Below are 57,671 nucleotides of genomic sequence, written 5' to 3'. Positions count from 1 at the left end.
CAAAACAGCTGGATTCGTGATTTTGCTTCGTATTCTTTTGACTGTATACGGGGCGGCACCATCTGGTTCAAGTACGGCATCGTATCCGATGTTGATTAAGATGCAGGATTATATTGCACTGCTGGCAGGAGCAACGATGATTATCGGGAACGTCATTGCGTTACGTCAGCGCAATGTAAAACGATTATTCGCATACTCCAGTATCGCGCATGCGGGGTACCTGTTGGTAGCAATAGCGGCATTGTCAGCATTCATGTTTGACGCGATGTGGTTTTACTTAGGAGCTTACTTGTTCATGAATCTTGGTGCGTTTGCCATCATTCAGCTGATCAGTGGAAAATCAGATAATGAAGATATTAGTGCATTTGCTGGCCTTTATAAGCGTTCACCAATCTTGGCTGTTTCAATGGGAGTGTTCCTCCTTTCGTTAGCGGGAATTCCAGGAACAGCAGGCTTTATTGGAAAGCTGAACATCTTTATGGGAACGTTCTATGTGGATCCTGCACACTATGTGCTAGCATCGGTCATGATCGCCACGACCGTCATTTCGTACTTCTACTATTTCGGCATTTTTACACAAATGTTCTTTCGACCAGCCGCAACCGATGAAAAAATTCAGCTACCAGCTGGAATCATCGTTGTGTTAGTCATTGCGGTCGCAGCAACCATTGTGTTTGGTCTATTCCCGAATTTGGCGTTTGATTTCTTGCACAATCACTTCAACGGCTTTTCGGACATGTTTCAATAGGTAATGGGAGAAAAACTAGCAAGAGTTGGGGGACTTTTGCTAGACGGTAAGATGGGGTTTTAATAGAATTAGCAAGAAGAGGGTTGGGGAACCCTCTTCTTTTTTGTGCATAGAGGTTTTTATTGTTAGGGTGTAGGGTAAAGAGTGTTTTATGACGTGTTAAACGTGAAATGGGCTTGTTGCGTGTCATAAAGGTTAGTTTATGACATGAAAAGGCGAAAACTCATGATACATAAGGTCATAAACATGGTTTTATAACGCGTAACGGTGGTACCCCAAGCTCGAATATGTCATAAAACCATCAACTGATAAAAATCTCCTAAAAAAATGAAACTTTTCCACTACCTCACTCGTCAATAATGAGGTATGTGGTTCTGTTTCTGTTACATAAATGATACAATGAAAGGTAGGCTTGCCCAAAGACCAATTGTATAAGGGAGAGAAGGTATGGATGATCGCAGAATTTGGACATCAAGCATTAATTAGCATTTTGTCGCATTTGTTTTTTATTGCACTTGCCTGGTGGGCGCTTCAGTCCATTAATTACGAAAAGCTATTAAGAGGGAACCATGTATTGCAAGCACGAGTGTTGTTTATATTTTTATCCATTGTGATTGGTTCTGCTGTTAGTAATTTTTTCCTGGATTACCTGCTTTGGTCACAACAACTACCACTACTCTTTCAAATGATTATGTAAAATATAGGTCTTCTGACATTTTTATTAACGGCTAAATTTAAGTACAATTCTCTTTGTGTGTTACTGCACAAAACCTTACATAAGACTTGTCAAAAAGTGACGACAATTCCCAAGTATGTCCTTAAGCTACCTGGTAACAATGGTAGTAAGGGGAGGAATTGTAGATGAAAAAACTTTCTTATGTCTTATTAATTATGTGCTTAACAGGTTTTGCTATTATAAACATTGGGAATAAAACGATAGTAGCTGAAGAACAGCTTGACTTACTAACACTTGCTTCTGTCGTGGAAGGGGAACAAATTCCCATCACTGGATGGTCTCTGCATGCAAGAGAGAAAGTGGACCATTTAGACAGCCTTGAGGGCGTGAAGGAGTTCAGCAAAGACTTGCAAAAAAAATTTCCTGAATGGTCGTGGAACGTGAATTCTAAAGAGAATATGTGGGAAGCTACAGGTATAAGCACCACTGACCATGGTCCGAAGGAAAAAATCCAAGTTTTAACAACCCTCACAAATCAGCAACCTCAAACGTATATCATTTATGAGGTGAATGACGAGAAATTTTCGCAACAAACCACACGATTTCTTGAAAATGAACTACCATTGCAGCTCTCTGACATCTTTCGAGGAAAACCAACAATTTTCTCTTGTATAAAAGGCGAATTCAGTGATAAGATGAATAAGTCTTTGCCTGATACTGTCAATCGATTACTTACGCAGTTTAAGGCAGAAGAGATCGAATCATTAGACGAAAATAATTTTGTATCATCATCGGCGTATTCGCCTATGTTGTCAGAAACCTTAACAAGCAACCAGAAAGAAATGAACTTACAAGTAGGACTTAGAACGCAAGGATTGGGCGCAAAGACTACCCTAGTAGTTGGCACACCAATCATTACGATTGAATATTAATATAGAGAAAATGGACGCGGAGGGGAATACACTTGGAAAAAATCATCGTCCGCGGCGGAAGAAGGCTTAGTGGCTCAGTGAAAGTAGAAGGCGCTAAAAATGCAGTTTTGCCTGTGATCGCCGCAACATTATTAGCAAGTGATGGAAAATGCGTAATTAAAGATGTGCCGACACTCTCCGATGTATTTACAATCAATGAAGTGTTACGCTATTTAAATGCCAATGTCGGATTTAAAGATAACACGGTAACGGTTGATGCATCTGGAGTATTAAGAGAAGAAGCACCATTTGAATATGTAAGAAAAATGAGAGCATCTGTACTAGTAATGGGTTCATTACTAGCAAGAAATGGCCGTGCACGAGTTGCATTGCCGGGTGGCTGTGCAATTGGTTCACGTCCAATTGATCAGCATTTAAAAGGCTTTGAAGCTATGGGTGCTAAGGTAAAAGTTGGAAACGGATTTATTGAAGCCGAAGCTCCAGAAGGTCGCTTACACGGCGCAAAAATCTATTTAGATTTCCCAAGTGTCGGTGCGACTGAAAATATTATGATGGCCGCGACTCTTGCCAATGGTACAACAGTGATGGAAAACTGTGCGAAAGAGCCAGAAATTGTGGACTTAGCTAATTTCCTTAACAAAATGGGTGCCAAGGTTAGAGGAGCAGGAACAGGTACGATTCGCATTGAAGGTGTAGATGTTCTTTTCGGTTGCGAGCATCATATTATTCCTGACCGCATCGAGGCTGGAACATTCATGGTTGCTTCCGCTATTACTGGTGGAAACGTGCTTGTAAGAGGAGCCGTTCCAGAACATTTAACCTCACTTATTGCGAAAATGGAAGAGATGGGCGTTATTATTGAAGAAGAAGCGGACGGCTTACGTGTCATTGGACCAGATAAGCTTAAAGCCGTGGATATCAAAACAATGCCACATCCAGGATTCCCAACAGATATGCAATCACAAATGATGGCATTACTTCTTCATGCAAAAGGAACTAGTATGATTACAGAAACGGTATTTGAAAACCGTTTTATGCACGTAGAAGAATTCCGTCGTATGAATGCTGATATTAAAATTGAAGGTCGTTCAGTAATTATGAATGGACCATCTAACCTGCAAGGAGCAGAGGTTGCTGCAACAGACTTACGTGCGGCTGCTGCGCTTATCTTAACAGGATTAGTCGCTGACGGCATCACTCGTGTAACAGAGCTTAAGCATTTAGACCGTGGGTATGTTGACTTCCACCAGAAGCTTGCATCACTTGGTGCAGATATCGAGCGTGTGACAGAAGTCGTTGAAACGATTGAAAAAACATACGTTAGTGATATGAATGCTTAAATAAATGTATATTCGTAAATGTAAACCGTAGAAGTATTCCATACTCTGCGGTTTTTTACATTTTTATTACAGGAAAAGGATGACCACCTAGAATATTGTGATGCTTCTACAATGTTTTTATTCATGATATAAGAAAAAGTCATATTTGCTTGTCCAAGTCCATATGTATGAATGGAGACGGGACTACATATTCCTTGTTACCTAATGCGTACTGGAGGCACAAGCACAATGAAACTAAAACCATTTGTAATCGTATCCGCCATTCTATTCGTCGTCACACTAATGATTCCTACACTCGTCGTGCTCCCTTTTTCAGAGGGTAAGGTAAGTGGTAAACTTGGAGAGGAAACCGCTAAAGAGACGGTCGCTGAAGCACCACCAACGGGTCCGGCCGTAGAAGTTGCTGTCTATCGTACCGCATCAGAATCAGTGGAGACACTTGAACTGGATAACTATGTAACGGGCGTTGTTGCATCAGAAATGCCAGCCACGTTTGAACTTGAAGCATTGAAGGCACAGGCGCTTACTGCAAGAACCTATATCGTGAGGCAAATGATTAGCTCAGAAAAGCTTGAGGTACCTGACGGGGCACTCGTAACGGATACGGTGCAGCACCAGGTATTTAAGAACGATGAAGAGCTTAGAAAGATTTGGGGCAAGGACTACTCTTGGAAAATAGAGAAGATCCGTAAAGCGGTACAGGAAACGAGCGGTCAAATTTTAACCTATGAGGGAAGCCCAATCGATGCGACGTTCTTTTCAACAAGTAATGGGTATACGGAAAATTCCGAATCAGTTTGGCAAGGTGCACTCCCTTATTTAAAAAGTGTCGAGAGCCCTTGGGATCTGAATTCAAAGGAATTTAACGGACAAAAGGTTGTTTCCGTTTCCGACTTTGAGCGATTGTTAGGCGTGAAGGTGGGTTCAGGTGATACGATCGGAAAAGTGGTCGAGCGTACATCTAGTAACCGAGTGAGCAAGGTCGACTTTAATGGGACCGTGCTAACCGGGCAAGATATTCGTACGAAGCTGGAATTAAAATCAACTGACTTTACGTGGGAGCGAAAAGGCGACCAAATCGTGATTAATACAAAGGGATACGGCCACGGTGTTGGTATGAGCCAATACGGGGCGAATGGAATGGCACAAGAAGGAAAGAACTACGTAGATATCGCGAAGTACTACTATCAAGGAGTAGAAGTCGTATCATCAAACGATCTGCTCACGAAGATTACTGCCCAGAAATAAGCTAGAGCTTTTGCTCTAGCTTATTTTTTTTCAAAAAATAAAATCGGTTTACGAAATAATAAGCTACGGTGACACCAATAACGTCCTTTACAAGGTCAATCCATGTGGCGGAGCGGTAGGGAACGAAGGACTGGTGAATTTCATCAAGTGCCCCGTACAGGCAAGCGATGATCGCAAAGAGGAGGCTTGTCTTTTTTGTGAGCTGTCCATTTCCATATAGTGCAAGGGCGAAGAGGAGGTATAGAATTCCAAATTCGACCAGGTGTAGTGACTCTTTAATGATGCGGTCAAGGGACAAGTCGGGCAAGGCGACGAATTTGTCGGCCGGAAAGCTGGATAGTGTCCAAATCAGCGCCATATATGCAAGGGGAAGGGTCCAAAGAAATTTTTTCATAAAACATTCTCCTATCATGAATAATTGTAAAAGCTTTGTCGAAAAATAAGTCTAAAAAATTTTTTCCTCACAACGTATATATTTCTCTCACATTGTTCAAACTGATTGCTGAGGTGATGATAAATGAGAGAGGAAGAAAAGAAACGATCTTCTCAAGATTCAAATGTTAAGCGCTTTTTAAAGAAAAGATGGGCATTCCCAGCAATTTATCTAGGAAGCGCAGCGATCATTTTAACCGCGGTTTTATGGTATCAAAGCAGTGCAACAGATTCAGACAAGTTTGGGTACAACAACGAGGCTACTGACGTTACAGACAAGAAGTTCAATGAGCCAGCTGTTGAAGTATCACGTACAATGGAAAACTTTGTAATGCCGGTGACAGATCCAAACAAGGTCGAAATTCAAAAGCAATTCTATGATAATAACGGCTCAACAGAACAGCAAGAAGCAGCCCTAGTATTCTACGACAATTCATACCACCCAAACACAGGTATTGATATTGTTCAAAAAGATGGGGAAGCATTCGATGTAGTTGCAGCTCTTAGCGGAACAGTGACAAAAGTGGTTGATAACGATTCTCTACTTGGTAATGTGATTGAAATTGAGCATGACAAAGGAATTGTAACACAATATCAATCAGTTAGTGACATCAAAGTAAAAGTTGGCGATGAAGTTAAGCAAGGTAAGTCAATCGCAACTGCAGGTGAAAGCCTAGTTAATGAAGAAGCTGGCGTTCACGTTCACTTTGAAATTCGCAAAGATGGAGTAGCTTTAAATCCAATTGACTATTTCCAAAAGCCTTTAAGTTCATTAAAAGAAGTAAATGTGTCTGATATGGAAAACAGCGGAAAAGATGATCCAAATGCAGTAGAAGAAGAAGAGGAAGCAACGGATGACGCAGCAGAAAAGAAAGCTGCTGAAGAAGAAGATGCGGACAAGTCTACTGAAAAAGAAGGAACAGATTCTGGTAAAGAAGAAACTCCTGGAACTGAAGAAGGAACTGACAGCACAGATAATTCTGATGCATAGGATATAGTAAGAGGAAACCCGCCTTGTGCGGGTTTTTTTTGTTGAGGAGGAGAAACTTTGTTATTAAGTGTCCACCTGAGACGGACAAAAACAAGAATTTGTCCACGGGCGGTGACAGACACCCAAGTTAGTAATTTCTTAATTATTGGAAAAATTCAAAATCTATCGTATAATATTTCGAAAGACGAAGTTTAATAGGGGGAGTTTCATTTGTCATACCTTACATATCCGTATCGATCACAGCGAATGGCGACGATTGCTAGAAATGGCATGGTGGCGACATCTCAGCCACTTGCCGCGCAGGCAGGGCTTGATATGCTAAAAAAGGGTGGGAATGCTGTGGATGCGGCAATTGCGACAGCAGCGTGCTTAACCGTCGCTGAACCAACGTCGAATGGCATTGGTGGCGATGCCTTTGCGCTGGTTTGGATCAAAGATAAGATGTACGGCTTAAATGGGAGCGGACCTTCCCCGCAAGGAATTTCAATTGAAAAAGTGAAAGAGCTTGGGCATGAAAAAATGCCATCGCATGGCTGGATTCCGGTAACCGTTCCTGGTGCTCCCTCTGCATGGGCGGAGCTCTCCAAACGCTTCGGACGTTTGCCATTAACGGAAGTGTTGCAACCGGCGATTGCATATGCACGAGGTGGTTACCCAGTTTCTCCAACACTTGGGAAGTATTGGGGTAGTGCCTATAACATTTATCAGAAACGCTTTGGGGAGGACGCCTCATACAAGGAATGGTTCCGCGTGTTTGCTCCAGATGGAAAGCCACCACAAATCGGTGAGATGTGGAAATCTGAGGATCATGCGAATACTCTTCAAGAAATTGCTGAGACGAATGCAGAAAGCTTTTACCGAGGCCGATTAGCCGATGAAATTGACGCTGCTTCTAAGACTCATGGGGGCTTTTTACGAAAAGAAGATCTTTCCGCGTACAAAGCAGAGTGGGTGGAGCCGATTTCTGTCAACTACCGCGGCTACGATGTGTGGGAAATTCCACCGAACGGTCAGGGCTTGGTTGCGCTTATGGCACTCAATATATTAAAAGGCTACGAGTTTTCGCACCGTGAAGATTTGACGGGCTTGCATGTGCAATTAGAAGCCATGAAGCAGGCATTTACCGATGGGAAAACGTATATTACGGATCCAACAACGATGAAGGCAAATGTTTCAGATCTGCTATCGGATGAATTTGCCGAGAGGGCTCGTGCGAAAATCACAGAGGAGGCTCAGCTCCCAGAACCGGGTACTCTTCCAAAGGGTGGAACGGTGTATTTGGCGACTGCTGATGGAGAAGGGAATATGGTTTCTTTTATCCAAAGCAATTATATGGGCTTTGGCTCTGGGATTGTTGTTCCAAACACAGGAATTGGTCTGCAAAATCGTGGCCATGATTTCTCATTAAATGTAGAAGACGAAAATGCGCTTGCTCCTGGGAAAAAGACGTATCACACGATCATTCCTGGTTTTATTTCAAAGGATGGAGAGGCTGTTGGGCCTTTTGGTGTGATGGGTGGTTATATGCAGCCACAAGGGCATGTGCAGGTAGCGATGAATATGATTGATTTTGACCTGAACCCGCAAAGTGCGCTAGATGCTCCTAGATGGCAGTGGATATCTGGAAAGAAGATCGAAGTGGAGCATGATTTTCCAAATCATCTGGTTCAGGGGCTGGTGAGAAAAGGACATGAGATGGTTGTTGCACATGATTCTGGTGGGTTTGGTCGTGGTCAGGTGATTGTTCGTAATCCAGAGACAGGTGTGCTAACGGGAGGTACGGAAAAGCGTACGGACGGTAGCATTGCTAGTTATTAAGGGGAGACACATCTATGAAAAAGCTATTGTTAACAGGGTTTGAACCGTTTCTAAACCATCCAATCAATCCCACCGAGGAGATCGTATTGAGACTGGACGGAGCACAGATTGGTGAATACGAGGTGAAGGGAGTTCTTTTGCCAGTAGATTTTGAAAAAGCACCATTGGCGATATTGGATGCGGTTCGTGAGGTTGCCCCTGATGCGGTCCTGTCGCTCGGTCTTGCTGCGGGACGGACGGAGATAACACCGGAGCGGATTGCCATTAATTGTCGCGACGGGGAAGCGGATAATAGCGGGAGAGCTTTCGTAGATTCTAAGATCGCTGAAGAGGGTGCAGATGGCTATTTTTCTACACTTCCTATTCGGATGCTAGTGGACACCCTTCAAGAGAAAGGCTATCCTGCTAGGGTCTCGAACAGTGCGGGTACGTATTTATGCAACAATGTGATGTACACCGTTTTACATGAGTTAAAGGAGAAGCAATGGGATATTCCAGCTGGCTTTGTACATGTTCCAGCTTCCCACGAGCTTGTAATAGATGGGAAAAAAGCGATGCCAAGCTGGTCCTCCAGAGACTTGCTTGAAGCCGTTAAAATAATGATTAAGGCACTGAGCATGTGAGGTTTCACATGCTTTTTCTAATTTCAAGACCGTGTTAACTAATCTTACAAACTCCTTGGATGAAAAAGTTTTCGACGGCAGTTTTAAAAGGAAAGTATTGGTAATGTTGGGTTTTCAAGGTTTATCTTCAAATTTCGACAAGCTCTCTGAGAATTTACTGGCTAGTCTTACTTGACCAAGAGACGGTTTATGTAGATAATAAGTATTGAATTTTCTTAAAATTTCAGAAAAGTAAAAATTGTTAACGCTTTCACATAAAAGGAGGCAAGAAATGATCTTTTTAAGCTTACTTCTCATCTCTGTCGTTTGTTTATTTTTTGCATTTAAAAAGAAAAGACCCTTCTTCTTAGTTATTCCATTCCTATCCATTTTCGTCTACTTCATCGTTCAAATCATCCTAGTTCCTATGCCATTCATTGATACCATCAAGTTTATCTTCAGCTTAAGTTAAAAAGGTTGATGACTTTTTCTTGCATAACCGGCGAGTAAAAGTTCATATATATTTTTCGAATAGAAAGGAGGGTTGTGTGAGAAACATCTAGAACCGCACAAGAACATCATTTTTCATGGGGGTGTAAGTGTGAAGAAAATTGATAAAGAGGTAGCCGATCGTTATTTCCGCGAAAGAACACGCAATATTATTATTTATTTTATCGTCTGGTTTCTCGTTTCCTTTGGAGTAGTCTTTTTTGCTGAGCCACTAAGTCAGTATTCAATTAATGGGTTTCCCCTTCATTACTTTATGGGAGCTCAAGGGGCAGTGATCACGTTTATCATTTTACTATTTGTAAATGCCAAGCTAAGTGACAATGTGGACAAAAAATACGGAATTGATGAGAGCAAAAATGAACAAATCAGTTCTGGAAAAGTGTTCGAGCATTAAAGGGGAATGCTCGGGGTCTCAAATAGAAAAAGCGAAATCAATCCATAGGGGGGAATACATTTGGATACACAATTCTTGGTCTCATTAACGATCATTTTAGCGACGTTTGCCCTGTATATCGGGATTGCCTTATACAACAAGGCGAAGGCAACCTCTGATTTCTATGTAGCCGGACGCGGGGTACCGCCTATTTTTAACGGGATGGCTATTGGGGCGGATTGGATGAGTGCAGCTTCATTCATTGGTATGGCAGGTACGATCATGCTACTCGGATACGATGGTCTTGCTTATATCATGGGCTGGACGGGCGGATATTTATTGCTGACGTTCTTACTTGCTCCACAGCTTCGTAAGTACGGTCGCTACACGGTTCCTGAATTTATCGGTGACCGATTTGACAGTCATACGGCTCGTGTGATTGCGGCTGTCATTACGATCATTATTTCTTTTACGTATTCAATCGGTCAGTTGTCAGGCTCTGGGGTAGTTATCGGGCGATTGTTTGAAATCGATGCAAAGCTTGGAACGATGATCGGGGTGGTGTTAATCGCCTTTTATGCAGCGTTCGGAGGAATGAAGGGGATTACATGGACGCAGGTAGCACAGTATATTATTTTAATTATTGCTTACTTGATTCCTGTTATTTTTATGAGCTTGCAAATTACAGGGAACCCGATGCCGTGGCTATCGTACGGGGAGCTTGTTGGAAAAATGGGTGAACTCGATAGGGAACTTGGCATTTCAGAATACTTTGCACCGTTTACGAACGGAACGAAGTGGCAGTTCCTGGCTCTTATGTTTACGCTTATGGCTGGAACGGCTGGACTTCCACACGTCATCGTACGTTTCTATACGGTATCCACGATGAAAGCGGCTCGTTGGTCAGGAGCTTGGGCTCTGCTATTCATCGGATTATTGTACTTATCGGCACCAGCTTATGCGGCGTTTTCACGCTTTATTTTAATGACAAAAGTGGCTGGTAGTAAAATTTCTGAGCTTCCAGCTTGGACAAAAACATGGGTGGATACTGGAAAGCTTCAAGTAGCTGATGGGAATGGTGATGGCATTCTTCAGTGGAGCGAGCTCGTGATTTCTAACGATATTGTTGTTATGGCGACACCTGAAATTGCGAATCTTGGTGTATTCGTTATCGGTTTGGTCGCTGCTGGTGCAATGGCTGCGGCATTATCTACAGCAGGTGGACTGATGATTGCGATCTCTTCTTCCTTTGCACATGATATTTACTACCGTGTCATGAAGCCAAATTCGACGGAAAAGAAACGTCTTTCTGTAGCTCGCTGGTCGATCGTTATCGCGACTTTATTTGCAGGGTTGATCGCTCTTAACCCACCAGGAGCGATCACACAGATTGTGGCTTGGGCGTTTGCGCTTGCGACAGGAACATTCTTCCCAGCACTTGTTCTTGGTGTTTGGTGGAAGCGTTCGAATGCAAAAGGAGTAATCGCAGGTCTATTAGTTGGGTTAGGTGTAACCTTAACGTATATTTTTGCTGCGAAATACGGTGGATTTACGATTTTAGGCATTATTGATACAGGAGCGGGAGTGTTTGGAGCAGCAGCGGCGTTCTTAACGAATATTATCGTTTCTTTATCAACGGAGGCTCCATCTCAGAAAATCCAAGAGGAAGTGATTGATTTACGCTATCCAGAGCAGATGGTGTATAAGAATGGTGAGGTTTGGATGAACGATGGAACCAAAGAATTATAAGGAAACCATTTTAGAGGCTGTACGGTTTCACCCCTTTTTTCAAGGGGTGGATGTCCGTATGGCCCTTTCCCTTATCGAGCTTTGCGAGCTTCGAATGTATGAAAAGCAGGAAACGATGCTGAAAAAAGAGGCTCCACGTGACGGCTTGCTCCTCATCCTATCGGGGATCGCTGAAGTGTTTATAAAAAATGAGCTAGGGACGCAGGAGGAAGTACTTGAAGTAGTTCAAAAGGGGGAGTTGATTGGCATTTCGAGTTTAGCTGATTTCCTAGGTGTTTCCAAGCCAGGCAAGGAGGCCGCCACTCAAGTAGAGGTACGCGCGGTCGAACCGTGCAAAGCCCTGTATATCCCTTTTACCGTCATTGCCAAGCGTTGGGATGACCCGAATGTTCATGATTATTTATTAGCTCAGGTGAGCGTGCGGCTTAAGGACATTTATACCTCGTTAGCGGAGCAGGTTCAGCTGGCACGTGATTTTGGAGAAAGAGATGCATTCATGCTGCGCGTTCAAGATTTGATGACGGACCGAGTGGTTAGTGTTTCCCCGACAACAACGGTACAAGAGGCCGCCCTTCTGATGCATAAAGAGCGCACAAGCTCAGTACTTGTCACGGAAAATGGAAGACTTAATGGAATCATTACAGAACGGGACATGGTCGAGCGGGTGATTGCGGCGGGGCGATCTTTGGATGGTGTCGCACGTGAGGTCATGACACCTCATCCAGTGACGATCTCGCGTTTCTCCTATTATTATGATGCTTTATCTTTAATACTATTAAAAGGAATCAAGCATTTGCCAGTTGTAGAAGGTGAAAAGCTCATCGGAGTGGTCACATTATCCGATTTATTAAGGAAAAAGAACGAAAATGTGATGAAGACGATTCAAAAGATTGAGAAATGCACAGAAGAGACGATTGTTTCTGTGAAAAAAGCGATTTATGACATTCTTGGAACGCTGATTAAAGACAAGATTCCTATGTTAAAAACGTTAGAGATTGTGACTGGGTTGTACAATCGACTAGTAAAGAGAGCGGTGGAGCTTTCCATAGAGGCAGTGGGAGAACAGGTTCCTTGTGCGTTTGCTTTTTATCAAATGGGAAGTGCGGGCCGTGGCGAGCAGTTTTTGCTCACCGATCAGGATCATTTCCTTGTTTACGAGAAGGAGGAGTACAACGAGTATTTTTCAAGATTAGGTAGGGAGATTACCAACATGCTTGAAAAAGCAGGTTATGCACGTTGTCTAGGTTTGATGATGTGTAGTGAGGGAAAATGGCGGGGGACCATTGAAGTGTGGCAAGAAAGAGTAAGAGGGTGGATGCTGCAAGCGACCAATGACCATCTCCTATTAGCGCAAAACTTCTTTTCATATCGATTTTTAACAGGATCTCATCCGTTGCATGAGAGATTTGAAGAGGGAATACGAGAGCTATTACAGCGTTCCAAAATCTTTCTATTTCGACTCTCTCAAGTGGAAAGAGAGCATGTGATTCCGACTCTGGATCAGCCGATACGTTCCTTATTTAAGCTTGAGCGTAAGCAGTTGGATATGAAAAAGGAAGTATTATTTCCTTATCATCATAGTTTGCAAATTCTCACTCTTTTACATGGGGGAATGTCTGGGACGTCCGTTGCCAAGATCTCTTTTTTAAAAGAGAAAGGGGTGCTGTCGGAGGTGTTTGCCAACGATTTGAAGCAGGCGGTGGAAGAGGTTCTGCGGCTAAATGTGACTCAGCGCTGGCAGCATCAAGGAAAGTCCCATATTGAGTTTGCTAGACTATCCACTCGTGAAAAAGAAGAGCTTATTCTTAGTTTAAAATCATTAAAAGAGTTGCAAAGCCAAGTGTTTGCTAACTTTACTGTATAGAAGGAGGGAAGAAATGTTTTTTTTACGAAAATCAATCACCTGCCCGCTTCTATATCAGGAAATACCGTTATCCACTCCACTAGAACAGCTGAAATTTGTCGTTTTTGACACGGAAACGACAGGGTTCGAAATAGCTACATCGGACAGATTAATAGAAATTGGGGCCGTTTTAGTAGAGGGTTTTAAGGTTGATGAGGCTTCTAGCTTTCAAACGTATGTGAATCCATCTCGACAAATTTCTCGGGAAATAACGGAATTGACATCTATTTCTAATGAGCAAGTGGCTGGTGCACCCTATGCATTGGAGGCCATTTCTGAGTTCTTTTCGTATGTGAGAAAGCAGGAAACGGTGAGTCTGGTCGGGCATTATGTAAGCTTTGATGCACTGGTGTTGAAAAATGAGTTGAAACGGGAAAAGCTCGGGTTAAAGGGGACTTTTACAATCGATACACTTGATCTGATCGGGTTTCTTGCTCCGTCCTATGATATGCGCGACCTGGAGAGATACGCGCGTGCGTTTGGAACAAGAATTTATGAGCGGCATAATGCGGTAGGTGATGCGAAGACTACGGCGTATTTATTTGTGGAGCTTATCCAGCAATTTCGTGATCGCGGCTATCGTACGTGGGGGGAGCTTGTGAAGGCAACAGAGAGTCAAGCACGTTCCTTACAGTTGTAAGAGCATGGGGGGTTCCCCATGCTCTTTATTTTATTCCGGTTGAATGGAGACTAACGCACCGTTTTTATAGGAAAGAATGTACTCTTTACCTGAGAGCTTTTGATAGGCCTCAGCCGTTCCGTAAGACACTTTTAAGGGAAGTGATCCAGCGGCTGTTTGGAACTCGACAGTAAACTTGTCAATCGCACCAACCACTTTGGCCCTTGTGGTAACGGGTGTATCGGTAATCAGTATTTTTTGCCCGATTAAGATCATTTCTGTATTCAGGCCGTTTTGACCCTTTAGTACTTCGATGGACGTACCAAAGCGCTTGGATAACCCATAGATGGTATCTCCAGGGGCAACGGTATAAAACTTTGCAAGCTGCTTTGCTTTTTGTGAGATTTCCTTTTCTTTCGATGGAATGAGTAGCGTTTGTCCGATTTTGATTGTATTGGACGATAGACTATTCATTTTTTTAAGTTCTGAAATCGTTGTTCCGTATTTTACAGAAATCCGATATAACGTATCACCGGAAACCACTTTATGTGATTGTACGGAAATCTCTTCGTAGTTATCTTCTTCCCCAAGGTGAGTAGGAACCTCAAGTTTTTGGCCGATATATATTTTGTCGGAAACGAGCTTATTTTCCTTCATCAGCTCTTTTACGCTTACATTGTATTGTTTTGCAATGCGTGTAAGGGTATCACCTTTTTGAACGGTGTATATGCCAGCCTCTGTTTCTGCTTTTGCAGACTTCATACCAGATCCAAATAAGGATGAAGCTGTAATCGCTGCCATCATAGTCACACCAGCCAGTTTACGACGGTTTGCCTTGGCCGCTGCTTTTCTTTTGTTTTGAATCCGTGCTTTTCTTGTATAGTCCATAATATCTCCCCAAAATGTAGTAATAAAACCAATATTTATGTATAAATTCACCTCATTCTACGTAATATGTCCCTGGGTAGACAATAGGGATAACCTCTCTAAAATTTCGACAGGCTTCTTAAAACCTTTCGCCTATTTTTCAACAAACTGTGAGGAATTTTGGCATAATACGACCTACACTTTTGGAAGGTATTTCTAGAATTTACGACAATAGGGTCAAAATGACCGGTAAATGATAAGTGCTTGTCCTTTATATCGAATGGTCCTTTTTGTTTGTGCCGATTTTGTAACATTTATTACGAAATAAATAAGAGCGGAAAGGTTTCTTTTGTCCGATTTTTCAAAAAATTTTCAATAAGCCTTGTCCCTATTGAGTTTTTCGTGCATAAATTATCAACCAAGCTAATAAACTGTTACAAACCTACAAAGAGAGTGTATGAGGTGAGGAGTCGTTTGCAAATGCGCGAGATTTAGTTCCATACATGTTTATTCCTTGTAAAGTTTAGAAAGTGTCACACTTTCTGCCGCACACAATGCTCAGAAGAAATTGTTTTTTGAAAATAATAATGGATGTTGTGCGGGTAACAGTACACCAAAAGCGGAAGCGAGTCTCATTTCACACTTCTCACATCCAATTTAGGGAGGGCGAGTGGTGTGCACGATTACATCAAAGAGAGAACTATCAAGATTGGAAAGTATATCGTGGAGACGAGAAAAACAGTTCGCGTAATCGCGAAGGAGTTTGGCGTGTCCAAAAGTACAGTCCATAAAGATCTAACTGAAAGACTACCCGAGATAAACCCAGAACTGGCAAACGAAGTGAAGGACATATTAGATTACCATAAATCCATCCGCCACCTGCGTGGGGGAGAAGCGACAAAAATGAAGTATAAGAAAGAAGAACTAGAAGGCGAGCCTGTAAAGTGATTTTTAAAACCTTCCATATCTATTATGGGAGGTTTTTGTTTGTGCAAATTACCTTTTGCGGAAGGACCTAAAAAAACGGGTATTAGCCTTGTTTTACAAAGAAAAGGGTAGTGAATTTTCGTATTCAAAAGTTTTTTTGACATTTTGTCTGTCTTTTTGACCAAATTATTATTGTAATTTACCTATTTGTGATAAAATACTCTATTAGAGACATTAGGTTCGTAATAGGTAAGTCTCTTTTCCTACACACCGAGTTTTTAATGAGAATTTAACCCATGATATATATGAGAAGAGCACGAATACGATTGTTACCTTTCAAGGAGGAAATGAAAAGGATGTTTGCGAGAGATATTGGAATCGATTTAGGAACAGCTAACGTACTGATCCATGTGAAGGGCCGCGGCATTGTGTTAAATGAACCATCAGTTGTGGCTATAGATAAGAATACGAATCGTGTGCTTGCGGTTGGTGAAGAAGCGAGAAAGATGGTTGGACGTACACCAGGGAATATCGTTGCGATTCGCCCGCTGAAGGATGGAGTAATCGCTGACTTCGACGTAACCGAAGCGATGCTAAAGCACTTTATTAATAAGTTAAATGTGAAAGGCTTCTTATCTAAGCCACGCATTTTGATTTGCTGCCCAACGAACATTACAAGCGTTGAGCAAAAGGCAATTAAAGAAGCGGCTGAGAAGAGCGGCGGGAAAAAGGTTTACTTAGAAGAGGAGCCAAAGGTGGCAGCTATTGGCGCAGGAATGGACATTTTCATGCCAAGCGGAAATATGGTTGTTGATATCGGTGGCGGAACAACGGATGTGGCTGTTCTTTCTATGGGTGATATCGTTACTTCTTCTTCGATTAAGATGGCTGGAGATAAGTTCGATAACGAAATTCTCCATTATATTAAGCGTCAATATAAATTATTAATCGGTGAGCGTACGGCAGAGAATATCAAAATCAATATCGGGACAGTTTTCCCAGGTTCTCGTTCAGAGGAAATGGAAATTCGCGGTCGTGACATGGTATCAGGACTTCCACGCACGATCACAGTTCGTTCAGAAGAAATCGAAGGAGCTCTTCGCGAATCAGTGGCTGTCATTGTACAAGCGGCAAAATCTGTTCTTGAGAGAACACCACCAGAATTATCTGCGGACATCATTGACCGTGGTGTGATTTTAACAGGTGGAGGAGCACTACTACACGGTATCGACATGCTTCTTGCCGAAGAGCTGAAGGTCCCTGTATTAGTAGCAGAAAACCCAATGGACTGCGTAGCGATCGGAACAGGCATCATGCTTGATAACATCGACCGTCTCCCACGCAGAAGACTAGGCTAAAACCAACCAAAAGGCACTTCCGTCCGGAAGTGCCTTTCGTTTGCGGATATAGGGTGTCTGTCACCCTTCGTGGACAAAACACATTATTTTTCCACCTCAGGCGGACAGTTTAATGAGTGTCCACTCCAGGCGGACAAAAAGGACCAATCTGTCTTTCTGCGGTGACAGACACCGTCCGTGGACAATATGGGGTGATTTGTCTTTTTGTGGTGTCTGTCACCGAGGGGTTACCGGGAAATATTACCCGTACCAAATTTCCTGAAAAAACATAATGTGCTTTTCGACATTTTTTTTTATAATAGATACTAAGTGTGGTTTTAGATATTCTTAGATATTTCTTGATATTTATATAGATAGTTGAAAATGAAGAGGTGACAGGATGTTTAGAGGGTTTTATACGGCTGCTTCGGGTATGATTTCCCAACAGAGAAGAACGGAGATGTTCTCTAATAATATGGCCAATGCGAATACGCCAGGATTTAAGGCTGATCAGGCGTCGATGCGTGCGTTTCCTGAGATGTTGTTAAAACGGTATGATTCACAATCGATTCCGACTGAAAAAGGGTTAAACCTTACGACTGGAACAACGATTGGTGCGATTAATACAGGCGTGTATATGCAAGAAGCGATTCCGAAGTTCATTCAAGGTGATTTACAAGCGACAGAGCAACGTACGGATATTGCGCTTGTTGATTTGTATATGCCTCCAAATGGAGACAACGGACTAGCTGGATCAGTTTTTTATAGCGTACAAGGCGCAGATGGTACGACGAAATACACTCGTAATGGTGACTTTACATTAGATGGACAAGGGTTTTTAACCACGTCTAGCGGGAATTTCGTCCTAAATGATCAAGGACAGCGTATCCAGCTTTCTAGTGATCAATTCACAGTAACTGAAGATGGTCGTATCACTGGGGCAAACGGTGAAACTGCCCGACTAGGTGTAGGCTTTGCAGCAAATCCACAGCGTATGATTAAAGAGGGCGATGGGTTATACCGCACTGAGGATGGCAATCCACTTGCCAACGCTTTTAACACAGAAGGCATTCAGTTTAAGCTGCAGCAAGGGTATTTAGAGCGCTCAAACGTGGACGTGAGCCGTACAATGACTGATATGTTAACGGCGTATCGTGCCTTTGAAGCCAACCAAAAGGTGCTTCAAGCGTATGATAAGAGCATGGACAAGGCAGCAAATGAAATCGGAAGAATTGGATAAGGAAGGAGGCAATCATTCATGAATCGTACGATGATTACAGCGACGAACACATTATCTCAGCTTCAAAAGCAAATGGATATTATCTCTAATAATATTTCAAACGTTGATACGAATGGTTATAAAAGAAGAGAAGCTACGTTCACTGATCTATTGGTTCAAGAGTTTAACAACCAAGAGCGTGCGAATAAAGAAGTGAACCGACTCACTCCCAACGGTATCCGCCAAGGAACAGGGGCAAAGCTTGGACAAGCTCAACTAGTCATGACCCAAGGAGCACTTAAGCAAACGGATCGCTCACTGGATACGGCTTTTACAAAAGAAGGCCAACTTTTCAAAGTGCTCGTTCAAACTAATGGAGTTAACGAAGTTCAGTATACGAGAAATGGTGCGCTTTATTTATCGCCTCTTTCCGATACAGAAGTGATGCTTGTCAATGGCGATGGGTTGCCAGTACTTGACGAAAATAATAATCCGATTACAATAAATGGTGAAGCCAAGGATTATAGCATCGATGCAAATGGCCAGTTAACGGTAACGAAAACGGCAGGTGCGACAGAAGTGTTTAACCTTGGAGTGGTTCGTGTGAATAAGCCACAATTCTTAGAGCAACGCGGTGGGAACTTACTTGGTCTTCCGGCAAATGTAGCTCAAGATGAGGTCTTAACCGAGTTAACGGGAGGACTAAGAGGAGAAATTAGTCTTCAACAGGGAGCTCTTGAACAATCGAATGTGGATCTTTCAAAAGAAATGACGGAACTAATCAATGTTCAGCGTGCATATCAATTTCAATCTCGCTCCGTGACACTTGCGGACCAGATGATGGGACTTGTGAACGGAATTCGTTAAAAGGGGAATCAACCATGGCTGTAAACAATAGTAACCAGGAAGCTGTTTCCTTACGCGAGCAGCGAAAAAAGGAACGGAGAGAAGAAAAGGAGAAAGCGCTAAAGGAAGGCCGAAAGCGAATTCGCATTCGTCTGATTCCGATCTGGCTTCGGGTTATCATCGTTGCCATTCTACTTGTTGTTTGTACCGTATCAGGTGCCATGATCGGATACAGCGTCATGGGTAATGGCAAAGCCAAGGATGTGTTTGACAAATCAACGTGGACGCATATCGTTGAATTGGTGAATAGTGATAAATAAGCAGAAAGCAGTCAAGGAGTTTGACTGCTTTTTTGTTTGCTTTTCCTAGTGGCTTTCCGCTACAATAGTATCTATAAAACCTAGTATTAGTAGGAGGTACTAATTCTCATGTTGAATATAGAACAAATTAAAGAAATCATCCCACATCGTTACCCATTCTTGCTAGTAGATCGCATTTTAGAGCTTGAAGAAGGAAAGCGTGCAATCGGTATTAAAAATGTGACAGCGAACGAAGAGTTTTTCAATGGACATTTCCCTGAATTTCCTGTGATGCCAGGTGTTCTAATTGTAGAAGCCCTTGCGCAGGTGGGAGCGGTTGCGATGCTCGTTAAAGAAGAAAATAAAGGTCGTCTGGCATTTTTTGCAGGAATTGATAACTGTCGCTTTAAGCGCCAAGTGGTACCTGGTGATCAGCTTCGATTAGAGGTAGAAATGACAAGAGTACGTGGCACGTTCGGAAAAGGCAAGGCAGTTGCTACGGTTGAAGGCGAACTTGTTTGTGAAGTGGAAATTATGTTTGGTCTTGGAGACAAAAAGGAATAGATTAAAATAGGCCAAATCATAGGATTTGGTCTATTTTTTTGGAGGATATATGAAAAAGATCGTGATTGTTCTACTCGTACTCATAGCGGTGAGTTATTCGTTATTTCAAGTATCGAAATCTCGAAGCTTTCAATTTTTTGGAGGCATTGTAGAAAAAGTAGATACGGAAGAAAAAGTTGTCGCATTAACATTTGATGATGGGCCTGGGATTCATACAGATGAGATCCTGTCGATTTTAAAAAAAGAGGGGATTAAAGCAACCTTCTATCTAACAGGAAGAGAAATCGAAGAAAATATGGAAGAGGCAAAAAAGATTGTGCAGGCCGGTCACGAAATAGGCAACCATACCTATTCTCACGAGCGGATGGTATTAAAATCACCAAGCTTTATTAAAAATGAAATCGAATCGACAGATGAGTGGATTCGGGCAGCTGGGTACGAAGGAGAGATTACGTTTCGACCTCCTTTTGGAAAAAAACTATTATTTCTCCCATATTACTTGAATAAGCATGATCGACCAACCATTATGTGGAATAGGGAGCCAGAGACGGATCCAGAGATTGCCGCCGATTCTGAGAAAATAACGGGTGATATTGTGACGCGTATTGAGCCTGGTTCGATTATTTTACTGCATGTTATGTACGAAAGTCGAAAAGAGAGCTTGAATTCGGTGGGGCCAACTATTGAGGCTTTGAAAAAGAAAGGATACACCTTTGTGACGGTTTCGGAGCTTTTACAGTATGAATGAAAAACTCAATGGACAGTTAATGTAATTTCCGGTTTATGGTGAATAAGGTATGGAAGTAAATGAAACGTCAACAAGCACTGCTCGTTGACGTTTTTCTTATGAGGTAGAAGTTAATTTGGGTTTGGTCATCATTTTTTCACGAAATTCGCTTAATAGCTCTTCCCCGCTTAATCCTTTTCCAATTAGATCACTAAGCAGTAGCTCTGCGTAATTTTTCGATCTTTTTAAAAAGCCTTCAAATAAAACAGAAAGACGACCATCGATTTTTTTCACAGAAAGAACCCTAGTGGTAAAACTGGCAGGGTCGTTTTCCTTTTTGGATATGACAACTTGAGCTGGTGTTTCTTTTTCCGATTCAAGAAGTTTTGTAAAAAAATCATGGTAGTTAGCACCGACATACGCTTCAATCAGCCATCTGTTTCTTTCGTCCTCTTTGTTGATAATTAGTCCGTCATGGAGAGTGATATCTAGTGCTTCACTGTCGTCAATGATTTGTAAAGAAATCAATTTGAACGTTTTCATTTTGATACCTCCCGAACAAGCTTTCCTAAATTATAACATATGCAGAGATGAAAGCGAATTCTGCTCCCTTTTGAAAAAATCCATAAAAAATAGTCAGGTAAATGCTCCTCGAATAGGATATTAGCATGAGCTTAGGGGTGAGGTGATTTCTTTGTATTTAGAGGGAGAAGAGTTAAATGTGGTCGGAGCCAATTTATTGGCAATAGGTGCTTTCATTTCTGCCGTTGGGGAAACGGGGGCTCATCCAGTGGAAGAAATCAATAAGAAGCTCATACGTGATGGCAATGCGGTACAAGCTGTTGGGAATACCTTACAAGGAGTTGGTCGGTTAAAGCTGATGGATGATGCGGAGGAAGAGAAGAATGTTCTTGGGATGGTCGGGACCTTTGTACAGGCAAGCGGAAATACCATTAATAGTTTGGCGACCAATGTTGAAATTGAAAGTCCTTCTGAAGAGAATACCAGATTCAACTCCTTAGGAAGCACGATTCAATCGATGGGGGCGGCGCTAGAAGCAACTGGTGTTGCCCAAGTGGGAGAAGGAACGTCACCTAACCTAGAGTTGGCTGGATTGAGTCTGATTACGTTAGGTACGATCCTCGATTCAATCGGTGTACTAACTTCGGAGGAAAAGGAGAAACAAAAGCGAATCCTTCTTTTTACAGGAGGGTGGGTGGAATTTGCGGGAACAGTCCTTATTGCCTATGCGTTGAACAAATAGCTTTGTCGAAAAAAACTTTTGAAAAGGTGAAAATCGTAATTTGGAGGGGTGATTAGAGGGTAAATTTGCATTTTTATCTAAGGAAATGATGAAAAGTTCATGGGAAATAAATAGGAAAATTGAACCATGACTATTTTACATAGGCGTCCTTTTCCAATTATGATAAGAGCATCAATTGGAGAGGAGATGACAGATGATTAATCAAGTGACGTTGGTAGGGAGGTTGACGAAGGATCCAGATTTGAGAGTGACACCAGAAGGAGTATATGTCTGCAATATCATCCTCGCAGTAAACCGACAATATCGAAACCAAAAAGGAGAGGTGGACACAGACTTTGTTCATTGTACCTTATGGCGAAAAACCGCCGAAAACACGACGGCCTTTTGTAAAAAGGGCTCCCTCATTGGCATTACCGGCAGAATCCAAACACGCAGCTATGATCAACAGGGGAAAAGAACGTATGTAACCGAAGTGGTCGCTGAAAATGTCCGATTTATCGGTCCGAAAAGAGAGGACGAACGGGTCGCGAAAATCCCATTTCCAACTCCTCCCCCAGAAAGAGAGGTTATTACTCCTTGAAACAGATGAACGAACATGTAGTGGAACAACTGATCGAGCTTGTGGGAAAATCCCATGAACATATTTCCCTGTTACAAATGAGAATCGCACAATTAGAATGTGCGATACGAGAAATGCATGTAAGATACTAAAAAACCCCCATATTTTCTCCCTTAGATAGAATCAATAACTTCCTCACTCCCCTCACTATTCGAGCAGCTTTATTGGCTGCTTGATTTTTTTTGCGTGGGTGGAAAATTCAATGTCGATTGGAATGCAGAATCGAGCCTTTATTTCGATAGAAATAACAGCGAAGAGAATGCAGTCCAATCGACTCTCTACTAAAAGTTTTTTTATAGTAAAATGAAGATAATCTTATTAATAAGGTGGCGAATCAACTGACTATGTACGTTACAAAGGTAATTTTTCAGATTGGTATTTTGATTGGTTTATTTTATATAGGCAGCTTCCTTAAAGGCTTTCTCCATATTCCTCTTCCTGGGAGTATTATTGGATTGCTATTATTATTGATTTTATTATTCTTAAAAATTATTCCTGTCGATTGGATTCAGGACGGTGCGAATGTTCTCATCACTTTTCTTCCACTGTTATTAGTACCAGCAACGGTCAGCGTAATGAATGAACCGTCGCTTTTTTCAGGAAATGGGTTGGTGTTATTCGGGATTATCATGGTAAGTACGATCGTGACGATGATTTCGGTGGGGTGGTGTAGTCAGCTCTTGGAAAGAATGGCCCAAAAAAGGAAGGAGAAAATTCAGTGCAACAATTCCTTGTCTCAATAATTATTGTGGTATTGACGGTCGGCATGTATCTTTTGATGAACCGGCTGTACTTGAAGTATTCTTTCGCGTTTCTTCTTCCCTTACTGACAACCACCATCGCGATTATTGTGATATTAAGTGTGCTTCAACTATCCTATGAAACGTATATGATTGGTGGAGAATGGATCAACCACTTGCTTGGACCCGCAGTTGTTGCTCTTGCTATCCCCTTGTATAAGCAGAGAAAAACGTTAATGGGTCAGCTTGTTCCGATTGTGGGAGGAGTGGTTATGGGGTTAGTAGTAGGTATGGTTAGCGGAGTGTTGCTGGCGGAGGTTTTAGGAGTTTCACAAAATCTCATTCTTTCTATTATTCCTAAATCAATTACCACTCCCGTTGCCATCCAGGTGACCACGGCGATCGGAGGAATTTCTTCTATGACGATCGTATTCGTGTTGCTGGCAGGTCTGACAGGAGCAGTGTTGGGACCTACCGTATTTAAGTGGTTCCGAGTTACAAGCCAATTAGGGATGGGAATGGCTTTTGGAAGTGCCTCCCATGCGATTGGCACCTCGAAGGCGAAGGAGTTTGATGAATTAACGGTTTCGATTAGTTCGGTTGCTATGACGTTAAGTGCGATTTTAGGTTCTAGTTTTGCGACGCTGATGGTTTGGTTGTTTAATATGTAGGCTGTTTTAGTAAAGATTGTTGTTAAAATCTTAAAGCCGATTTTAACGTGGAAATAGCTATTTTGCGCTAAAGAATTTAGTTTGCAGGCTGTTTTCTTAAATTATGTTCCAAACATAGTTTAAGAAAACAGCCAATTTGTAAAAAGAAATTGTCGAACACTTTTTGTAAAATTGGATAATTTTTCTGTTATTCTGTTTTCATAAAGGGAGGTTTGTCTTTATGAGGGCAGAAAGGCGTAAGAAAAAGCGGAGATGGGTAAGGGTAACAGGAATCATCCTGCTGCTGCTTTTTCTTGGAGCAGGTGCATATGCATATTCCGTGTATCACTCGCTGAGTAAAGCGATGGAGACGATGCATGATCCAACGAGTCGGAAGGTGTCCGACAAGAGGGCACAGGAGGTTTCGCTCGAGGCGCAGGAGCCGTTCTCTGTGTTGATGCTTGGTGTGGATGAGAGAGAAGGAGACAAAGGCCGATCAGATACGATGATAGTATTGACGGTGAATCCGGAATTAGAGACAGTGAAGATGTTAAGTATTCCTCGTGATACGAGGGTGGAGATCGTTGGTCGTGGTACCGAGGATAAGATTAATCATGCGTATGCCTTCGGGAATGAAGAAATGGCGATGGCAACGGTAGAGAACTTCCTCGATATTCCGATTGACTATTATATAAAGGTGAATATGGAAGGCTTTCAAGATATTGTGGATGCAGTAGGTGGAATTACAGTAAATAACTCGTTCGAGTTTTCTAACGGTGGCATTACTTTTAAAGAAGGTCAAATCGGCTTAACGGGTGAAGAAGCTCTTTCGTATGTGCAAATGAGATACGATGACCCACAAGGAGACTTCGGAAGACAGCAACGCCAGCGCCAAATTATTCGAGGGGTTATTCGTGAAGGAGCAAGCTTGAACTCATTAACCAATTTCGGTGATATCTTCTCCGCACTCGGAGAAAATGTACGAACAAACCTAACTTGGGACCAAATGGTCGATATCCAGAAAAACTATCGGAAATCTGGGAAGATGATTGACCAACTTGCGATTCAAGGTGAAGGTGGTTATATAGGGAGAGTGTGGTACCTATTTGTTTCTGATGAGGAAAGGGAAAGAGTACGGCAGGAGTTGAAAGGGCATTTAGCGATATAAGGAATAGACCCAGCAAGGATGACTGGGTCTATTGATGAGGACTTCATTGTTTTACTTTATTATTGTCGCCCTTTTTAATAATCTTTTTATTGAGTTATTTGCTTCCTCTAGTACAATTCTTTTATTAATCGTGTGTAAGATTCCTTTTTCCATTACAATTTCTCCATTGATAATGGTTGTCTCCACATCTGCTCGCGTGGCCGAATAGACAATTCTTGAAATAGGATCCACTTCAGAGGAAGGATAGGTATGGAAGTTATTTAAATTTAAGATCGCTAAATCAGCTTTTTTTCCAATCTCAATGCTTCCAATTTCATTTTCCATGCCTACAGCTTTTGCTCCACCTATGGTTGCCATTCTAAATACGGTTCTTGCATTCATGGATGTAGGGCCATGAATAGGTTTTTGGATCAGTGCGGCTAATCTCATTTCGTTAAACATATCTAAATTATTATTACATGGAGCTCCGTCTGCCCCAAGACTAAGTGAAATATTTTCTTGAACCATATAAGGTGTTTCGGCTATACCAGACGCTAATTTTAAATTAGAACCAGGACAATGACTTACGTGCACACCACGATCACGAATAATTCTCTTTTCTTCATCATCAAGCCAAATGCAGTGAGCGAGTATTAAGCGTGGATTTGCTAGACCTAAATGATCAAGATAGACAATATTTCTCATACCAGTGTCCTTTTGAACAATTTCAATCTCGCCTAAATTTTCGGATGCGTGGGTATGAACCATGACATTATAATATTCTGAGAGAGACCTTACTTCTCGAAGAAGCTCCTCTGTGCAAGAGACAACAAATCTTGGGGAAAAGGCATATTTTATACGGCCAGAATCGTAATTATGCCACTTTTCTAGTAAGTCTACACTCTGTTGAATGGATTTTTCAGTCTCTTCTTGAAGGGGGATTGGAACTTCATCTCCTTTATCCATCATCACCTTACCAGATAATGCTCGAATCCCACTTTCAGCTAATGCCTTAAAGGCAAACTCGGTATGATTGACTGTTTCCATATCGACAATCGTTGTTGTACCGCTCTGAATGAGTTCCCCAAGCCCTAGCAAAGCTGAATAATAGATAGATTCTTCATCGTGTGAGGCTTCCAATGGCCATATTCTCTTTTTAAGCCAATCCATTAATTCAAGGTCATCCCCTTGACCTCGGAAAACGGTTTGGCAAAGATGAATATGTGTCTGAACAAATCCGGGAATAACTGTTTTCCCTTTTGCATTAATTACTTTTCCCACAGTAGGTACCTCTAAATTAGTACCGATATTATAGATAATATTATCAACAATATGGATATCTCCATAAAAAATTTCCTCTTTTTTATTCATTGTTACAATTTCGGCATTTTTAATTAGGATTTCCATCAATTAACCTCCGATTTTTATAAAAAGCTGAACCCAATCTATAAACTTCCCTCCAAAATAAACCCCGACAATCCCCATTACACCAGCAAAAACTGGTGGAGAGGGAGAAGGAAGATGAAACGTTTTAAATACTGCCCCCATAACAAAACCAGCAGTCAGACATAAGATTATTTCTTTCATGTTTATCCCTCTTATCTATATTTATAGAATCTAGTAGCTTAGTGACTTAGCATAATAAAATTAATAATGAAAGCAATACTTACAAAGTACATAATCCAGTGTAATTCTGCTTTTCTCCCTGTAACAAGCTTTAGCAGAGTGTATGAAATAAATCCAAATGCCAAACCCTCTGCAATACTATAAGTTAAAGGCATCATAATAATGGTTAAAAATGCTGGGACCACGTTTGTAAAATCATCAAAGTCAATATTCTTAATTTCACTCAACATCAAAGCACCGATGATAATTAATGTAGGAGCGGTTGCCACCGAAGGAATGATACTTATAAGTGGAGCAAAGAAAAGACCGAGGAGAAACAGTATGGCGACAACGAAAGCCTTTAAGCCTGTTCTTCCTCCTTCGGCAATTCCGGTAGCATTTTCAACATACGTATTTAAAGCTGTACTACCAAATAGAGCACTTGCCATTGTACCAATTGCATCAGCAGTAAGAGCACGGTTTAAATTTGGAATTTCCCCATTTTCATCTACTAAGTTCGCTTTTTTAGAGAGACTTATTAGAGTAGCTAAGCTGTCAAAAAGCTCTACAATGGTAAAAGAGAAAATGACAGAGATTATTCCGTAAGCAATTGCGCCTTTAATATCCATTTGCATAAAGGTTTCAGAAATGCTTGGGATAGATAGTGAGGCAACATCACTTAGTGAGTGAGGGGTAGCTGAAAAACCCAAACTCATTGAAATCATAGCAGTTGTCAAAATACTAATGATCAAAGCTCCTTTTACCCTCAGAGCCATTAATACGGCCGATATAATGAGACCAATAATTGCTAGTAAAGGACCGGTTGAGGTAATGGCTCCTAAACCTACAAAGGTTGATTCATTTGCAACTATAATTCCAGCGTTTTTTAGACCTATAAATGCCACAAAAAGGCCAATTCCAACACCAATAGCTGAACGTAATGTTTTCGGTACACCATCAACAAGCTTTTTTCGAACACCTGTGACGGAAAGGATAAAGAAGAATATACCAGATATAAACACAGCGCCTAATCCAGTTTGCCAACTTAAGCCTTGTCCAATGACAACTGTATAGGTAAAGAAAGCATTTAACCCCATACCAGGGCCAGCGACAATAGGGAAGTTTGCCCAAAATGCCATCAGTAATGTACAAAAAACAGTACTAAAGATAGTCGCGGCAAGGGCAGCCTCTTTTGGAATGCCTGCCTCACTTAAAATGAGTGGATTAACAAAGATGATGTAACTAACCGTCATAAAAGTAGTTAATCCAGCTAGAACTTCCGTTTTTGCATTCGTTCCTCGTTCAGATAGCTTAAAAACCTTCTCTAGTAAATTTGTTTTTCCAAGATGTTCCATACGTTGTTGTGGTAATCCCATGTTTATCACTCCTTTATTTAAGTAGGGCTTTTTTGGCATAAAAAAACTACGAAAAAATATGCCAAGAAAGCATATTTTTTTCGTAGCAAGAAATTTACGGTTTCTAAGTAGAGACCCTTAATCCAATTATTAAGGTTATACGAAAAAATATGGGGGTTAATATTTACAAAAGTTATCATAATGTGCCGAAACAAAGGGTACAACTACTCTGTCAGATTTTCTAACCTTGTTTTTTGAATATTTTTTATATTTAAAATTAATTCTTTACTCTTATGATTTAATGTGCTAAATTCTAGGAGTTAATACCCAGTATTATATGAAAATAACATCTAGGAGTGAGTCTCATGTCGTTAAGAACTAGAATAATAAGTATTACAAGTGTGTTTATCATCTTATTAATTGTTGTTAATAGCTCTTTACAATGGAATGAAACTAGTAAAATAAAAAAACAAACGGAAACCGTTTTGGCAGAGCTAGAATTAAATTCAGAAGGAAATGTTAAAGAAAATTTAAATGGATTAGCTAGCGAGATTTCGAATCAAATTGTAGTTTTAGAGGAAGAAGTAGATAAAAACATGCTTAATGCGGCGTATACATTGCAGCAAATGGATTCAAAGGCAGTGCTTACCAATGCAGATCTTGAAAAGATAGCAAAACAAACAGGAATGACAGACGTATATCTTACTGATGCACAAGGGGTGTTTACACAATCAACAGAGGAAGCGTCACTTGGTTTAAACCTTGTCTCTATGGTGGGGATATATGGACAAATTCTTTCTGGTGAATCTCCTATAATAGATGGACCATTAATGTTAAAGCAGGAAACGGGTGAAATCTTTAAATTTACAGCCATTCCAAGACTAGACGGGAAAGGAATAATTGAAACAGCACTAAACGCTGAACTCTTTGAACACTCTTTTTCTCACTATTTTGAGGAGGAAAATGGCTTAAATTCTCTGTATTTAATTGACTCGTCCAATTTGGTATTAACAGAAAATCTTAAAGAGGGTCAAGACTCTTTATGGAAGAAAGGGGAGGTTGTTAAACATGAAGATATTAAACAGGTAATTGAATCTGGTGAATCTATCATAAATATGAGAGGAAACTTCGCAGAAATCTTTTATCCGGTTGTAGTAAATGATGTGGTCAGATATGTATTGTCTGCTCAGATCGATACAACTCCTTACTTCGAAAACGCCGAGATAGCCAACCAATCATTGGAAGAGGTTCAATCAAATGTCGCAAATACCATTGTCAAGACACTTACTACCTCCATCATTTTAACGCTTATTCTTATAACAAGCTTGGTTATTTTTATACGCAGAAGCTTTAAACCACTTCAATCTATCAATCATCATGCACAAAAAATTGCACAGGGAGATCTATCTAGTGAACCAATTTATGTAAAATCAAAGGATGAGATCGGATCGCTTGCTCTATCATTTAATCAAATGACGGAAAATCTTAGAGAGGTATTACATAAAGTTTCTATTGACTCTGAACAGGTTGCTGCTTCCGCAGAAGAATTAACAGCTAGTGCAGAACAAATGAGTAATGCATCAGAACATATAACATCAGTAGTACAAGAAGTGGCTACTGGAACAGATGAGCAAGTTAGAGACATTGATAGTACAGACAAAACGGTAACAAAAATGCTACATTACGTTCAACAGATAACGGAAAACTCACATCTAGTTATGAAAAAATCACATGAAACATCAGTGAAAGCGGCAGATGGAAATGAGGTTATACAAACAGTAGTAAAACAAATGAATACCATTAATGGCACCGTTAATGAAACATCAAAAGTGATAGAAGAACTCGGTGTTCATTCGAATCAAATTGGGGCTATTTCAAAGGTAATAACAGATATAGCAGCACAAACGAATTTATTGGCACTGAATGCAGCGATTGAAGCAGCCAGAGCAGGGGAACAGGGAAAGGGTTTTGCCGTAGTTGCCAATGAAGTTAGAAAACTAGCAGAACAATCATCCCAATCCGCAAGTCAAATAAACTCGTTAATTCAACGCATCCAATTAGAAACTTTAAACGCTGTTAAATCAATGAAAAATGTAACAACAGAAGTAGGTGATGGAATCGATCTAGTGAACCAAGCAGGAACATCCTTTGGAGACATTAGGGGGGCAGTCGATGAAGTAAACGAGCAAATATCTGGTGTATCTAGTTCTGTTGAACAACTAACTCAGGGTATGGAACAGATGGTAGAAGTAGTTAAAATGGTCAAGCAAGTTTCAGAAACAACTTACTCGGGCACACGAGAAATATCAGCCGCTACTGAAGAACAATTAGCTTCCATGCAAGAAATCTCATCCTCAGCCGCTTCTTTAACAAAAATGGCCGAAGAATTAATGGAACTAATAGGTAAATTCAAAATATAATAATGAATCACCACAAAAAGACCCAGCCACTGGCTGGGTCTTTCTGCGTCCCGCTTGCGGTGACAGACACCCTTCGTGGACACTTTTGCCGGTTTTGTTCACCTGAGGCGGACAATAGACAAAATGTAAAGTGTCCACTCCAGGCGGACAAAAAGGCCTGATCTGTCTTTTTGTGGTGACAGACACCGTTTTTACTAGGAGAGTAGGATTAAGTCGCGGAGCTCGTCGGTGGAGAGCTCGGTGATCCAGTTGTCGCTTTGGATGATGGCATCGTTTAGCGTTTGTTTTTTCTCTAGCATGGCGTCGATTTTTTCTTCGAGTGTTCCGGTACTAATGAATTTGTGAACATGAACGAATCGCTTTTGGCCGATTCGGTACGCTCGGTCGGTTGCTTGGTTTTCAACGGCGGGATTCCACCAGCGGTCGTAGTGGATGACGTGATTCGCCGCTGTTAGATTTAACCCTGTTCCACCGGCTTTTAAGCTTAGCAGGAACACGGGGAACTCGCGGTTTTGGAATCGTGTGATCATTTCATCACGCTTCGCTTTTGGCACACTTCCGTTTAAGAAAGGAACTTCAATTCCGTACTTCTTATTTAACACGCGTCGGATGATTTCACCCATTTCAATGTACTGGGTGAAAATCAAGCCACTTTCCTCGCGCTCGAGCACGGCTTCAATGAGCTCCGTTAATTTTTCAAGCTTAACCGAACGTTCAAGAAGCTGTAATGGATTTTCTTCCTTCAAGTAAAGGGCAGGATGGTTGCACAGCTGCTTTAAGCGGCTCAACAATTGTAAAATAAGTCCCTTGCGCTCGAGGCCAGTTAACGTTTCGATCTGAGCAAATGTATCTTGAACGAGTTGCTCGTACAATGATGCTTGCTCGGCCGTAAGCGGACAATATTCCTTTTGCTCCTGCTTATCCGGCAGGTTAAGAGCAACCTCTTCGTCTTTTTTCGTCCGTCTTAGTAAAAATGGACGAATCAATGCCTGAAGCTCACTGATTTTTTCCTTTTCGTTGTCTTTTTCAATCGGCAAGACGAACTTTTTCTGGAAATTTCCTAAGCTTCCTAAGTAACCGTGATTGGTAAAATCAAAAATACTCCAAAGCTCGGTGAGGCGGTTTTCCATCGGTGTTCCCGTTAGTGCGATGTGGTGCTTACCATTCAGCTTTCGAACCGCACGGGATTGCTTTGTTCCTGCATTTTTTATGTTTTGCGCTTCGTCAATCGCAACTGAGCTCCACGTAATGGCCTCAAACTCGGCTGCATCAATATGGGTCAGTCCATAGGACGTTAACACCACGTCCGACTCCAACACTTTCTCGTTGAACTTTTCCCCCTTCAAGCGATTCGAACCGTAATGCAGGTAAACCTTCATATTTGGAGCAAAGCGTTCGATCTCCTTTTGCCAGTTGCCAAGTACGGAGGTTGGGCAAACAATCAAAGCGGGTGCCGGATTTTTTTCCTCTTTTTTCACCTGTAAAAGGTAACTGATCAACTGAATCGTTTTTCCAAGTCCCATATCATCCGCTAAAATCGCACCAAATCCATACTTTCGTAAAAACAATAGCCAGCTCATGCCTTGTTTTTGGTATGGTCTTAGCTCACCGAGGAAGCTTTTTGGCACTTCAACCTCAGGAATCGACCGAACGTCCTGAAGCTGCTTGATCATTTGCTTCCACTGACGGTTCAGCTCAATTTGTATTTTGGCAAACGCACGTGGATCATCTAGCGATTGGGATGGATCTTCGTCATCTCCACCTAAAAGCTCCTGCTGAATAAGGTCCCTTACGTGCATGCCTTCTTTTTCCGCTTTTTTCATCAGATCTTGAATCGTGCGAATAAATCCTGGATCGAGCTTGATCCAGCGACCGCGAATAAACACGAGGCGTCTTTTTTCCTCAACCAGCTGATGGAATTCATCCTCACTTAGCTCCACTCCGTTCATCGAGAAGCGCCAGTTGTAATCGAGCATTGCCTGTAGGCCAACAAATGACTGACCGCGTGAGCCTGTTCCCTTGAGCTTTGCTTTAACTTTCAAGTTCGCATTCTTCATCGCTTGCCACCAAGAAGGGAGGAGAATCTCGACTCCTAGTGCCAGCAACGTTTCACTCGCATCAGACAAGAACATCCAAGCATCGTTTTCCGTTAACTGGCTTGTGACTCCACGTCTTCCTTCCAGCCATGGAAAAAGTTCCACCCAGCGCTGTTGCTCACGTTCGATATACGAATCGTACGCCTGCCAGTTGCTTGGCATATTGCTGTCATCTTTGGCATCCACAATTAGATCGGGTTGATTTTTTCCACGTAAAAAGACTTGCAATTCCCATGTTCCATCAAGGTCCGCTGGTTCTTCTAATCGCAGTCCTAATGAAAACGGTACTTGAGACTCCTTCAGTCCAATCCATTCGCTCCAGGTTTCTTCATCAAAATAAGTAGCCAATGCGCGTGGAGACAAGGCTTGATTTTTCAAAGCATCAAGCTTTACTCCCACTTTTTCGTGCCATTCCTGATTTCTGTCGAAGAAAGCGCTCAGGGAGGAATCGAACCATTTTTCTATAAAAAGCTGAACGGTTTCTTCCTCAGAAATTTGTTGTTCAAAAAAAGACGGATCAAACTCCTGCTTTACCCGTTCAGGAAGGGCCCAGCGGAATTCGTCTTGTTCCCACGCTGAAAAATCTGGAAGCCAATCTTTTTCCGAAATGGCTTCGTGAAGCGAATGGGCTGAGGCAAGACAGATTTGCGCCGTTTCATCCCAGTCCCACTCGATCAGCTGGTTGAATTGCTCTTGTGCTAAAAGGGAGACAAGCTGCCAAGCATCGATGGACACGCCGGGATGTTGGTCAATCGTTTCTTCATCGACAAAGGTTCCGTAATACGATTCCTTATGGCGGTTAAAAAGAAGCGATTTCCATTGGGACGGTTGGACGTCGTCGTTATGGTCATTGGTTGCCCAAATAAAGTAGCGATTGTTCTCTGTATGACGAATGTGTATGTGTACGAGTCTCGTTTTAAGCATGAATCAGCTTACCCCTTTGACATTCCTCGTGAAACGCTCGAAGCCGTTTCGTGCGCTCAAGTAATAGGTCGAAAAATTGCTCAAACTCGTCTTGGCGCTTGAGTTTTTTGTATAGTGTTCGAAGCTTTTTTAGCTCACGAACAGCTTGGCGATAGTTGCCGCGATTTTTTAAATCTATATTTTTTTGAATCGATTGATGGTAGAGCGGCAAAAGGACGGCTGGGTCCTCTTTTTGAAGCTCTTTGATTTTGTCGGTCGAGATGGAGGTCATGTCATAGCCGATATAGGCTTGCAGGTCGCTCCATTTTTCGTATTGCTTTTCTATATATAAGTATTGCTCGTATTCACGGTAGCTGTAGGGAAGAAGCTGCATGAGAATTTTTTCATACAGATCAATCCGATTGGTTTCTGAGCAATAGGATTGCAGCACCCTTGTTGCATAGCGTGTGAAGTCAAAGCATGCGTAGCTGTTCGGTAAGCTGAGTAAATATGGCCGTAAGTATCCAATAAATGCCTCAACGAATGGTCCCATGCGTTTCCAGTCACGCTGTGATTTAAAGTCCTCCAACCAGATGAGAAGAAAAGGACTAATGTCTGCTTCGTGTTGAGTGATGATAGCTAGAGCTTTTTCGTCTCGTTTTAACAATAGGTTGAGGTGAATGAAGCCAATGGATAGGGCGTAGGAGCCATTGATTTTTCCAAGGTTCGCTAGTTTTTCTAGCTCTTCTTCACGCCAATGCTTCTTTTTAAAAAGAGAACTCCAAAGCAGCTGATAAAGTTGAATTCGTTCGAATTCTAGGGCGACCTCGTCGATGAGAAGGTCGGTTACGTCATCTTTGAGTCGGGCGATGAACTCATCAAAGGCGAAAGGAAGGGCGTGTACGCTTAGGCGGTTAATGAGCACCTCGGTTTCGTCAATGAGTGAGAAAAATAGCTGCTGGTAGTTGCGTTCAATGTCATACGAGCTATGACCGGATTCCTGGCTTAAGTTGAGTAACTGGCGGAACGAAAAGATGTTTCCGATCAATAGGTAGAGCTGCTTCCACTCTTGTTCAACAGGTGCACTTGCACGGAGGCGTCGTGTATAGGCCTGGTACAGTTCTGGGATGAGGTAGGGCTTGGGTGTACCTTGGCCATTCAGGATGGATTGGAAGCTATTTTGAAAGGTTTGAACCCAATGGTCGTAATCGGGTTTGATGGTGCCTGATCCTTTCATTAGATCCTTGGCCTTCATGAGTCCGAGCTGTTGCGCCGTTTTTTTCTCATGAAGAGGAGTGCGCCATTCCTCGACCCAGTCAGCCACGCTGCCAACTTGAGAAAATGCGTAAAGAAAGGTAGCGACGATATGACGGCAAATTCCGTCGGCTGGGCAGGAGCAGGAGCTTGTTTGGAAGAAGTTGAGTTCCACCTGAACAAACACCGGTGAAACATCCTGAACCGTTGATGTAACCGAGCCATCCTCGTAGCGGACCTTTGTAACAAGCCCTTGTCTATATATCAGAAGTCCTTTCTGCACCAGCTTCGCATCCGGCTCATAACCCGGACTAAGGAGCTTCGAAACATCTGCGGCAGTCGCTTCAATTAATTCTTTGTATACCTCAGGGATATGTGACATTCCGTCCAACCCTCCCGTTATCAAAAATAGTCTATCCTCCATTATACCACTGAATGCAGTGACAGACACCCCTCGCGGACAGAAAGTGAGGAAGTGTCTTTTTGCGGTGTCTGACACCGTTCGTGGACAGAATGTAGAGAAGTGTCTTTTTAGGGTGTCTGTCACCGTTCGTGGACAGAACTGCCCTTTTTGTCCGTGTCGGGTGGACAGTCGGGGGGGCAATACAAAAAACTGACCCAACTTAGTTGAGTCAGTCAGTGAATCTTATGTTTTACTACTTATTTCTTAAGCTTCTGCCAAGTTGCGTCGAAGGCTTTCATTGTGTCTTCTTTAGATGCTTGGCCGCCAACGTATGCTTGAAGAGCTGCACCGAATTCTTGACCAGCACCGTCTGGGTACTTCATGAACTGCCAAGAGTACGTTTTGCCTTCTTGAGAGTACTTTAGAAGGTCAGCGCCTAGAGGTCCGATGTCGTCAGCTGATGCTTCAACTGACTTGAATGCAGGGATGTACTTGAATTCTTTTGTTAATGCCGTCTTACCAGCTTCAGAGGTAACCATCCAGTTTAAGAAGTCTTTTGCTACTTCTTTTTCTTCATCCGTTGAACCGTTGTGAACAACCCAGTTACTTGGTACGTCAACCATTAGCTTATCTGCTTGTGCTGCATCATCTGTAATTGGCATTGGAATAAATCCAACTTCAATTTCAGGGTTGATCTTGTCTAACATTGGTTGAATCCAGTTCCCTTGTTGCGTCATTGCAGCTTCGCCAGTAGCGAATAGCGTTACTTGTGTGTTGTAGTCAGTTGTTAATGGATTTTTGTTACCATACTTAATCGTTAAGTCGATTAAATCAAAGTACTTGCTTACGAATTCGTTGCCTTCAATTTTACCAGAACCGTCGTTTAAGCCAGTGAAGAAAGCATCTGTGTCTTCTTGGTAAGCAAATGGAACGTTTAAGCCGTGGTTTGCTAATACCCACCACTCGCCATAACCGATCGAGAATGGAGTAATGCCAGCATCTTGAAGCTTCTTAGCTGCAGCTTCTAATTCAGAGAACGTCGTAGGAAGCTCCGTGATACCTGCTTTTTCGAATAATTCTTTGTTATAAGCAAAGCCGTAACCTTCCATATTTAAAGGCATACCGTAAATTTTCCCATCAGATGTCATACCATCTAGAGTACCTTCGAATGCGTCAGCTACCCAAGGTTGGTCAGATAAATCTTCTAACTTATCCTGCCAAACCAGTAATTGTGCATCTCCATCATTTGTGAAAATATCAGGTGCTTTATTTGAAGCAAATTTTGCTTTTAGTGCAGCAGCACCGTCCGCACCGCCACCAACTGTTTCAATATTAAAAGTCACATCAGGGTGTTCTTTAGTATACTCATCTGTTAACGCTTTCAATTGATCAGCAATTTCAACCTTTCCTTGGAAAATATCAATTACTACTTTATCGTCCTTGCTTGCACCTTCTTTGTCGCCAGAAGTGCTATCACTTGAACAAGCTCCTAAAAGAAGTGAGGCAGACAATACACCTGCTAAAACAGAATACTTTTTCAACTTTAAAGCCATTTTTGTTTTCCCCCTTGGAAAAAGATCTTTAAAATTTTTATATTTGATTCCACAGCCGGAGCTTTTTCAGACTGTGGAGGTAAAACCCTTACTTAATCGAACCACTAGTAATCCCCTTAATGATGTGTTTTTGCATCGAGAAGAAGAAAATCAATAACGGAATGATACCAAGTACCAATGCAGCTAGTGCTAAATCCCATTGCTTCGTATATTGACCGAAGAAGAAGAAAGTCGCAAGTGGAATCGTTCTTAGCTCCGGATCCTGAAGAACAAGAGACGGCAATAGGAAGTCATTCCAAATCCATAAGCTGTTTAAAATCACAATCGTCACCGTAATCGGCTTCAATAGTGGAAAAACAATTCTCCAGAAGACGCCGAATCTAGAACAACCATCAATGATTGCTGCTTCTTCCAGTTCAACCGGAATTCCTTTAATAAAACCGTGGTACAAGAAGATCGTCATTCCAGACCCGAAGCCTAAATACATAATCACAAGGCCCCACACGCTGTTCAGTAATCCAAAATTTCCAGCTGTTTTAATCAGCGGAATCATAATGGATTGGAACGGAATAATCATCGCAGCAACGAAGGTCATAAAGATGATATTACTAATCTTCTTTTTCGTACGAACGAGCATATACGCCGCCATCGAGCAAAAGATCACCAAAACTACATTACTAGCAATCGTTATAATCAACGAATTTTTAAAAACGTTAAAGAAATCAAGCATTTCAAAAGCTCGTACATAGTTTTCAAACTGAAACACTTTCGGTAATGCCGACGTATTCGTTAAAATTTCGGCAAAAGGCTTCAAGGAGTTTGACACCACATAATAGAAAGGGACTAGGAACAAAAGTCCGAGTACAATCGCAAAGATCTCAACACTGAAGGTTCTCCATGAATACTTGTGACCCATCACGATTCAACCTCCCTTTTCTTAGAAATCGTCACTTGTAATACGGTAATTGCAGCTACGACAAGGAAGAAGATCAATGCCTTGGCTTCACCAATTCCGTAACGGTTATTAACGAAAGCCTCTGTATAAATATTAAGCGCTAACATTTCCGTTGATTTAAATGGCCCACCATTCGTTAGCGATAGGTTCGCATCAAAGATTTTAAAAGAGGATGCCGTTGTTAAGAATAAACAGATCGTTACAGCTGGTGCAACTAATGGCATCGTGATGTGACGGAGAATTTGAAATCTGTTAGCCCCGTCAATTCTTGCTGCTTCAATTAATTCTTGTGGAACATTTTGTAGTGCCGCGATATAGATGATCATGATGTAACCTGCACCTTGCCACACGCTGACAATCACAATTCCCCAAAAGGCTGTGCTTGCATCTCCTAGCCAAGCTAGTTCAAAAAGTGGAATTCCTGTGATTTCACCGATAGAAGCGAATCCTTTTACAAAAATAAACTGCCAAATGAATCCTAGTAAAAGACCACCAAGTAGATTCGGCATGAAGAAGACTGTTCGTAAAATATTTCTCGTTTTCAGCATTTGTGTCACGAGAATCGCTAATCCAAACCCGATCACGTTTGTGAGCAAGATTGCTACAATCGTATATTTCGTCGTTAGAAGGAAGGAAGCGTGAAACTGTTTATCTTCAAAAATCAAATACTTAAAGTTATCAAGTCCAACCCACTGGACCGACCCCGTAATCCCGTTCCAATCCGTAAATGCATAATAAACACCCGAAAAGAAAGGAATTAGGACAATTAAGGTAAATGCTAAGAATACAGGTCCAACGAATAAGGTGAACAATCCTGCATCTTTCAGCTTCTTTTTACTAAACAAAGGAGTGGACACAGCTTTTTGCGTGCGTTTCTCACTAACAACAACTGCCCCGTCAACTTCTTTTACATTACTTTGACTATTCATCCCCTGCACCTCCATAGTCCTATTTTCAACTATTTTAAAAAACTATGAAACGGCTTACATTGACCAACAGGGTGGAAAATATTGAACGGTTTCATTTTTTACACCCTCTGTTAAAGTCCAAGAAAATTGTGCTACAATGAGTGGGATTTCGTGTCCGAGGAGGAGCAGGGAGCTATGAAGTGGGGAATTAGAAAAAAGTTAATCATCTTTTTAATGCTGGCAACCATCCTTCCATTTGGTACAGCGATTGGAATCACCTATTACCAAACAACCAACTCTATTAATGATCAGTTTGTCTCCACGAATCATGACCTTATCACAAAAGGTGAGCAGGAGCTAACGGTTTATCTGGAAGATATTGCACAAATGTCAACGGTGCTCTATCGCTATGACCCGCTAATGAGCGTGATGAGAGAAGGAGTATCGGGAGACATTGGGAGTAACCAAGAAGAAATCCGACGCGCGCTAGCGTATTTATTTAATACACGTCCTGAAATTGAACAAATGCATTTGTATATTGATAAGGATAAGGACTCGTTTACGAACTATCATTCTACGATTAGTGGCAGGGGTGAATACGAGAATATCATGTCGCATCCTTATTACGCGCAGCTACCCGATCATGAGGATTTTTATTTAATTGAACCGCCACATGAAATATCCAGCTATAACAATATGGCCTTTATACCAAAATCACAGAGTACAAAGGTCCTCAGCTTTCATAGCATTATTCGCGACGTACCAGCGGAAGATATATTAGGTTTTCTTTCGATTGATATTAATTTATCAAGAATCGGTGCGGTAGCGGATCGGTTATATACAAAGGACGCCGAAGAGCTTTTCATTGTGAATGATCAGGGAATCGTGGTGTATTCCTCTAATGAAGAAGTGATTGGAGAACCAATGAAGGAGAGTTGGTACGAACCAATCAAGGAGCAACCGGTATCCACAAAGAGCCTAGAATGGGACGAAGGGGTCATCGTGTTTGACCAATTTTCAGGACCTGTTGAAAATTGGTATATTGCCAAGCGTATTCCGTATGATGTGTTGTACCAAATCGCTCGCCAGACCGCCTATACGAACATCCTGATCGGGATTGTAACCATGGTCGTCGTACTAGGAGCAACGATGTTTGTTTCTTTTAAAATTACAGCCCCTATCAAAGTGCTTATTTCCAATATGAAAAGAGTAGAAAAAGGGGAGTTCAAGGCTGATTTTGAGTCATTAGGAAATGATGAAATTGGTATGCTAGGAAAACATTTTAAGAGCATGATTGAAAAAATAAATGAATTGATCGAGCGCGAATACCGGTTGGAAATTGAAAATAAAGCTTCCCAGCTTCGCGTCTTACGCTCGCAAATCAATCCGCATTTTTTATATAATTCGCTCCAGTCGATTGGCACGTTGGCACTCAAAGCAAACGGGACAAAGGTGTATACCTTGCTAACGTCACTTGCAGCAATTATGCGCTATAGCATGAATATGAAAGACGATATCGTCCCGCTTTCACATGAAATACGGCATGTGAAAGCGTACTTGCAGTTACAAAAACAACGATTTGATGATCAATTTAACTTTCATTTAGTGATTCAAAAGGAAACCGAGGGAATTCTCGTTCCGAAGATGATTCTGCAGCCAATTGTTGAAAATTGCTTTAAGCATGGCTTTGATCAGCATACAGACAAACAATCGATCATCATTTCAGCGGCTGTCCAGGAGAACGGGATGCTTAAAATCTCCGTGAAGGACAATGGAGCCGGAGTAACCGATGAGCAATTAACCCTTATTCGTCACGAATTATATAGTGATGCGGAGAAGTCATCGGCATCGATCGGCCTGAAAAATATTTATGATCGCTTAGTAATTTATTATCGAAATCAAGCGGATTTTTCCATTTATAAAAATGGAGAAGAAGGCTTTGTTGTAAGCATGAGCATTCCTGTTGAAATGCCGAAGGAGGGGAACTAGCCGTGATCGTTTTAATTGTTGATGATGAAACGCATGTACGTGAAGGAATCAAACTTCTAGGGGAGTGGGAGAAGCACGGAATCACCACGATCTATGAAGCGAGCAATGGGGAAGAAGCAACGAACCTGATCGAAAAACACCGTCCAGAGATTATTTTTTCCGATATGAAAATGCCGAAAATGGACGGCACGAAGCTACTTGAATGGATCAAAGGAAATCACCCCTCAAGCAAGGTGATCGTCGTCACTGGATACGATGACTATCATTATATGAGAAAAGCTATTCACTTCGGAAGCACGGATTATTTGCTGAAGCCGGTTGATCCGGAGATATTGAATCAAACGCTAGAAACGGCTGTGAACGAATGGAAAGAGGAAGAAGAGGAGCGGAAAAAAGAAGAGACTAGCGGACAGTTGATGAACATGATGAAGCCTGTCTACCGCGACCGAAAGTTGACGCAGCTCATGAATAGTGATGAAGGTGTAGACGAGGGTCTGTTTGAGGAATTAGGGTTTCAGTCATCTCGAAGCTACACGGTGGGGATCATTCGGGTGAACCGAAGTACGATTGAAGCCTTTAGTGGAGATCGTGATTTAGCCTATTTTACAGTACTAAATGTGGTGAACGAGATTTTACTAGAAAAAGAATGCGGAATCGGGTTTCGATATTTATCCAACAAAGGTGAGGTTGTGATCATCTTTTGGGACCGGTTTGATGAGGTCGGGGACATTCTTGCTGGCATTTATGAATCTCTGCAAGCGGCCATGAATATCGCTTGTCCGATGGCGTTAGGAAAAATGGTCGGTGAAAGCGCACAGCTAATGGAATCGTACCGAGAAGCGAGGAAAGTACTCGTGGGCAGAAATCTATTGGAGCCGAAAGCATGCAAAGTGTATGTGGAATATATGATGCCGGACAAACCGTTGAAGAGCCTCATGGACTACACCTCAAGCATAGACCTAGCGATGCAAGCAGGAGAAATTGAAGCATTCGATGAGGTTATTGAGCAGGTGCGGGCCGATTTTACTGAAAATGATTACTTATCGGTTAGACAAGTATTGCAGTTTGAAAATGAGTACTTGCTGTTGAGCAATCGCTCGTATAAGGCCAAAAAGCTTGAGGTGAAGGTGTCTGAAGATGTCGAAGGGCGAGTGGATTCGTTCTTTGATGAAGATGGGAACTTCATGCTGGATGAGTATGTGGCTGCGAAAAGGCGCGAGATCAGTTTGTTTTTGAGGAAGCTGAAGAAACAGGCTAGTAGAAAGACAAGCAATATTATTGAAGATATCGAAGCATATTTGCAGGCAAACTTCGATCGCGACGTGAAGCTACAAGAGATCTCTGAGCATTTTTACATTAGCCGGGAGTATATTTCAAGAAAGTTCAAGCAGGAATTTAACGTGAATATCTCTGATTACATTGTGAACATTCGAATGAAAAAGGCAAAATCATTGTTGAAAAATAGCCAGCTGAAAATTTATGAAATTGCGAATATGATTGGCTATCAGGATGATAAGTATTTTCGTAAGGTGTTTAAGAAGGTTGTGGGGATTACGCCGAATGAGTATCGGGGTAGTTTGGATGTGAAGAAATAGAGTTGTTGGGAGACTACCTTTGGTGGTCTCTTTTTTAAATAGAAGAGGCCGAGTTGGCGGGGGTGTCAGTGCCTGTTTATGAGGAAAATAGGGTTTGATGGTCACTGAAAGTGTAGTTGAGTGCCCATGGAGGGAGGAAAAAGGGGTTAACGGTAAGTGAAAGGGTAGTTGAGTTCCCGTGGAAGCAGGGAAACTAGTCTAGCGGTAACCAAAAGAGTTTCTAAGTCCCCATGAAGCAGAATATATATATTTGATAGTAATCTAATTTCTTCTACACCTGGTCAGGTCAATATTTTCCACCCTACTAGTCAATGTAAGCAGTTTCATAAAATCTATGAATCTCTAAAATAGGGAGTAAGATATTGTAAAAGGAGTGGTTTGACGTGGTGAAGGTAACAGTATGGAATGAGAATCGACATGAGCAGAAGAATCCAGTGGTAAGGGATATTTATCCGGAGGGTATTCACGGGGCGATTGCGTCGTTTTTAACTTCAGCAGGTTACGAAGCGAAGACAGCGACTCTTGATGAGCCGGAGCATGGATTAACGGATGAAGTGTTAGCGAATACAGATGTACTTGTTTGGTGGGGGCATCTTGCGCATAACGAAGTGTCAGACACGGTCGTACAAAAGGTGCAGCAGCGCGTTCTTGATGGAATGGGCTTAATTGTGCTTCATTCTGGCCATTTTTCGAAAATCTTTAAAACATTAATGGGAACGAGCTGTGATTTGAAGTGGCGTGAAGCGGATGAGAAAGAGCGCCTATGGGTTGTGAGCCCGAGTCACCCGATCGCAGAAGGAATTGGTGAATATATCGAGTTACCACAGGAAGAAATGTACGGCGAGCATTTTGATATTCCACAGCCAGACGAGCTTGTTTTTACCAGCTGGTTTGAAGGCGGAGAAGTGTTCCGAAGCGGTTGTACATATACGCGCGGAAACGGGAAGGTGTTCTACTTCCGTCCAGGACATGAAACGTACCCGACTTACCATAATGAAAAAATTCAAAAGGTCATCACAAACGCTGTCAATTGGGCACAGCCAGTAAAGAGAGAGCGTCCAGTATACGGAAATGCAAAACCGTTAGAAACGATCAAAGGGGGAAACTAACATGAAAAAATTACGAGTAGGTGTGATTGGCTGCGGAAGTATTGCACGCCATCGCCATTTACCTGAATATGCAGCAAATCCGAATGTAGAGCTTGTGGCAGTTTGCGATAATAACGCAGAAAGAGCACTTGAAATTGGTGAAAAGTACGGAGTTCCATCGTACACGAGCTTTGTGGAACTTTTAAGAAACGCGGAAGTAGATGCGGTAAGCGTGTGTACACCGAACTATCTTCATGCACCAATCTCTAATGCTGCGCTGCTTGCAGGTGTTCATGTTCTTTGTGAAAAGCCAATGGCGACATCAGAAGAGGAAGCAAAATCAATGATCGAGACGGCAAAAAATAGCGGCAAAAAGCTGATGATCGCGCACAACCAACGTTTTGTGGCCTCTCACCAAAAAGCTCGTCAATTGATTGAAAGCGGAGAAGTTGGGAAGATTTATAGCTTCCGTACGGCTTTTGGACACGGAGGACCAGAGGGCTGGAGCGTGGAAGGCAAGGAAGGCTGGTTTTTCCAAAAAGATAAAGCGTTTGTTGGGGCGATGGGCGATTTAGGCGTTCATAAAACAGACCTTCTTCGTTACGTATTAGGAGAAGAAATCGTTGAAGTGGGTGCATTTGTTGAGACGAGCGCGAAGGAATTTGCTACGGTCGATGACACAGCGGTTTGTGTATTGAAAACAGAAAGCGGTACCATTGGGACGCTTGCGGCAAGCTGGTCGTATGTGAGCAAGGAAGACAATTCAACGATTATTTATGGAGAGAATGCGATTCTTCGTTTAGAGGACGATCCAAACAACTCGTTAGTTGTTCAATACAAAAACGGTGATGTTGTGAATTATCAGCTTGGAAAAATTCAGTCCAATGACGAGGGTGGCCAATCGAGCTCGCATGTGATTGATCAATTTGTGGATGCTGTGCTGAATGATAAGGAAGTGCCTGTGAGCGGGGAAGAGGGAATGAAATCTCTTGGAGTGATCTTGGCAGCTCTTGAATCTAATGAAACCAAGCAGATTGTGAGAATAAAGGAATAATGGAAAAGCTACGAATCGGGATTATCGGGGTTGGCGGGATTGCACAGGCCCGCCATATCCCGGCTTTTCTTGCTTTAGGCGATAAATGCACGATTACAGCCGTTAGTGACGTGAATGGTGAACGAGCTCGCGAGGCGGCAGAAAAGTTTAACATCCCACATGTGTTTCAGGACTATAAGGAGCTTTTTCAAGAGGTAGATGCGGTTTGTATTTGTACTCCGAATAAGTTTCACGCAGAAATTACGATTGCCGCGTTTGAAGCGGGAGTCCACGTACTTTGTGAAAAACCGATGGCGTTAAGTGCGACTGAGTGTGAGGCGATGATTGAAGCTTCAAAAAAGGCAAACAAGGTACTGGCGATCGCATATCACTACCGATTTATGAAGGAAGCGATCGCGGCGAAAAAATTGATGGAAGACGTTGGGGAGGTATTGGTTGTTCGAGTTCAAGCGCTCAGACGCCGTAAGGTTCCTGGCTGGGGTGTTTTTACAAACAAAGACCTTCAAGGTGGCGGAAGCTTAATCGATTTTGGCTGCCACTTACTTGATTTGGCCCTTTGGTTGATGGGCAATCCGAAGCAAACAAGCGTTACGGGTCGTACGTACAATACGTTGAGTAAAATTCCAGGTCAAGTGAACCAATGGGGAGAGTTTGACCATCAGACGTTTGAAGTGGATGATCATGTAACGGCTTACATGACGTTTGAAAATGGAGCATCGATGCTGTTTGAAACATCTTGGGCAGCCAACATCAAGGAAGATGTGGCGAATGTCAGCATTTCTGGTGTGGAAGGCGGAATAAATGTATTCCCATTTGAACTATACACCACGAAAAATGGCATGCTTTTTAACACGCAAGCAGACTGGGTGCCGGGGGAAGAGGAACCAGATGTACCACAGGCAAGGAATTTTGTCGCCGCTTGTTTGGGTGAGGCGGAGCTTGTGGTAAAACCAGAGCAAGCGCTGCAAGTGTCACAAATTATAGACAAGATTTATGAAAGCAGTGAAAGGGAGGAAGGTTCACGATGAAACTAGGAGTATTTACAGTACTTTTTGCAGAGAAATCATTTGAGGAAATGCTTGATACGGTGAAAAATGCAGGCTTACATGCCGTTGAAATAGGTACGGGGTGCTATCCAGGGAATAACCATTGCGACCTAGACGGTCTTTTGGAAAGCGAAGAAGCAAGAGTAGAGTATCTTCGTAAAGTGGAAGAGCGTGGCCTGATCATTAGTGCGTTCAGTTGTCACGGCAATCCGATTTCGCCGGATAAGGCATTTGCGGAGCAGTCCAATGATACGTTGTTGAAGACGATCAAGTTGGCGTCACTTTTAAACGTACCAGTCGTGAACTGTTTCTCTGGTACAGCTGGTGATTCCGAGGATGCGAAACAGCCGAACTGGCCGGTGGCACCTTGGCCGAATGAGTATGGCGATGTGTTGAAATGGCAGTGGGAAGAGAAATTGATTCCTTACTGGCGTGAAGTTGGACAATACGCGAAAGATCATCATGTGAAAATTGGTCTAGAGTTACATGGCGGATTTTTGGTTCACACGCCATATACTTTGTTAAAGTTACGCGAGGAAACTTGTGACGCGATTGGGGCGAACCTAGATCCAAGTCACTTATGGTGGCAGGGAATTGACCCGGTTGCTGCGATTAAAATTTTAGGAAAAGAAAATGCGATTCATCATTTCCATGCGAAGGATACGTATATTGACCAAGATAATGTCAATATGTATGGGTTAACCGATATGCAGCCGTATGGGGAGATTAGAACTCGTGCGTGGAACTTCCGTTCAGTTGGCTGTGGACACAGCTTGAAAGAGTGGTCGGATATGATGAGTGCATTACGCACATACGGCTATGACTATGTGGTAAGCATCGAGCATGAAGATCCAATTATGTCGATTGAAGAAGGCTTCACTCGCGCGGTTGTGAATTTAAAGTCGGTGTTAATTGAAGAGCCTGTTTCACAAATGTGGTGGGTGTAAGTAGAAATAGAGGTGCGAACGTGAACAAGAAGTGGTGGAAGGAAAGTGTTGCCTATCAGGTGTATCCAAGAAGCTTCATGGATAGCAATGGAGACGGGATTGGCGACTTAAAGGGGTTAACCTCGAAGCTAGATTATTTAAAGGATTTGGGCGTTGATGTGATTTGGCTTTCACCGATGTACAAATCGCCAAACGACGATAACGGCTATGATATTTCCGATTATCATGACATTATGGATGAGTTTGGCACGATGGAGGATTTTGATGAACTGTTGTCAGGGGTTCATGAGCGTGGAATGAGAATCATTTTAGATTTGGTGATCAATCATACGAGCGATGAGCATCCGTGGTTCATTGAGTCACGGTCGAGCAAGGATAATCCGAAGCGCGATTGGTATATTTGGGCCGACGGGAAGGATGGCAAGGAGCCGAATAACTGGGAGTCGATTTTTAGTGGTCCGGCTTGGAAGTACGACGAGGCGACCGACCAATATTTCATGCATATCTTCTCGACGCGTCAGCCGGATCTAAACTGGGAAAATCCAGAGGTGCGTGAGTCGTTGGAGAACATGGTAAACTGGTGGCTTGATAAGGGCATTGATGGATACCGTGTGGATGCGATTTCTCATATTAAAAAGAAGCCAGGTTTCCCGGATATGCCAAATCCTGAAGGGCTAGATGTGGTGCCTTGCTTTCCTTACATGATGAATGTAGAGGGAATCGATGAGTGGCTGGCTGACTTTTCACAGAGGACCTTTAAAAAGTACGATGTGATGACGGTCGGGGAAGCAAATGGGGTTAAGATTGCTGACGCGGATCGTTGGGTTGGAGAAGAGAACGGCTATTTTAATATGATTTTTCAATTTGAGTTTTTGGACCTTTGGGATAAGAACTCGGATGACAGTCGTGTCGATGTTCGAGCGTTGAAAAAGGCGCTTACCAAGTGGCAGACGGGATTGGAAGGAAGAGGCTGGAATGCGCTCTTCATCGAAAATCACGACCAGCCGCGCCGTGTGTCGAGCTGGGGAAATGACAAGGAATACTGGAAGGAAAGCGCCAAAATGCTAGCTGCGCTGTACTTCCTGATGAAAGGAACTCCGTTCATTTACCAAGGTCAAGAAATTGGAATGACAAACGTGCAGTTCCCGAGGATCGAGGATTACAACGATGTGGGAATGGTGAATTACTACCGGGTGGAACGCGGGAAAGGTCACTCGCATGAGGAGCTCATGCAGCTCATCTGGAAGCAATGCCGAGACAACTCGCGAACGCCGATGCAGTGGAATGCTTCATCAGAGACGGCAGGATTCACGAGCGGAGATTCTACATGGCTCGGGGTGAACCCGAATTATGTGGATATCAATGTGGAGACGCAGGTCGGGGATCCGGATTCGATCTTGAGCTTTTATAAGCAGTTGATCCGGTTAAGAAAGGATCAGCCTGTGTTCGTGTACGGTACGTATGAGTTATTGCTAGCGAATCATCCGAAGCTGTTTGCGTATACACGCAAATGGGGGAAAAAGATGGCGCTTGTGGTGAATAACTTCAGTGAAGAAGTGACAAGATTCAGAGTGCCGGGAAATTCTGTAGTTAGCGCTGGAGGAAAACTAGGAGACTTTGAACTAGTGTTGGCAAACTATGAAGGGGCTGAAAGGAAGCTCCACAAAGAATCCACCCTCCAACCATATGAAACAAGAGTCTACTTACGGTGACAGACACCGTTCGTGGACAAATAGGGCCAATCTGTCTTTTTAGGGTGTCTGTCACCCTTCGTGGACAGATTTGGTCTTTTTGTCTTTCTGAGGTGGACAGTGGGGAGGAGAGGAAGGTTGTCATATTTATTATGATTTATATGAGGTAAACTGTTGACTCTATTTATTGGTGGGTGAGAGAGTAGTATAATATTAGAAACCCCACTTCTCCCACTTTGCGAAACCTACAAATCTCTTTCAACAAACTCGACACTTCATTAAATAAAATTAAAAGGAGGCTCACGCATGGCAAGACGTGCACGTACTTGGTTTCCGGGTGCGAAGTATCATATCACAAGTAGAGGAATCAGGAAGCAACCCTTGTTTTACGATGATCCGGATCGAAGAAAATACTTAGGTATGTTATTAGAAACTAAGGAAAGATACAGTTTCAATATCCACGCCTACTGCCTTATGTCCAATCATATTCATCTTCAGCTAGAAACCACGAAAATCCCTCCTGGTCCTATCATCAAATACCTTCACAGCAAATACGCCAGATATTTTAACCTCAAATATGACTTCTCCGGACATGTATTCGAAAAGAGATATTTCCACGATATAATTGATTCCCCCGAACATGAACTGGACCTAAGCCGTTATATTCACAGAAACCCCTTATCTGCTGGTATGGTTGAATCTTTAGAAACTTATCCTTGGAGTAGTTACCGTGCCTACATGCTCAACGAACATAATCCCCTTGTAACAAAAGAACAAATCCTTTCCTATTTTCCCGAACCAATGCGAGAACACTATCTAGAGTTTTTGATGCAAAAAGAGAATTATGGATCAAAGGAAATGGAGCGGTTGTATGGCCTCGAGTGTTTATAGTTTTGCTTTGCTGGGGATTGATGGGCAGGTGGTTGAAGTGGAAACAGATACAATGGTGGGGCTGAGTTCTGTATCCATTGTTGGGTTAGGTGATAAGGCAGTGAAAGAGGCACGAGAAAGACTCGAAGCAGCAATGTTATCATCAGGCTTTGTTTTTCCTGTATTCAAAGTGGTTTTTAACCTTGCCCCTTCTGATATGAAGAAAACGGGAACTCATTACGACTTAGCTATGGCAATAGGGTTACTTTTAAGAAGCAATCAAATACCAGAACCAAGAGATTTGAATCAAACCGCATTTATTGGAGAACTTTCATTGAACGCTAACATTCGTGGAAGCAGTGGAATCCTTCCCATGGTTTTAAAAGCGCAAGAGGTTGGAATTAAGAAAATTCTCCTTCCAATAGAAAATGTACAGGAAGCGAAATTAGTAAAAGGAGTAGAAATCTTTGGATGTAGAGATTTAAGAGAGGCTGTTGAAATTTTGGGAGGGAAGGTTCCAGACGAATTATTACTAAATGAAAAAGGTATTCCAGAACAACAAACCAAATTGGATTTTATTGATGTTAAGGGACAGGAAACCATCCTTAATTATATGGTAATAGCGGCAGCTGGAGGACATAATCTCCTTATGATTGGTCCACCCGGTTGTGGCAAATCAATGATTGCTAAAAGAATTCCTACGATCCTTCCTGAGATGAGTGAAAAGGAGTCATTAGAAGTAACCAAGATTTATAGCATAGCAAGTATGTTACATGAAAAAGGAACTTTAATTACACAGAGACCGTTTCGTGCACCCCATCATAATGCTTCAACAAACTCACTCATTGGAGGTGGTCCATTTGCGAAACCAGGAGAGATTTCTTTTGCACATAATGGGGTTCTTTTTCTTGATGAGATCGCTGAATTCAGTAGGAAAACTCTTGATGCTCTAAGACAGCCTCTTGAGGATCAGATGGTGACAATCACTAGGGTGTGGGGTTCAAACTCCTATCCTGCTAATTTTATGCTAGTTGGTGCGATGAATCCTTGTCCCTGTGGTTATTTTGGGAATGAAAAATGTAGATGCACAGACTACGAAATTATTAAATATCGGCAAAGATTATCAGGTCCGATCATTGATCGAATGGATATTCAGAAATACGTTAATAACGTAAATTTCTTTTCAAATGTCCTACCATCTAAAAGTTCGGCTGAATTAAAAGCGCGGGTGGACTATGCAAGAAAGATTCAGGAAAAACGGTACAAAAATATATCAGGAATAAGCTCAAATGCTCAACTAACGGCATCCTTAATCGCGCAGTTTTGTCCGTTAGATTCTGAAACCACTTCATTGCTTCAAAAGGCATATGATCGTTTTAAGTATAGTGGCAGAAGTCTTCACAAATTTATTAAAGTGGCAAGGACTATTGCTGATCTAGAAGGCGAAAATAAAATAAATGTAAATCATATGAGACTTAGTTTACAAAGTAGAGACTTGGATAAAGACGCATTTCATTTGTTTGGAGGAGGCCATGGATAAGTATTGGATTTGGCTAGCAACTTTAAAATATATTGGTCCAGTTATGCAGAAGAATCTCTATGCATATTTTAATGGGGATCTGAAGAGGATATACCTTTCAACACAAGAGGATTTGAAAGGAGTCCCTGGTATCACTACACGAATGATCCAACAAATAATGGATAACAAGAGTTTTGAAAAAGTTGACTCAATTAGTAGAATCATTGAGAAAAAGGGGATAGATTTGTTACCCATTACAGATGATAGGTATCCTGAAATCGCAAAGACATGTGGTGAGTCGCCAATCCTACTTTATTTTAAGGGCAGGCTACAGAAGTTTGAACGTTCAATTGGAGTCGTTGGTGCAAGACGTTGTACTGAGTATGGGAAAAAAGTAGCCAGGGATATAGGAAAAGAACTTGCTAAAAGGGACATAGTCTTAGTAAGTGGCTTTGCGAAAGGTATCGATTCGTATTCACAAGCTGCATGTATGAAGGCGGGCGGTAAAACGATATCGTTCTTAGGAAGTGGGGTAGACATATGTTATCCCACTGAACAGCGAAAGCTTTATGATGAACTGATTGAATCAGGAAGCGTATTTTTATCTAAATATCCACCTGGAACACCAGTTAAACAGCAGCATTTTGTCGAAAGAAATGCTTTAATTAGTGCTTGGTCTAACGAAGTCATTATTGTTGAAGCTGGTGTCAAAAGTGGGGCACTCTGGACCGCTAAGTTTGCTGAAAGGCAGAAACGGGAGGTATATGCAGTCCCACATCCTATTTATTCATTAGAAGGCCAAGGATGTAATCAATTATTGGTAAAAGGAAAGAGACCTTATATTGGTGTGGAGTCAGTGTTTCAAGAAAATACGAGTGTGGATCCTAAATCAGCTATTAAACCGGATGCAAATTCAGTTTTATTGGAGAAAATTCCTCAGTCTGTCTCAATCAGTAAATTAAAGCAGATATTAGGATCGGAATATGGTGATCTAGAAGAGCAACTATTTTCATTAGAATTGGAAGGGAAGCTTATAATACGGGGAGATTTAGTAGTTAGAACATAAAGAAAAAGGATTGGCTCCATACGAGCCAATCCTTTTTTAATGACAGTGTCCACTCCACGCGTACAAAATGAGTGGATCTGTCCACGAAGGGTGACAGACACCATCCGTGGACAAAACAAGCCAATCTGTCTTTTTAGGGTGTCTGTCACCACAACTACATATTAACAGTGTTTTCTGTAGATGAAGTATTCGTAGCGGCACCTTTCTCCTCGGCAAGCTTCTGCGTATCCCACATTTTAAAGAATGGGAAGTAGATGAAGAATGATACTACCATGATGGCCAATTGAAGAATGGCACCTGAGATACTGCCAGTGATGATATAACCGTTTAGGATAGGAGGCATAGTAAATGGAGTTACGACTCCGATTGGTTTTGCTACCAATCCTAAATCCATAGAAACAAACGTCATTATAACCGCAGCAACTGGTGCTAAGATAAATGGAATCATCATAATTGGATTTAGAACGATTGGCATACCAAAGGTAACAGGTTCATTAATATTAAAGATTCCAGGGCCAATACCAAGGCGTCCTAACTGCTTCATCTGTTGGCTTCTTGCGAAAAATACCATAGCGAGTACTAAAGAGAGAGTTGTACCGGATCCACCGATAAAGACAATATCATTAAACTCGTTTGTTACAATATTTTTTACAGGTTCGCCAGCTTCAAATGACATCGCATTTTCTTGTGTCAATGTTAACCAAACCGGTAAGATAACTGCGTTAACGATGTTTGCTCCGTGTAAACCTAAGCACCATAACATTTGAATAAGTATAAAGACAATAATCGTTCCAACCAAACTTGTGCCAAGGCTGGTTAGTGGCTGCTGCAAGAGGACGGATACAACATTGTGTATGCTGCCGAAGTCACCGATGTTTTCTACAAGCAAGCGTAATCCCCATGCTACAACAACAGCTACAAACGCTGGTATTAAGGCAGAGAAGGATCTTGAAACAGCAGGAGGTACACCATCAGGTAACTTAATGACAATATTCATTTCGGTAATTTTACGATAAATTTCAGTTGATAGAATGGCAATAACCATTCCAACGAATAAGCCTTTACTTGTAAAAAGTCCGGTATTATAAGCATTTTCCAAAATATCTGCACCAGTATTTGGATCTTGTCCAATTACATAGCTAGTAAAAGGTGATACAACAAAGTAGGCAGCAAGTGAAATAGCCGCGCTAGCCAGTGCATCGAGCTTATAACTTTCAGCTAAGCGATATGCGACCCCAAATGTAGCGACGAGCCCCATGATCTCGAAGGTCCCGCGGTATGGATATAAGAGACTAGTTTTAATTGTTGGGTGTTCTGCTAGATAGTTAGTCCATGCAGTAATTGGGAAGTTAGCAATAATTAAGAAAAGAGAGCCAATAATAATTAGCGGCATGGCTAGGATAATACCGTCTCGTAGTGCACCAAGATGTCGCTGGGCAGCCAATCTACCTGCCACAGGCATTACTTTTGTTTCTAAGAAGCTATTAAATTTACTCATCCTTTTTCCCCCTATGTTCGTCTTTAACTCACGTTCTAAGATCGATCTAAAAAATAGTTAATAGGTGAAAACTCTTCTGTTTTTCTGGATGTGAAAAATAAATACCTTATATGTTCGTATGTCCCCGGATAACCAAATAACTGAAAGTTCAGATACTTAGGTATGTAGGTATTGGTGATATCTGACAAGTACTTGTAAGCAATATTGTAATCGCTTACAGAGTGACGGTAAATAAACAAAGTATATCTAGGGATTTTTGCCATCCGTTGTAATTTATTCCTTCAATGAAACACTATGTATTCCTTTAGGTATACTAAATAAACAACTTAGAATAAGTTAAGTAAAAGACTGTCCACTCCACGCGTACAAAAACACCAAAAATGTCCACGAAGGGTGACAGACACCTTATTAACACCGCAGTAGTGCTTAATACGTAAAAGACACCTGCATCGCTGCAAGTGGCTTTACGACGAGCGTATTCAATTTTCATCCTGGTAGTCCAACTCTATTAGATCCCAAGCAGTAATGATTCCTAGTGGTCTTTCAGAATTGCTTCCATTTTCAGTAATAATAATCGCTTCTAAATCCAACGTATTTTTATGTTTTTCCTCATAAATTTCTTCTACTGAAAAGATGTCCATTGTTTTTGAAACAAACTCTATCGGGTGGCTTTCTACGGTTGAAATAATATCAAATACACGAATGTCAGTTATGTCTACAATCGTATTGATCAGATTCTCAGACATCCATCTCACAATATCATCAGTAGATAATAAGCCTATACATACTTTATTTTTATAGATGGGATATTGAGCGTATCCATATTCTTTTATAACCTTAAAGACCTCTTGTAAACTGTCTTCGCGATCAAAACAAATCACATCTTTAGTCGCAATAGATAGTGCATAATTTGGCCTGCTGAACACTTTTGCAATCATTTCAATATGTTCGACGATCTCCCTATGGGGTTCGGCGATATAGAAGCCTAACTCGCGCTTATCATGGACAATTGCATTTCTTAGCTTAGCATATTGTTTTAAATCTTTTTGATAGTTTGCTATCAACTGATGTCTTTTCGCCCCTCTATCCAGCAACACTACAAATCTATCATCATTTATTTTCACTTTATTTTTTAACATTTCATGGATTTGATTAAAAGCAACCTCAAAGCGCTCTGATAATGTATAGTTCATCGTATGTTTCATGGTGATAGCTCCTATTATATGTAAGTGGTAATGATTGTATTTTACATGAAATTTAGTAAATATGTAATAGGTCCTATACTATAAGGTCCAACTCTCCTCTTGTATACTATTAGAATGGTGATATTAGGCGAAAGATCAGAAGAAAGTCATATTTAGGAGGGATATCAATGACAAAGTCAAATGAAGAGCCAATTGAAAAGGCATTACGAAATGCGAAAGCATCCCTAGAAATCTCAGGATTCAACGTGAAAGAGAAACATGAGAAGCTAGTTCGGTTAAGAATAAACGGAGAAATAAGTGAAGAGGAATTTCTGAAAAAGGCGTTAGAACTAGCAAAGGAATCCAACCAAGAATAAGTAGTAATGTAATGGAGTGGAGTGTCCATCTCAGGCGGACAAAAGTGTAGGATCTGTCCACGAAGGGTGACAGACACCGCTCGTGGACAAATTGTACGATTTTGTCTTTTTGTGGTGACAGACACCATAGGGGGGTGATATTATTAGGTTAGTAGTTTGTGAAAGCGCTTGCGCAACTTGTTGCACAGAGCGGCAACTGAACTATTTTCTCTTTTTTCATCATTTGTGCAATCGATTGCGCAAAAACCTACACCCCCCCATTGCAACATGAAGCTACATAAAGTATCACATTCAACAAACATCACCAAGGTTCACAGCTAGTCAGCACCACCCGTAAAACAGAATAGGAGGAGAAGCGATTGAGTAGGAAGAACATGAGGGCATTTTCGATAGTGATGGTTTTTGCTCTTCTACTTCAGCTAGTTTCAGGAAGTGGATTGTATACGAGAGCAAATGCTGAAAGCACTCCAGCGAGCCCGATCATCCATGAAGACAACAGCGTTACATTTAACTATGTAAGCACAGGGGAAACGGCCGCGTATGTCATTGGTACCCATAATAACTGGACGCTTGAGACAGCGACCCCAATGACCTTAGAAAACGGTGTGTTTACCGCAACATTACCAACCCTAGCGGAAGGAAACTATGAATATAAGTTTCTACTAAACAACAAAAGCTGGGATCAAAGCACGGCAGACCCATTAAATACGAACCCGAAAGCGGGGGATAACTCCACTTTCCTTATTGGACCGCCACCAGTGACAGCCTCAAGCCCGGTCATCAACGACGATGGCACGGTCACGTTCCAGTACTTAGGTGAGGCAGACCGCGTGCGTGTCGCAGGCAGCTTTACGAGCTGGGCAGACAACGCAAAAGAAATGACCAAAAACGCGGAAGGTGTGTGGCAGCTCACCACAGAGCTTGCGCCAGGAACATACGAGTACAAATTTATTATTGGGGAAAGCAACTGGATCACCGACCCCAGCAACCCGAACCAAGCGAACGGAAACTCCGTCGTCCATGCACCGGGTCTAATCATCAACGCACCAGCCACAACGAAAAAGGGCCAAACGGTCACTCTCACTGCGAAAGTACTTAACGAAAAGGGAGAACAGTCTGACGTGACTCCTCAATGGAGCCTGAAGGATGGTAGAGACGGGATTACGTTATCCAACAACAGTTTAACGATTGCTGACACGTACTCCGTTCAACCGAACGACAGCATCACCGTCCAAGCGTCACTCGACGGAAAAACGGCAGAAAAAACGATTCAAATTCTTAGCACTACTTATTCTTATACCATCAACTACTACCGATTTGACGGTGCCCAAAACAATTGGGATATGTGGATTTGGGAAGACGGAAAAGAAGGAGCGGCTTATCCATTCACCACAACAAAAGACGGATTTGCCCAAGCAACATACGAATTCTCATCCAGCTCCATTAACATCATCACAAGAACAGGGGACTGGACAACACAAGATGTTCAAAGAAAAATCGAGATCAAAGAAGGTGACTCTGTTGAAGTTTGGCTCACTCAAGACCAAACCGAAGTGAGCTACACCAAGCCAGACTTAACCGCAGCTGTTCAAGCGGCATTAATGGATGCTAAAAACAGCATCACCGTGTCCGTAAACAAAAAGCTGTCAGATGACACTACGTTCACACTAACAGATGTCGAAGCGAACCAAGAAATCGCAACAACCACAACGAAGCTTAGCGATACAAAAGTGAAGCTAACAATCACAGACCCTTCACAAATCGACGTAAGAAAGCAATACCAAGTCAACGCAACCGGTTACCAACCTACAAAGGTAACGATGCGAAACGTTTTAAACGATGACCAATTTTACTATGATGGAAAAGATCTAGGGTACACGTACTCACCATCAGAAACCACGTTCAAGCTATGGGCTCCAACTGCTCAAAAAGTAAGCGTCGCCATCTATAGCGACCAAGGCACTTACGAAGGGGCGTTCGTCACTGACCATACAAACGGCAACGAAACCGCCATGACTCGTGCCTCCAACGGCGTGTGGTCACTCACCCTAAACGGTGATCAAAACGGAAAATACTATATGTACAAAGTCGAGTTCGCAGACGGAACAACCAACTATGCGGTTGACCCGTATGCCCGCTCCATTTCGCCAAACGGCCAACGGACCGCGATCATCAACTTGGATGATACGGACCCAACCGGGTTTAATCCGGAAGTCAAACCAGCGTTTGTGTCGCCAACCGATGCAATTTTATACGAGCTGCACGTGCGCGATTTTTCCATAGATGAAAATTCAGGCATGACTAATAAAGGGAAGTACAAGGCATTTACCGAGTCGAGCACGACGGGGCCAAATGGCGTTAAAACCGGCTTAGACTCACTAAAAGAATTGGGAGTGACTCACGTTCACTTGCTGCCAGTCTATGACTTCGGTTCCGTGAACGAGCGAACCGTCGATGACCCGAACTCCACTGACCCGAAGTTCAACTGGGGCTATGACCCGATCCACTTCAACGTACCAGAAGGATCGTACGCCACCGACCCGGCGGACCCAACGTCACGCGTGACGGAGTTCAAGGAAATGGTTCAAGCCATGCACGACAAAGGCATTCGCGTCGTGATGGACGTCGTGTACAATCACACCTATATCCCTGAATCGACCCAGCTTTCTGGCGGTTCACCGTTTGACAAAATCGTACCAGGCTACTACTACCGTACGGACGATGCGGGGAAAATTACGAACGGTTCGGGCACAGGAAATGAAGTCGCTTCCGAACGTCCGATGGTTCGTAAGTACATCAAAGACTCCGTGAAATATTGGGCATCCGAATATGGAGTTGACGGCTTCCGCTTTGACTTGATGGGCTTAATCGACCGTCAAACAATGAGCGAATTAACGAAGGAGCTGAAGGAAGAGGTTGATCCAAGCATTCTGATTTATGGCGAACCATGGACAGGAGGATCGACAAGCTTAGATGCTTCCTTACAAAACTTCAAAGGAACGCAGAAAGACCAAGGTTACGCGGTATTTAACGACAATATCCGTGGCGCCATTAAAGGCGGAAGCGATGATGCATCCACAGGTTTCGCGACAGGCGCAACCGGGAAGGAAGCCGACGTTGCAAAGGGTGTCATCGGTTCGATCACCGA

At 42.2% G+C, this 57,671-nt stretch carries 52 protein-coding genes and 1 riboswitch (2 of these 53 cut by a window edge); of the genes, 39 read left to right on the top strand and 13 right to left on the bottom strand.

Translation table 11 applies throughout. The annotated features are described in order from the left end of the window. From nuoN to spoIID, 5 genes are all read left to right on the top strand, one after another. Positions 1–748 carry the 3' end of an NADH-quinone oxidoreductase subunit NuoN gene (gene nuoN, locus MKX65_RS23175; RefSeq protein ID WP_340905906.1) on the top strand. It extends 770 nt beyond the left edge of the window, so the window shows 748 of its 1,518 coding nt (coding positions 771–1,518); the start codon falls outside the window, past its left edge; it ends in the stop codon at positions 746–748. A 451-nt stretch (positions 749–1,199) separates the two neighbouring features. Then, positions 1,200–1,445 (top strand): DUF1146 family protein, encoded by a 246-nt coding sequence (locus tag MKX65_RS23170; protein WP_340905905.1) that lies wholly within the window; start codon positions 1,200–1,202, stop codon positions 1,443–1,445. 164 nt (positions 1,446–1,609) lie between these two features. Then, positions 1,610–2,356 (top strand): YwmB family TATA-box binding protein, encoded by a 747-nt coding sequence (locus MKX65_RS23165; protein ID WP_340905904.1) that lies wholly within the window; start codon positions 1,610–1,612, stop codon positions 2,354–2,356. 32 nt (positions 2,357–2,388) lie between these two features. Beyond that, positions 2,389–3,696, top strand: a complete 1,308-nt coding sequence (gene murA, locus MKX65_RS23160) for a UDP-N-acetylglucosamine 1-carboxyvinyltransferase (protein WP_340905902.1) — start codon at positions 2,389–2,391, stop codon at positions 3,694–3,696. A 228-nt stretch (positions 3,697–3,924) separates the two neighbouring features. Further along, positions 3,925–4,944, top strand: a complete 1,020-nt coding sequence (gene spoIID / locus MKX65_RS23155) for a stage II sporulation protein D (protein ID WP_340905899.1) — start codon at positions 3,925–3,927, stop codon at positions 4,942–4,944. 1 nt (position 4,945) lies between these two features. Here spoIID and MKX65_RS23150 read toward each other — a convergent pair whose 3' ends face one another. Next, positions 4,946–5,338: a VanZ family protein gene (locus tag MKX65_RS23150; protein ID WP_340905898.1), complete on the bottom strand. Its 393-nt coding sequence runs from the start codon at positions 5,336–5,338 to the stop codon at positions 4,946–4,948. 123 nt (positions 5,339–5,461) lie between these two features. Between MKX65_RS23150 and MKX65_RS23145 the strand changes: the two genes are divergently transcribed. The 8 genes from MKX65_RS23145 to MKX65_RS23110 all read left to right on the top strand — a co-directional run bounded on the left by MKX65_RS23145 (position 5,462) and on the right by MKX65_RS23110 (position 13,962). Continuing rightward, positions 5,462–6,367, top strand: a complete 906-nt coding sequence (locus tag MKX65_RS23145) for a peptidoglycan DD-metalloendopeptidase family protein (RefSeq protein ID WP_160545843.1) — start codon at positions 5,462–5,464, stop codon at positions 6,365–6,367. A 210-nt stretch (positions 6,368–6,577) separates the two neighbouring features. After that, positions 6,578–8,185, top strand: coding sequence for a gamma-glutamyltransferase family protein (locus MKX65_RS23140; protein WP_340905897.1), 1,608 nt, complete (start codon positions 6,578–6,580; stop codon positions 8,183–8,185). 14 nt (positions 8,186–8,199) lie between these two features. Beyond that, positions 8,200–8,808, top strand: coding sequence for a pyroglutamyl-peptidase I (locus MKX65_RS23135; RefSeq protein WP_340905896.1), 609 nt, complete (start codon positions 8,200–8,202; stop codon positions 8,806–8,808). Positions 8,809–9,079: 271 nt separating this feature from the next. Further along, positions 9,080–9,259 (top strand): hypothetical protein, encoded by a 180-nt coding sequence (locus MKX65_RS23130; RefSeq protein ID WP_160545840.1) that lies wholly within the window; start codon positions 9,080–9,082, stop codon positions 9,257–9,259. 129 nt (positions 9,260–9,388) lie between these two features. Beyond that, positions 9,389–9,691 carry a DUF4212 domain-containing protein gene (locus tag MKX65_RS23125; protein ID WP_340905894.1) on the top strand — a complete coding sequence of 101 codons (303 nt, stop codon included), beginning with the start codon at positions 9,389–9,391 and terminating at the stop codon, positions 9,689–9,691. Between the two features lie 60 nt (positions 9,692–9,751). Next, complete coding sequence (locus tag MKX65_RS23120) at positions 9,752–11,419, top strand: sodium:solute symporter family protein (protein ID WP_340905892.1); 1,668 nt, start codon at positions 9,752–9,754, stop codon at positions 11,417–11,419. Next, entirely contained in the window at positions 11,400–13,283 is a 1,884-nt protein-coding gene (locus MKX65_RS23115; protein WP_340905889.1) for a DUF294 nucleotidyltransferase-like domain-containing protein, read from the top strand. The genes MKX65_RS23120 and MKX65_RS23115 overlap by 20 nt, the downstream gene beginning before the upstream one ends. Before the next feature lie 13 nt (positions 13,284–13,296). Further along, on the top strand, positions 13,297–13,962 hold the full coding sequence (locus MKX65_RS23110) for a 3'-5' exonuclease (RefSeq protein ID WP_340905887.1): 666 nt from the start codon (positions 13,297–13,299) through the stop codon (positions 13,960–13,962). 30 nt (positions 13,963–13,992) lie between these two features. Here the strand turns inward: MKX65_RS23110 and MKX65_RS23105 are convergent, their stop codons facing one another. Next, on the bottom strand, positions 13,993–14,829 hold the full coding sequence (locus tag MKX65_RS23105) for a LysM peptidoglycan-binding domain-containing protein (RefSeq protein WP_340905884.1): 837 nt from the start codon (positions 14,827–14,829) through the stop codon (positions 13,993–13,995). 654 nt (positions 14,830–15,483) lie between these two features. Between MKX65_RS23105 and spoIIID the strand changes: the two genes are divergently transcribed. The 7 genes from spoIIID to MKX65_RS23070 all read left to right on the top strand — a co-directional run bounded on the left by spoIIID (position 15,484) and on the right by MKX65_RS23070 (position 20,748). After that, positions 15,484–15,756 (top strand): sporulation transcriptional regulator SpoIIID, encoded by a 273-nt coding sequence (gene spoIIID, locus MKX65_RS23100; protein WP_340905883.1) that lies wholly within the window; start codon positions 15,484–15,486, stop codon positions 15,754–15,756. A gap of 335 nt (positions 15,757–16,091) precedes the next feature. Beyond that, positions 16,092–17,093 (top strand): rod shape-determining protein, encoded by a 1,002-nt coding sequence (locus tag MKX65_RS23095; protein WP_160545970.1) that lies wholly within the window; start codon positions 16,092–16,094, stop codon positions 17,091–17,093. Positions 17,094–17,472: 379 nt separating this feature from the next. Further along, the gene (locus MKX65_RS23090) at positions 17,473–18,312 is read left to right on the top strand and encodes a flagellar hook-basal body protein (protein WP_340905881.1); all 840 of its coding nucleotides are present in this window, start codon (positions 17,473–17,475) and stop codon (positions 18,310–18,312) included. A gap of 18 nt (positions 18,313–18,330) precedes the next feature. Then, a complete protein-coding gene (locus tag MKX65_RS23085) occupies positions 18,331–19,158 on the top strand; it encodes a flagellar hook-basal body protein (protein ID WP_340905879.1) in 828 nt (275 codons plus the stop codon). A 14-nt stretch (positions 19,159–19,172) separates the two neighbouring features. After that, the gene (locus tag MKX65_RS23080; RefSeq protein ID WP_160545832.1) at positions 19,173–19,457 is read left to right on the top strand and encodes a DNA-directed RNA polymerase subunit beta; all 285 of its coding nucleotides are present in this window, start codon (positions 19,173–19,175) and stop codon (positions 19,455–19,457) included. A gap of 108 nt (positions 19,458–19,565) precedes the next feature. Further along, complete coding sequence (fabZ, locus tag MKX65_RS23075; RefSeq protein ID WP_119710220.1) at positions 19,566–20,000, top strand: 3-hydroxyacyl-ACP dehydratase FabZ; 435 nt, start codon at positions 19,566–19,568, stop codon at positions 19,998–20,000. 49 nt (positions 20,001–20,049) lie between these two features. Then, positions 20,050–20,748 (top strand): polysaccharide deacetylase family protein, encoded by a 699-nt coding sequence (locus MKX65_RS23070; protein WP_340905875.1) that lies wholly within the window; start codon positions 20,050–20,052, stop codon positions 20,746–20,748. A gap of 96 nt (positions 20,749–20,844) precedes the next feature. On the opposite strand, the gene MKX65_RS23065 is transcribed toward MKX65_RS23070, so the two are convergent. Next, entirely contained in the window at positions 20,845–21,270 is a 426-nt protein-coding gene (locus MKX65_RS23065) for a YwpF-like family protein (RefSeq protein WP_340905872.1), read from the bottom strand. A 142-nt stretch (positions 21,271–21,412) separates the two neighbouring features. On the opposite strand from MKX65_RS23065, the gene MKX65_RS23060 reads away from it, so the two are divergent. From MKX65_RS23060 to MKX65_RS23035, 6 genes are all read left to right on the top strand, one after another. Beyond that, positions 21,413–21,991 carry a DUF6944 family repetitive protein gene (locus MKX65_RS23060; RefSeq protein ID WP_340905871.1) on the top strand — a complete coding sequence of 193 codons (579 nt, stop codon included), beginning with the start codon at positions 21,413–21,415 and terminating at the stop codon, positions 21,989–21,991. A gap of 193 nt (positions 21,992–22,184) precedes the next feature. After that, positions 22,185–22,571 carry a single-stranded DNA-binding protein gene (gene ssb, locus MKX65_RS23055; RefSeq protein ID WP_340905870.1) on the top strand — a complete coding sequence of 129 codons (387 nt, stop codon included), beginning with the start codon at positions 22,185–22,187 and terminating at the stop codon, positions 22,569–22,571. Continuing rightward, positions 22,568–22,702 (top strand): hypothetical protein, encoded by a 135-nt coding sequence (locus MKX65_RS23050; RefSeq protein WP_340905868.1) that lies wholly within the window; start codon positions 22,568–22,570, stop codon positions 22,700–22,702. The genes ssb and MKX65_RS23050 overlap by 4 nt, the downstream gene beginning before the upstream one ends. 252 nt (positions 22,703–22,954) lie before the next feature. Continuing rightward, the gene (locus MKX65_RS23045) at positions 22,955–23,353 is read left to right on the top strand and encodes a CidA/LrgA family protein (protein WP_340905867.1); all 399 of its coding nucleotides are present in this window, start codon (positions 22,955–22,957) and stop codon (positions 23,351–23,353) included. Continuing rightward, complete coding sequence (locus MKX65_RS23040) at positions 23,329–24,021, top strand: LrgB family protein (protein WP_340905864.1); 693 nt, start codon at positions 23,329–23,331, stop codon at positions 24,019–24,021. The genes MKX65_RS23045 and MKX65_RS23040 overlap by 25 nt, the downstream gene beginning before the upstream one ends. A 220-nt stretch (positions 24,022–24,241) precedes the next feature. Further along, positions 24,242–25,168, top strand: coding sequence for an LCP family glycopolymer transferase (locus tag MKX65_RS23035; RefSeq protein WP_340905863.1), 927 nt, complete (start codon positions 24,242–24,244; stop codon positions 25,166–25,168). A 51-nt stretch (positions 25,169–25,219) separates the two neighbouring features. On the opposite strand, the gene MKX65_RS23030 is transcribed toward MKX65_RS23035, so the two are convergent. The 3 genes from MKX65_RS23030 to MKX65_RS23020 are packed head-to-tail and all read right to left on the bottom strand — an operon-like array spanning position 25,220 to position 28,128. Beyond that, positions 25,220–26,557, bottom strand: a complete 1,338-nt coding sequence (locus MKX65_RS23030; protein ID WP_160545825.1) for a 5'-deoxyadenosine deaminase — start codon at positions 26,555–26,557, stop codon at positions 25,220–25,222. Beyond that, a complete protein-coding gene (locus MKX65_RS23025) occupies positions 26,558–26,734 on the bottom strand; it encodes a DUF1427 family protein (protein ID WP_160545824.1) in 177 nt (58 codons plus the stop codon). It abuts the gene before it with no gap. A gap of 38 nt (positions 26,735–26,772) precedes the next feature. Further along, positions 26,773–28,128, bottom strand: a complete 1,356-nt coding sequence (locus tag MKX65_RS23020) for an NCS2 family permease (protein WP_340905861.1) — start codon at positions 28,126–28,128, stop codon at positions 26,773–26,775. 63 nt (positions 28,129–28,191) lie between these two features. Then, a riboswitch (purine riboswitch) is annotated at positions 28,192–28,291 on the bottom strand. Positions 28,292–28,472: 181 nt separating this feature from the next. Between MKX65_RS23020 and MKX65_RS23015 the strand changes: the two genes are divergently transcribed. Continuing rightward, entirely contained in the window at positions 28,473–30,527 is a 2,055-nt protein-coding gene (locus MKX65_RS23015; RefSeq protein ID WP_160545823.1) for a methyl-accepting chemotaxis protein, read from the top strand. Positions 30,528–30,721: 194 nt separating this feature from the next. Here MKX65_RS23015 and MKX65_RS23010 read toward each other — a convergent pair whose 3' ends face one another. The 5 genes from MKX65_RS23010 to MKX65_RS22990 all read right to left on the bottom strand — a co-directional run bounded on the left by MKX65_RS23010 (position 30,722) and on the right by MKX65_RS22990 (position 38,620). After that, positions 30,722–33,547, bottom strand: coding sequence for a DEAD/DEAH box helicase (locus MKX65_RS23010; protein WP_340905859.1), 2,826 nt, complete (start codon positions 33,545–33,547; stop codon positions 30,722–30,724). Beyond that, positions 33,540–35,162 (bottom strand): SWIM zinc finger family protein, encoded by a 1,623-nt coding sequence (locus tag MKX65_RS23005; protein WP_340905857.1) that lies wholly within the window; start codon positions 35,160–35,162, stop codon positions 33,540–33,542. Before MKX65_RS23005 ends, MKX65_RS23010 begins: the two co-directional genes overlap by 8 nt. 278 nt (positions 35,163–35,440) lie before the next feature. Continuing rightward, entirely contained in the window at positions 35,441–36,736 is a 1,296-nt protein-coding gene (locus tag MKX65_RS23000; RefSeq protein WP_340905856.1) for an ABC transporter substrate-binding protein, read from the bottom strand. A gap of 88 nt (positions 36,737–36,824) precedes the next feature. Next, positions 36,825–37,652 (bottom strand): carbohydrate ABC transporter permease, encoded by an 828-nt coding sequence (locus MKX65_RS22995; RefSeq protein ID WP_340906371.1) that lies wholly within the window; start codon positions 37,650–37,652, stop codon positions 36,825–36,827. Beyond that, entirely contained in the window at positions 37,652–38,620 is a 969-nt protein-coding gene (locus MKX65_RS22990) for a carbohydrate ABC transporter permease (protein ID WP_340905854.1), read from the bottom strand. The genes MKX65_RS22995 and MKX65_RS22990 overlap by 1 nt, the downstream gene beginning before the upstream one ends. A 174-nt stretch (positions 38,621–38,794) precedes the next feature. Between MKX65_RS22990 and MKX65_RS22985 the strand changes: the two genes are divergently transcribed. From MKX65_RS22985 to dprA, 10 genes are all read left to right on the top strand, one after another. Beyond that, on the top strand, positions 38,795–40,588 hold the full coding sequence (locus MKX65_RS22985) for a cache domain-containing sensor histidine kinase (protein ID WP_340905853.1): 1,794 nt from the start codon (positions 38,795–38,797) through the stop codon (positions 40,586–40,588). Positions 40,589–40,590: 2 nt separating this feature from the next. Further along, complete coding sequence (locus MKX65_RS22980; protein ID WP_340905852.1) at positions 40,591–42,183, top strand: response regulator; 1,593 nt, start codon at positions 40,591–40,593, stop codon at positions 42,181–42,183. Between the two features lie 383 nt (positions 42,184–42,566). Beyond that, positions 42,567–43,292 carry a ThuA domain-containing protein gene (locus MKX65_RS22975; protein WP_340905849.1) on the top strand — a complete coding sequence of 242 codons (726 nt, stop codon included), beginning with the start codon at positions 42,567–42,569 and terminating at the stop codon, positions 43,290–43,292. Position 43,293: 1 nt separating this feature from the next. Continuing rightward, positions 43,294–44,325: a Gfo/Idh/MocA family protein gene (locus tag MKX65_RS22970; protein ID WP_340905847.1), complete on the top strand. Its 1,032-nt coding sequence runs from the start codon at positions 43,294–43,296 to the stop codon at positions 44,323–44,325. After that, positions 44,325–45,353, top strand: coding sequence for a Gfo/Idh/MocA family protein (locus MKX65_RS22965; RefSeq protein ID WP_340905845.1), 1,029 nt, complete (start codon positions 44,325–44,327; stop codon positions 45,351–45,353). Before MKX65_RS22970 ends, MKX65_RS22965 begins: the two co-directional genes overlap by 1 nt. Then, positions 45,350–46,318: a sugar phosphate isomerase/epimerase family protein gene (locus MKX65_RS22960; RefSeq protein ID WP_340905843.1), complete on the top strand. Its 969-nt coding sequence runs from the start codon at positions 45,350–45,352 to the stop codon at positions 46,316–46,318. Before MKX65_RS22965 ends, MKX65_RS22960 begins: the two co-directional genes overlap by 4 nt. Positions 46,319–46,338: 20 nt before the next feature. Beyond that, on the top strand, positions 46,339–48,030 hold the full coding sequence (locus tag MKX65_RS22955; protein ID WP_340905841.1) for a glycoside hydrolase family 13 protein: 1,692 nt from the start codon (positions 46,339–46,341) through the stop codon (positions 48,028–48,030). 285 nt (positions 48,031–48,315) lie between these two features. Further along, entirely contained in the window at positions 48,316–48,900 is a 585-nt protein-coding gene (locus MKX65_RS22950; protein ID WP_340905838.1) for a transposase, read from the top strand. Next, entirely contained in the window at positions 48,881–50,419 is a 1,539-nt protein-coding gene (locus tag MKX65_RS22945) for a YifB family Mg chelatase-like AAA ATPase (protein WP_160545814.1), read from the top strand. The genes MKX65_RS22950 and MKX65_RS22945 overlap by 20 nt, the downstream gene beginning before the upstream one ends. Then, on the top strand, positions 50,412–51,464 hold the full coding sequence (gene dprA, locus MKX65_RS22940) for a DNA-processing protein DprA (protein ID WP_340905835.1): 1,053 nt from the start codon (positions 50,412–50,414) through the stop codon (positions 51,462–51,464). The genes MKX65_RS22945 and dprA overlap by 8 nt, the downstream gene beginning before the upstream one ends. A 154-nt stretch (positions 51,465–51,618) precedes the next feature. On the opposite strand, the gene celB is transcribed toward dprA, so the two are convergent. Next, positions 51,619–52,962 (bottom strand): PTS cellobiose transporter subunit IIC, encoded by a 1,344-nt coding sequence (gene celB / locus MKX65_RS22935; protein ID WP_340905833.1) that lies wholly within the window; start codon positions 52,960–52,962, stop codon positions 51,619–51,621. Positions 52,963–53,441: 479 nt separating this feature from the next. Then, positions 53,442–54,167, bottom strand: a complete 726-nt coding sequence (locus MKX65_RS22930; protein ID WP_340905832.1) for a CBS domain-containing protein — start codon at positions 54,165–54,167, stop codon at positions 53,442–53,444. Between the two features lie 167 nt (positions 54,168–54,334). Between MKX65_RS22930 and MKX65_RS22925 the strand changes: the two genes are divergently transcribed. Beyond that, positions 54,335–54,523 (top strand): hypothetical protein, encoded by a 189-nt coding sequence (locus tag MKX65_RS22925; RefSeq protein ID WP_340905831.1) that lies wholly within the window; start codon positions 54,335–54,337, stop codon positions 54,521–54,523. Positions 54,524–54,882: 359 nt separating this feature from the next. Then, positions 54,883–57,671, top strand: the beginning of a protein-coding gene (pulA, locus tag MKX65_RS22920; protein WP_340905830.1) for a type I pullulanase. It continues 4,522 nt past the right edge of the window; the window shows 2,789 of its 7,311 coding nt (coding positions 1–2,789); its start codon is at positions 54,883–54,885; the stop codon falls past the right edge of the window.

It is taken from the genome of Robertmurraya sp. FSL R5-0851 (assembly GCF_038002965.1).
GTDB lineage: Bacteria > Bacillota > Bacilli > Bacillales > Cytobacillaceae > Robertmurraya_A > Robertmurraya_A beringensis.
Note: the sequence above shows the minus strand (reverse complement) of the source record. Positions and strands in the feature narration are given on the sequence as shown.

Bases quoted from the DNA above. Each gene is read 5' to 3' on its own strand.
- MKX65_RS23170 (WP_340905905.1), top strand. From the start codon at position 1,200: ATGATCGCAGAATTTGGACATCAAGCATTAATTAGCATTTTGTCGCAT.
- MKX65_RS23165 (WP_340905904.1), top strand. From the start codon at position 1,610: ATGAAAAAACTTTCTTATGTCTTATTAATTATGTGCTTAACAGGTTTT.
- spoIID (WP_340905899.1), top strand. From the start codon at position 3,925: ATGAAACTAAAACCATTTGTAATCGTATCCGCCATTCTATTCGTCGTC.
- MKX65_RS23150 (WP_340905898.1), bottom strand. From the start codon at position 5,338: ATGAAAAAATTTCTTTGGACCCTTCCCCTTGCATATATGGCGCTGATT.
- MKX65_RS23145 (WP_160545843.1), top strand. From the start codon at position 5,462: ATGAGAGAGGAAGAAAAGAAACGATCTTCTCAAGATTCAAATGTTAAG.
- MKX65_RS23135 (WP_340905896.1), top strand. From the start codon at position 8,200: ATGAAAAAGCTATTGTTAACAGGGTTTGAACCGTTTCTAAACCATCCA.
- MKX65_RS23130 (WP_160545840.1), top strand. From the start codon at position 9,080: ATGATCTTTTTAAGCTTACTTCTCATCTCTGTCGTTTGTTTATTTTTT.
- MKX65_RS23115 (WP_340905889.1), top strand. From the start codon at position 11,400: ATGGAACCAAAGAATTATAAGGAAACCATTTTAGAGGCTGTACGGTTT.
- MKX65_RS23110 (WP_340905887.1), top strand. From the start codon at position 13,297: ATGTTTTTTTTACGAAAATCAATCACCTGCCCGCTTCTATATCAGGAA.
- MKX65_RS23105 (WP_340905884.1), bottom strand. From the start codon at position 14,829: ATGGACTATACAAGAAAAGCACGGATTCAAAACAAAAGAAAAGCAGCG.
- MKX65_RS23095 (WP_160545970.1), top strand. From the start codon at position 16,092: ATGTTTGCGAGAGATATTGGAATCGATTTAGGAACAGCTAACGTACTG.
- MKX65_RS23090 (WP_340905881.1), top strand. From the start codon at position 17,473: ATGTTTAGAGGGTTTTATACGGCTGCTTCGGGTATGATTTCCCAACAG.
- MKX65_RS23085 (WP_340905879.1), top strand. From the start codon at position 18,331: ATGAATCGTACGATGATTACAGCGACGAACACATTATCTCAGCTTCAA.
- MKX65_RS23080 (WP_160545832.1), top strand. From the start codon at position 19,173: ATGGCTGTAAACAATAGTAACCAGGAAGCTGTTTCCTTACGCGAGCAG.
- fabZ (WP_119710220.1), top strand. From the start codon at position 19,566: ATGTTGAATATAGAACAAATTAAAGAAATCATCCCACATCGTTACCCA.
- MKX65_RS23070 (WP_340905875.1), top strand. From the start codon at position 20,050: ATGAAAAAGATCGTGATTGTTCTACTCGTACTCATAGCGGTGAGTTAT.
- MKX65_RS23065 (WP_340905872.1), bottom strand. From the start codon at position 21,270: ATGAAAACGTTCAAATTGATTTCTTTACAAATCATTGACGACAGTGAA.
- ssb (WP_340905870.1), top strand. From the start codon at position 22,185: ATGATTAATCAAGTGACGTTGGTAGGGAGGTTGACGAAGGATCCAGAT.
- MKX65_RS23045 (WP_340905867.1), top strand. From the start codon at position 22,955: ATGTACGTTACAAAGGTAATTTTTCAGATTGGTATTTTGATTGGTTTA.
- MKX65_RS23035 (WP_340905863.1), top strand. From the start codon at position 24,242: ATGAGGGCAGAAAGGCGTAAGAAAAAGCGGAGATGGGTAAGGGTAACA.
- MKX65_RS23025 (WP_160545824.1), bottom strand. From the start codon at position 26,734: ATGAAAGAAATAATCTTATGTCTGACTGCTGGTTTTGTTATGGGGGCA.
- MKX65_RS23020 (WP_340905861.1), bottom strand. From the start codon at position 28,128: ATGGGATTACCACAACAACGTATGGAACATCTTGGAAAAACAAATTTA.
- MKX65_RS23015 (WP_160545823.1), top strand. From the start codon at position 28,473: ATGTCGTTAAGAACTAGAATAATAAGTATTACAAGTGTGTTTATCATC.
- MKX65_RS23010 (WP_340905859.1), bottom strand. From the start codon at position 33,547: ATGCTTAAAACGAGACTCGTACACATACACATTCGTCATACAGAGAAC.
- MKX65_RS23005 (WP_340905857.1), bottom strand. From the start codon at position 35,162: ATGTCACATATCCCTGAGGTATACAAAGAATTAATTGAAGCGACTGCC.
- MKX65_RS23000 (WP_340905856.1), bottom strand. From the start codon at position 36,736: ATGGCTTTAAAGTTGAAAAAGTATTCTGTTTTAGCAGGTGTATTGTCT.
- MKX65_RS22995 (WP_340906371.1), bottom strand. From the start codon at position 37,652: ATGGGTCACAAGTATTCATGGAGAACCTTCAGTGTTGAGATCTTTGCG.
- MKX65_RS22990 (WP_340905854.1), bottom strand. From the start codon at position 38,620: ATGAATAGTCAAAGTAATGTAAAAGAAGTTGACGGGGCAGTTGTTGTT.
- MKX65_RS22985 (WP_340905853.1), top strand. From the start codon at position 38,795: ATGAAGTGGGGAATTAGAAAAAAGTTAATCATCTTTTTAATGCTGGCA.
- MKX65_RS22970 (WP_340905847.1), top strand. From the start codon at position 43,294: ATGAAAAAATTACGAGTAGGTGTGATTGGCTGCGGAAGTATTGCACGC.
- MKX65_RS22965 (WP_340905845.1), top strand. From the start codon at position 44,325: ATGGAAAAGCTACGAATCGGGATTATCGGGGTTGGCGGGATTGCACAG.
- MKX65_RS22960 (WP_340905843.1), top strand. From the start codon at position 45,350: ATGAAACTAGGAGTATTTACAGTACTTTTTGCAGAGAAATCATTTGAG.
- MKX65_RS22950 (WP_340905838.1), top strand. From the start codon at position 48,316: ATGGCAAGACGTGCACGTACTTGGTTTCCGGGTGCGAAGTATCATATC.
- MKX65_RS22945 (WP_160545814.1), top strand. From the start codon at position 48,881: ATGGCCTCGAGTGTTTATAGTTTTGCTTTGCTGGGGATTGATGGGCAG.
- dprA (WP_340905835.1), top strand. From the start codon at position 50,412: ATGGATAAGTATTGGATTTGGCTAGCAACTTTAAAATATATTGGTCCA.
- celB (WP_340905833.1), bottom strand. From the start codon at position 52,962: ATGAGTAAATTTAATAGCTTCTTAGAAACAAAAGTAATGCCTGTGGCA.
- MKX65_RS22930 (WP_340905832.1), bottom strand. From the start codon at position 54,167: ATGAAACATACGATGAACTATACATTATCAGAGCGCTTTGAGGTTGCT.
- MKX65_RS22925 (WP_340905831.1), top strand. From the start codon at position 54,335: ATGACAAAGTCAAATGAAGAGCCAATTGAAAAGGCATTACGAAATGCG.